The following is a 55345-nucleotide window of genomic DNA, read 5'->3' as shown; positions in this document are numbered from 1 at the left end:
ACATCGGCACGCCTTGACACATAAGCCAGCGAAGCAGCTACAAGTTCCTGGTCCTGTCCATTGACCACGCCCAAACGCTCGCATCCCAAGGCTACGTGGCGGGCGGTCAACCAAACCCCATCATCCCCAATAGCAAAGCCGGTCCCACTCGACCAAGGACCAGCGCGTTGCGCTTCCACCATAGACTGGTCGTCAAGCGGGCTGGGTGCCGGCAAGAGTGGCCCCTTCTCTTCTTCCTCTATCGAGTCAGAGCGAGGTACGACGAAGGCTTCAGCTGGCTTTGAAGGCAGCCGAGGGTCAGAACGATCATTGACGCGACCTAGCAGCCAAGCCGCGCCCATGATCAGGACCAAAAGGATCAAAATCCCATCGCCAAACCGTCTCAACATCGCAAATCAGCCGTTCAATGCCGACGCCGTTAAGAGTGCAGCCCCAATCTTGACGCCCACAAGAACCGCTGCCGAGGCCATCTCGCCATTTTCAATGCGCGTTGACAGCCCTCGAACCACGAAATCTACCAAACGGAACATGACCAATTGCAGAACCAAGGCGGTCAAGCCCCAGATAATCACATCCATCAAAGCATGGGACGTCGCCAAAGTCGCTGCAATCGGAATGGCAATGCCAATTGCCGCGCCCCCTAACGATAGGCCAGCAGCCGCATTGCCGGCGCGGACCAGCTCAATCTCGCGATGGGGCGTTATGGCCATATAGAGCCAAACCCCAAAGGCCCAGATCGCGATCGCAACGCCGCCTTGCAACAAAAAGGCGGGCAGACCGGTGACAAAGGCTTGCAACGAAGGATCCATGCTTCACTTTCCTCGCTTCCTCGGTGGAACATAACTTCCAGTGCTGACGTTTTGGCTTTAATGCGTCAAGCATCAAATGGCGGTGGACCTGCAGGTCGGCCCCATCTGCCTGATCTGGATTGGAGCCAAAATGACCGCCACCACGCAAAAAGTCGCCCTTGTTACCGGTTCCACCAGCGGGATTGGACTTGCCATTGCAGAAGCCTTTGCAGAAGCCGGCTATGGGGTGGTGATCAATGGATTGGGTGAAGCCGATCAGATCGAAACCGTTCGGGCGAAGCTTGCCAGCGACCATAAAGTCGATGTCCTTTACCATCCGGCCAATATGATGGCACCGGCTGAAATAGAAGACATGATCGCCAGAACCCGGGCGCACTATGGGCGCTTGGATGTTGTCGTCAATAATGCGGGTATTCAGTTTGTCGCTCCGATTGAGGATTTCCCGGCCGAAAAATGGGATCAGATTATTGGCATCAATCTGAGCTCAGCTTTTCATACCATCCGCCACGCGATACCGGGCATGGCTGCACAAAAATGGGGCCGGATCATCAATATCGCCTCAGCGCATGGTCTGGTGGCGAGCCCGTTTAAGTCGGCTTATGTCGCAGCCAAGCATGGCGTCGTGGGCTTAACCAAAGCCGTTGCGCTCGAGCATGCCAAAGACGGCGTCACCTGCAACGCGATCTGCCCCGGCTATGTCTTGACCGGCCTCGTGAAGGCACAAATCCCAGATCAAGCAAAATCGCGCGGGATTAGTGAAGAAGAAGTCATCCAAAACGTGTTGTTAGCTGCGCAGCCGACCAAGCAGTTTGTGACGGTCGAGCAAGTGGCCTCCTTCGCGCTTTACCTTGCCAGTGATTCAGCCGCGCAAATCAATGGCGCGATTTTGACGATGGATGGGGGCTGGACTGCCCAATAAACTATATAACTAATCGGCCTTAGGCTTCTTGCAGCGCGCGATCAGCCCTTCAAGCTGGCCGGGCTGGGGGGCCGAGACCGTGATTGTTGCGCCATTACTAGCAAAGTCCAAAGGCTGGCCGGCACCAAGGCGGGCCAAAAAAGGGTCAGACGATACAGCGTCTGCCGCGCCATCGACTTCATAGCCATTGGCGCTTGGTTTCCAGTCCATCGTCAGACTTGCACTTTTCCCGTCACTGCTGACCCGCACGGGCCCACTATTGCCCTTCGTAGGCCCGGGTAGGCCTGAGACCGCGATCGTATAGCCGCCGCCTGGCCTGCATGCGACGGAAGCCAGTGCGCCCTTCTGGCCCAAGGGTGATGCGATCCGGCCCGCATTAGGCTCTCGCCATGCCGGCGTTTCGGCATTTGTTGGTGGCGCTGGAGCAGGGGCTGTCTCCCACACCATCTTCCCTGCTTTCACCTCATAAAAGCCAACAGACTGAACTGGGCCTTCGGCTGAGGCCAGCGCCCGAGACGAGGCCGACGGGCAAAACCCGGCGAGTGCCAATCCACGGGCCCGAACCTCCGGCCGAAGATTGCTGGTTTGAAGCCGCTCCGCCAACATGACGCTTGTTCCCCGGCGCAGGTCCAAGACGATTGCACGCGCTGAACATGGCTGTGGCGCAGCCTCAGCCGCCACTAAAATTGCCACCTCTGGCATTAATCCATCCGAAGGCCACACCCCTTGAATCGACAGCTTTTGTGGGGCCCCAGCAACCAATACTTCGGCCTTGGCATCCAAACCCGCCTTCTCCGGCAACAAGTCCTCACCCTTTGAGCGGGCCGCGCGGGGGTAAATCAACACGCCGTCAAGATAGGCTGCGGCGGTGCCTTCAGCTGCCTTGATTTCAAGCAAGCCGCGAGAAGTCAAAAGCTGCGTATCTGGCAAGCTCGGCAATGCAGCACCTGCGCGCACCAAGTCGGCAAAGCGCTTCCCGGCCGATAACGCCACCCCGTCTCGGCGCATTTGCGTCAGAACCAAAGTGCCCGCCTGCGGACCAGTCTGAAGCCCAAGGACCAAAGTCTCTGGCATGCCATTGACGGCACCCTTAACACCGGATCCGGGCTTGAAAACATAGCCAATTTCTGCGCCGGTTTGCAGGCTTTGAAACGACCTTGACGCGCGATAGCCTGCTTGCGATGCGCGGATTTCAAGATCATTGAGATATTGCTCAACCGATAAATTGGTCGATACCGGACCTTGCACCGAATCTAATTCAGCCAAGATCGTTTGCGGTAATATAGACAAAAGCGCTTGGTCGGTTTGCCCTTGCGTTGGCGATGTCACGGCCGAGCCGATGCCAACCGGGGCAGCCGATCTCAAAAACGGCAGAATAATCCCACCTGTGGCAACACCAATTCCAAAAGAAAGCAAAGCAACCAACGCCAGCATGCCAACACCAAAACGTGGGCCATAAATCGGCTTAGAAACAATTGTTACGGGTTCACGATCCATCTCTTGTGCCATGGGTGGATGTAGGGCGGATTTGCCCCTTTCGCCAAGTCAAATGGGGCAGCCATCGTGGTTTCACTGCAGGGGAGGGGGCCGTTTCCCCTTCAAACCGCAGCCAACGCAGGCTAAACACTTTCCATGACCACAGCTTTGCCCGCCGAACCGCCCATGACCCCCGCCTTGGTTGCCGAACACGGCCTATCAGAGGCGGAATATGCCGTAATTCTGGACCGCTTGGGCCGAGAACCCAATTTGACAGAGCTCGGCATTTTTTCTGTCATGTGGTCCGAGCATTGCAGTTATAAGAGCTCACGGCGGCATTTGGCCAAATTTCCCACAAAAGGTCCGCGCGTCATCCAGGGTCCAGGCGAAAATGCTGGTGTGATCGACATTGATGATGGCCACGCCGCCGTCTTTAAAATGGAAAGCCATAACCATCCGAGCTTTATCGAACCCTATCAAGGTGCGGCGACGGGTGTAGGCGGCATTATGCGCGATGTGTTTACCATGGGTGCCCGCCCAATCGCACTGGCCAATGCGCTACGCTTTGGCAGTCCAGACCATCCTTTAACCCGCCGTTTGGTATCTGGCGTGGTGGCCGGGATTGGCGGCTATGGCAATTGCGTTGGCGTACCAACGGTCTGCGGCGAGACGAATTTTCATGCAGGCTATAATGGCAATATTCTTGTCAATGCCATGTGCGTGGGCCTCGCCGACGCTGACAAGATTTTCTATGCACGCGGTGCCAAAATCGGCAGCCCGATTGTCTATTTCGGCTCCAAAACTGGCCGCGATGGGATTCACGGCGCAACCATGGCCAGCTCCGAGTTTGACGAGGCAAGCGAGGAGAAGCGCCCAACCGTGCAAGTTGGCGACCCATTTGTCGAGAAACTCCTGATCGAGGCCTGTCTTGAATTGATGGCAACCGACAGCATTGAGGCAATCCAAGACATGGGCGCAGCCGGCCTCACGTCTTCCTCGGTCGAAATGGCCGGCAAGGAATATCTGGGCATCGAGCTGGATATGAACACCGTTCCCGTTCGCGAGACCGGCATGACGCCTTATGAAATGATGTTGTCAGAGAGCCAGGAGCGCATGCTGGCCATTCTCAAGCCGGGCCGTGAGGCCGAGGCTGAGGCCATCATGAAAAAGTGGGACATTGATTTTGCCGTCATTGGCAAAACCACAGACACAGGCCGAATGGTCTTGCACTGGAATGGTGCCATTGTGTGCGACATCCCGGTTGCACCCTTGAGTGAAGATGCACCGAATTATGATCGGCCTTGGGTACAGCCTGCGCTTCACCCTGCTGTCACCAGCGCGATGCTGACCCCGGTTGCGGACTGGCGCGACGCAACTCTGAAACTATTGTCCTGCCCTGACGGCGCGTCGAAGCGTTGGCTCTGGGAACAATATGACCGCCATGTGATGGCTGACAGCCTAGAAGAAAGCGCCACGCCGTCAGATGCAGCCATTGTGCGGATCCACAATACCAAAAAAGCGCTGGCGATCAGCTGTGACTGTACACCACGTTATGTGTCGGCAGACCCGTTTGAAGGCGGGAAGCAAGTTGTCGCCGAAGCGTGGCGGAACCTGACGGCCACAGGCGCAAGCCCAATTGCAATCACCGACAATCTGAATTTCGGTAACCCACAACGTCCTGAAATCATGGGCCAATTTGTGCGCGCAACCGATGGCATGGCCGAGGCCTGTGCCGTCCTCGATTTTCCGGTCGTGTCGGGCAATGTCAGCCTCTATAACGAGACCTCGGGCCAAGCGATCCCGCCAACCCCGGCGATTGGCGGCGTCGGCCTGCTATCAGACTACACCAAGCGCGTTGGCTTTGGTGCGGTAGACATGGGCGACATGGTCATACTGGTCGGCCAAACCACAGACAATTTGGGCGCGACCTTGGCCCTACGCGAAGTTTGGGGCCGTGAAGATGGCGCGCCGCCGCAGGTCGATCTTGAACAAGAGCGCTTGACCGGTGACGTTGTGCGAGGCTTGATCCATGCAGGCCACGTCCGCTCTTGCCATGATTTATCCGACGGCGGTCTCTTGATTGCTGCGGCTGACATTGCAATGGCATCCGGCACCGGCCTCGCCATCACCCTGCCTCAAGGCCTAAGCACCATAGCAGCCCTATTGAGCGAGGATCAGGCCCGTTATCTCCTCATCGTCAATCCAACCCATGCCGATAGCGTGTTTGAGGCTTTGGAAGCGAAAGCCATTCCCTGCGCAGCCATTGGCTCTGCGGGGGGATGCGAATTGGCCATTCAAGACGTCTTAGCGATTGATATCACCGATCTGAAACAGGCCCACGAAACCTGGATGCCCGCCTTTATGGCCTAACGGTCAAACCCCTTTACCCCGGAGACAGACATGCCAATGGCCGCTTCTGACATCAAGTCAATGATTTTAGACGCTTTTCCGGACGCCGACATTGAGATCATTGATCTCGCTGGCGACGGAGACCACTATAAGGCCATCGTGAAGAGTGCCGGCTTTGCTGGCATGAACCGGGTCAAGCAGCACCAAGCTGTCTATGCCTCACTGAAAGGCAAGATGGGGGGCGAGCTGCACGCGCTCGCTCTCGAAACCAGTTTGAAGTCCTGATCGGCTTATTTCTTGACAATCAGCAGGCTGTAATCACCCTCCGCTGATTCCTCGATCGTTGTGACACGAATGATCTGCGGCCCGACTGTTGTGACCGTATAGATCAACTTGGCATTTGTGCCGCCGCCACTATCATCGTCGGAAGCATAGTCGTCATCGACGCGATCAATCTGGCGTGCGCCGACTATGATGTCGAAGCTCTCCGAGCTGGCCGTAATCTCAAAGGTTTCACCGACTTGGCCGTTAAAGACATAGCGATCGAAATATTGGCTATCGTTTCTTAAGGGGTCATTTGTGCCGAGACTACCGCGTATCGTCTCGCCTAATTTTGCCCGGGCAGGGAACGGCGGCACAACAGATGCCGGCATGTCACTGACACCGATCGTGTAAGCGCCTTCTTGCGTCGGCTCGCCTGCTGTCGCGCGAATAACATAGGTACCATCGCTTGGTGCGGTAAACTTAATTCTGGCGTTCAAGCCTCGCCCGCCATCATCATCCTTTGCCAGCGCTTTAAAGGCGGAGGACGTCAAAAGACCAATCTCCAACAGGGGATCTAAACTGGTGTCACCCTCCTTCTCCATCTTCACATTGACTCTCTGGCCGGCGCGCAAGGCGATGGAATAGGTGTTGAAAAGACTATCGGTAGCGCCCAAGCGTGCGCCCCCATCGCGCAGCTCACCGACCACATTCTGACCAAGACGCAAGGCTTCGGAGGCCAAGGGTGCGCGGTCAGCGGCGGCTTGCTCGACCATCAAACGGTATGAACCATTGGCACCGCCTACCTTTTGAACTTCTAGAACATAGGCTCCAGAGGTCTCTGGTCGGTAGCGCAACAGGGCATTTTTGCCACCGCCGCCGTCATCATCTTGGGCTAAACTTTCCAGGCTGCCATCAGCCCCAATTTTTCCAACGGCGATCTTGGGATCTAACTCACTGCCGTTGGCAGCATTTAGCGCGATCCGATAAGCCCTGCCTCCTTCTAGACGAAGTCCGTAACGCACGGCATAGATTTCTTCGCCATCCGTCTCGTAACGCGGCGTCGAGTTTGATAACGCACCGGTGATTTCTTGGCCCAGGGCAATCGAGACGGGCGCGGGCATTGGCGGCAGCTCCTGACGCAACCCAGTCGTCAAGGTATAGGCGCCGACTGCACCAGACCCGACAGCGGTGACGCGAACTTGGTAGAGACCTGCACGTGGGACAACGTAGCGGATGCGTGCACTGGTGCCCGGCCCGCCATCATCATCTTCAGCAACCTTCGCACCTGCAGGTGTCAAAAGCTCAAGCTTGGGGTCAAAGTCATCGGACGAAAGATCAAGTTGAATTTCCTGATCGGCGTTCAAACGCAGGGCATAAGCGTCAACTGTCGCCCCTTCGCTCGTGACCGCATCGTTTAAATCCAGTGAGTCAGAGACACTTTGACCAAAGGGGAGTGGTCGCGCTGAAATCCGCGGTGGTAGCGACGCTGTTGCAAGGATTGTAAAAGCCCCTCGGTCACCCTTATCCATGGTGTTAGCCCGAACTTGCAGCACACCAGAAGCAGAAACAATCTTGCGAACGACAGCTGGCTTATCTTTTTCGCCAACCGATGCGACACATGCCTCGCATTCCTCATCAATTTCGTCGCCCACGGCCAAGATAGGCTGGAACGCGGAACTGGTTAGCGTCACCGTGACCATCTGTCCCTTAGGTGCCTGAACTTGAAAGAGCTCATAACTGCTATCATCGCTTTCAAGGACTGGGTCTTCTGGACCCATGGACCCTTGGAGGGGCTGTCCAAGCGTTAAGGACCGGAGCCCGGGCTGCGCGGCTGCGGAACCGGCTGCCAAGAGCACGAAAAACGGAACAGGACCTAACCAAAGTTGACGCATCATAACGCAGCCACCGAAATGGCCCCTGAGACGGGGGCCACTTCTGGTCAAAGTGCACCACGTCGAAAGCAAGAAACAGACCAGAAGCCTTAGCTATAATAAGCAATCCGCTTTCCTAGCAATGGCTATCGCCAAACAGGCGCAATTTCTCCTTGGACTTGACCAGACGCCCCGCCATCCCTAGCTGAAGGTAAGGCAAAAACTTTTCCCAGACCCATCTGGTCAAACAATGATTGACGCAGCGGTTCATGTGTTCCATCGAAGGCTGAAACCTTCGTCGACACCTATTGGACCCCAGCGAGGAGCACGAGCTATGAGCGATGCACAAGCCTTTATTGATAATCTGGTCAAAACCAATGATGTGGTCCTGTTCATGAAGGGCACATCGCGTATGCCAATGTGCGGATTCTCCGGAACCGTGGTCAAAATCCTCGACCATGTTGGTGTGGACTATCAAGATGTGAACGTCTTGGCCAATGAAGACGTCCGCCAAGGTATCAAAGACTATTCCAACTGGCCCACCATCCCACAGCTCTATGTCAAAGGTGAGTTCGTTGGTGGTTGCGACATCATTCGCGAAATGTTTGAAACCGGCGAATTGAAGCAGGTTCTCAGCGATGCGGGTGTCCCACTTCAAGCTTGATCAACCGATCTTGTAGATAAAAAAAAGCCCGCTCGGCCAATGCTGAGCGGGCTTTTCTGTGTGTGATTTCTGGTAGGAATTACGAAGCGTAATATTCCACAACCATGTTTGGTTCCATTTTGACTGGATAAGGTACGTCAGCCAATTCTGGCACGCGCAAGAAGGTGGCCTTCATCGCGCCAACATCCATTTCAACATAGTCAGGGAAGTCGCGCTCGGCCGAGTCCAAAGCTTCCAGGACGAGCGCCATGGTGCGGGACTTTTCACGAACTTGCACAACATCACCAACGCGCAAACGGTACGAAGGAATGTTGACCTTCTTGCCGTTCACCATGACGTGGCCGTGGTTCACAAATTGGCGGGACGCAAATACGGTCGGCACGAATTTCGCGCGATAGACCATTGCATCAAGACGGCACTCCAACAGACCGATCAGGTTTTCAGCCGTGTTGCCCTTGCGGCGCGCGGCTTCTTCATAGAGCCCAGCGAACTGCTTTTCGGTGATGTTGCCATAATAGCCCTTCAGCTTCTGCTTGGCGCGCAACTGTGCACCAAATGCCGAAACCTTGGCTGGACGGGCGGTTGGGCCGTGCTGACCTGGCTTATAGGTCCGCTTGTTGACTGGGCTTTTTGGACGGCCCCACAGGTTTTCACTGAGGCGACGGTCGATTTTATACTTCGCAGCAATGCGCTTTGACATGTTTAGTCCATTTACGTTTTTGACGGTCCGGGCGGCACACCATGTGTCGCGATTGCAATGGCCGGAAATCCATCACCCATGTTTTCCCCCAGTGAAGGCAGTGCCAACCCAGCAGGAAGGCGCGCTTAAACGGGATTGGTGCCTCAGAGTCAAGGATTATGGGCAGTTTGAGCCCTGCTTCACCTGCATCCTCCGCAGGCTTGACAGATAGTTTATCATTAAACTATATTGGTTGAACGTTAAACCAAAAGAGGCCGTCATGCCAAATCGTCGCACTATCCTCCAACTTCTCGCTTTGGGCTCACTAGCCGCCGTGCCAGCAGTCAGCGCCGCAAACCGCTCCAATACAGATCCCGCGGCTGCTTGGCGCAATCCCGGCGCCGGCGAAAAGGACCCCCGCCTTTACAGTCTCGCCCATGCCATTCTCGCCCCCAATCCACACAACCGCCAACCTTGGCTGGTGAGCCTAGAGGGTGAGGACAGCATCATCCTTTATTTCGATACAACCCGCCGCTTGCCAGCTACGGACCCATATGACCGTCAGCTGGCTATTGGGTGTGGCGCATTCCTTGAGATTCTGTCGATTGCGGCGCGAGAAATCGGCTACGAGGCCCAAATAAGCCTTTTCCCGGCGGGCGAGCCTCAACCACTCCTGAATGACAAGCCATTGGCCCATATCCGCTTGGTGAAGGGCGGGACAAAGGACCCGCTCTATAGCTTCATTACGCAGAGACGCTCCAACAAGGAGACCTATGACACCAAGAAGCGGGTCAGCGCGGAAAGCCTACAAGCGCTTTTGACGGCAGAGCCCACAGAGACCTTGACATTATCGGGCACACTATCAGGCACCGCGCAGTGTGAAGCCTTGCGACAACTCAGCATCCAAGCTTATCGGCAAGAAATTCAAACGCCCCTCGCGCTCAAGGAAAGCATTGACCTGATGCGGATCGGTAAAGCTGAAATCGCAAAATACCGCGATGGCATTGACCTCGATTTTCCAGGCATTGGTGCCATGCAAGCTATGGGTCTGCTTACGCGGGAAAAAATGATGACGCCTGGCACCAAAGCCTATCAACAAGGGCTGGAGCAATACGACCCCTTGGCGAAATCCGCCTCTGGCTATGTCTGGATCATCAGTAATTCAAAGGATCGGTTCGCAGAACTCGCAGTTGGTCGCGCCTATGCCCGCCTTAATCTTCGGGCAACCGCCCTCGGGATCGCCATGCACCCAATGAGCCAAGCCCTTCAGGAATATGCAGAGATGAGCGCGATCAAGGCCGACACTGAAAAGGCAGTGGGTTTAGCACCTGATGCGCGCCTACAGATGCTTGCCCGAATAGGGTATGCTAGCTTAGTGCCACCGTCGCCAAGACGAGGCCTTCAAGAGCATTTTCCTACATGACTGCAGAGCGTCCCAAACCAGACTTTACAACGATCGCTTTTACTTTCTTCAACGAAATCGCGATCATTGACCAATTGGGACGCAACCGGTTTGAGCGTGTCTTGCCAGTTGGCCTTTCGATCGCAGGCTTTAGTTTGCTCAATCACTTCGTTCGCTTGGACAAAAATCAAGACACGCCCAGCCATTTAGCAAAAGCGTTCCAAGTCACCAAAGGGGCGATGACCAATACAATCCATCGCCTCGACGCTTTAGGCTTGGTCACCATCATCGCCGACCCTAGCGATGGGCGCGGCAAACTTGTCTCGATCACCCAAGCGGGCAGGGCAGCACGCGAAGATGCAATTGCCCGCTTAGCACCGTCTTTGCAGCAATTGGCAGGATTGATCGACGCTAAAGAACTTGCTGACCTTGTCCCGACCCTGATGAAGTTGCGCGCCATTCTTGATGCCAATCGAGACCCTGACCCACAGTCGTGACTCCTGTGGCCAATAGCGCTATCAGACGACGCCTGCCAAAGCACCTCACCTGCTAGCCTCCTCCTAAGACCTGCCGTCAGAAAACTAACCTATGTTACAAATCACAGACCTAACCTATCGCCTCGCGCGGCGCGTGCTGTTTGATGGGGCCCATGCTGTCATATCTGACGGCTGGAAAGTGGGCTTGGTTGGCAAGAATGGCTCTGGCAAATCCACACTTCTGCGGCTCATTCAAGACGAAGCGCTGAAAGGTGATGGTAGTGTTCGTCTCAAGCGCGGCGCGCGCATGGGCTTTGTTGCCCAAGAAATCGCTGCCACCGCTGACCCGATGCTCGACGTGGTGCTGGCGGCGGATACCGAACGGGCCAGCTTGATGGCCGAGGCGGAGACCGCGACCGACCCCGATCGGATTGGCGAGATCCACACGCGTTTGGCCGACATTGACGCTTATTCGGCAGAGGCGCGCGCCAGTGAAATCCTTGTCGGTCTTGGCTTTAAGCAAGAGGAGCTGATGAACCCGGCCGGGTCCTTCTCCGGCGGTTGGCGGATGCGGGCGGCGCTGGCGGGCGTGCTATTTTCGATGCCAGACCTCTTAGTGCTCGACGAGCCGACCAATTATCTCGACCTTGAGGGCGCTGCTTGGCTCGAAGCCTTCTTGCGCAAATATCCCAATACCGTCTTGGTGGTCAGCCACGACCGGGAAATGCTCAATCGTTCCGTCACCCACATCATGGCGTTGGAAGATGCGAAGCTCGAAGTCCAAGCCGGCGGCTACGACACCTATCTGCGTCGCCGGGCAGAGCGTGCAGCGCTTCTTGCCGGCCAAAAGGTCAAGCAAGATGCAGCACGCGCACATCTGCAAGCCTTTGTCGACCGCTTCCGCGCCACAGCCTCCAAAGCGCGTCAGGCTCAAAGCCGGATCAAGATGCTGGAAAAGATGCAAGAGATCTCCGTGCCGATCGCAGACCGGGCGATGCCCTTCCACTTTGATGAACCAAGCGAGTTGGCTTCACCTTTGATCCAGCTGGATGAGGCCGACCTCGGCTATATTGAAGGTAAGCCCGTCTTGAGACAGGTGGATTTTCGACTCGATCACGACGACCGGATCGTCATCATTGGCCCCAACGGCCAAGGCAAGACAACTTTAGTCAAGTCCATTGGTGCACGGCTCGAATTGTTGAACGGCAAACGGCGTGCCTCCAAGGCGGTCAAAATCGGCTATTTCAGCCAAGATCAATTGGACGAATTGCGCGCAGGCGAAACCGTTTTGCAGCACGTCCGTGACCTAGAGCCCGAATGGCCACCCTCGCGCCACCGCTCCTTGGCTGCGCGTATGGGATTTGGGCAAGAAAAGATCGATACCCACGTCGAAAAGCTCTCGGGCGGCGAGAAAGTGCGCCTGCTTCTGGGCTTAATGGCTTATGCCAAGCCCCACGTGTTAATCTTGGACGAGCCGACAAGCCACTTGGATATCGATAGTCGCGAGGCCCTGATCCATGCCTTGAACGATTATTCGGGTGCGGTTTTGTTGATCACCCACGATGTCTATTTGGCTGAAGCATGTGCCGACCGGCTGTGGTTGGTCCATAATGGCCATGCCCGCGCCTATGACGGTGACTTGACAGACTATCGTGGCTTGGTCCTCAGCGCGGATCGTCCAGATGCCGGCGGAGCGGGCAAGAGCGCGCCTAAGGCCCTAGCGAAGGGCGAAGTCGGCGGCGGCAAAAAGGGGCCATCGCTTTCCACCTTGCGCTTCCGCTTGGCTGACGCAGAAAAGGCTGTCACCAAAGAGCAGCACGCACTCGACACCATCGATGCCCGTCTCGCCTCGCCCAGCCTCTATACCGAAGGGGCCAAAGCGCTTGCAGACCTTACGAAGAAACGTGAATGGCATGCACAAGCCCTCGCCAAGGCCGAGGCGGCTTGGATTGAGCTGAGTGAGGCAATTGAAGCCGCTTCCTGAGGAGACAAATAGAAAAAAGGCGGCCCCGAGGGACCGCCTTTTGATTTGTTTCAGGGCAGCTTAGGTTAGTCGCTAAAGCCACGGCCGTCAGTACGCTCAGCGATCCGGGCCGACTTACCGCGACGATCCCGCAGATAGTACAACTTAGCGCGACGCACTTTACCTTTGCGCACAACCGTAACCGATTCCACATTCGGAGAGTACAGTGGGAAAACCCGCTCTACGCCTTCACCGAAGGAGATTTTGCGAACGGTGAAGTTAGCGTTGATGCCACCGCCGGAGCGGGCAATACAAACGCCTTCATAGGCCTGAACGCGCTCGCGCTCGCCTTCTTTGATCTTCACGTTCACGCGCAGGGTGTCACCTGGCGAAAATTCTGGGATGGATTTGCCTTCGGAGACGCGTGCGACTTCCTCGGCATCGAGTGTTTCGATGATATTCATGTCAGCTCACCTTGCACGATTCCTAACTTAAGACTTTGAAACCAGATCAAAAGCTCAAGCAGGCCGCGGCATTGTTGTTGTCAAAGAGAACTTTGAGGTTGAAAGAAGACGCGCGTTTATACGAATGATCAGCCTTTGTCACCCTTATAAACTGCCCAAAGGTCCGGTCGGCGGGCCTGTGTGACGGCCTCGGATTGTTGCTTCTTCCAAGCGGCTATCTTTGCATGGTCACCAGACATGAGAATGGGCGGGATCTCTTGGCCTTCAAAGCCACGTGGTCGTGTGTAGAGGGGGTGCTCAAGAAGACCTGATTCAAAACTTTCCTCGCCAAGGCTTTCAGAATTTCCTAAAAGGCCGGGCAGCAACCGCACGCTGGCTTCCACCAACATTTGCGCCGGCAAGTCCCCTCCGGTCAGCACGATATCCCCGACCGCAATTTCTTCCATCTCGCGCGTAAGGATGGCGCGCTCATCCAGGCCTTCAAAGCGGCCACAAAACAAGATGACGCCGGGTCCTGCCGCCAATTCGCGGACCCGGGCCTGGGTCAAAGGTTTGCCGCGCGGGGTCAAATAAATCAGCGGGCGGCCTTCGCGGGCTACGCTATCAATCGCGCGTGCTGCAATATCTGCCTTCATCACCATGCCCGCGCCACCACCGGCCGGCGTATCGTCGACTTGCCGATGCTTGCCGTCGCCAAAGCCACGCAAATCAACCAGTTCCAGCGACCACACAGATTTCTCAAGCCCGGTCCCAATCAAGGATGCGCCAAGCGCGCCGGGCCAAGCCTCTGGGGTTAGGGTGATGACGGAGACAGAAAAAGGCATGAGCGTTTCTATCCCAGCTTAACGCATCTGCGAAGTCGGCCCGCGCATTGTTGGCGGGGGCAGTCCAGCAAGACCTGCGAACCCAGACGTGACGACCCCGAAAAGCCGCGCTAAAGGGTGAAAATGAACATTTATTTCCTAGGAATCGGTGGAGCTGGCGTCAGCGCTTTAGCCAGCGTCTTGCAGTCGCAAGGCCATCAAGTCACCGGGTCTGACGAAGGGGTTTTCCCGCCTGTTTCGACCTATCTCGACCACGCGGGCATTGTTTATGCCAAACGCTTTGATGTGGCCAATCTGCCAGAGAAAATCGACGTCGCTGTCGTGGGCACGACCGCCAAGATGGACCCAGCAACAAATCCGGAATTGGCAGAACTACAGGCGCGCGGCGTGCCGTGCTATAATTTTGCAACTTATCTTGGCCAATTCACGCAAGACCGCGAAAATCTGATCGTAGCGGGCAGCTTTGGCAAAAGCTCGTTGACGGCACTGGTCGCCTTCTTGCTGCGTCACGCGGGCCAAGATCCGGGCTGGTTCATCGGCGCGATCCCGCTCGACTTGCCAAAAACCGGCCACGCCGGAACAGACCCGCTCTTTATCATGGAAGGCGACGAGTATATCGTCAGCCTGCAGGATCGGCGCAGCAAGTTCGAACTCTATAACCCCAACCACATTCTGATTTCTTCCATCGTGCACGATCACATCAATATGTTCCCGACGATGGAAAGCTATGAAGCCCCGTTTGCAAAATTGTTTGCCGCCCTGCCACCCGAAGGCCTTCTCGTCGCCTGTCACACGTATGAACCTGTCCGCCGCCTTATCGGTGACAGACCCGCCGTCTGGTATGGCTTGAAGCCAAACCCCGACTATTTTGCAGAAAACATCGCGATTGGCGAAGTCACGAGCTTTGACCTTGTTTGCCCCGGTGGCAGAAGGATATCGCTAGAAACGGAACTATTGGGACTCCATAATATAGAGAACCTTATTGGGGGTGCCGCCTTTGTGCTGGAGCGCGGGATGATGTCCGCCACCCAAGTCCAAGCCGCTGTGCGCGCGTTTCGAGGGGTTGCGCGACGGCTTGATAAAAAGACACGCACGTCCGCAGTCCCAGCCTATGAGGGCTTTGGCTCGTCTTATGAAAAGGCCCGGTCGGCAATCGACGCGATCCGCCTGCATTTCCCAAACCGGCCCTTGGTTGTGGTGTTCGAGCCCCATACCTTCTCTTGGCGTAATCAAGATGCGCTGAGTTGGTATGATCACGTCTTTGAAGGCTGTGATCAGGTCCATATTCTGCCGCCGCCCAAAATCGGTGCCACAAGCCAGAGCCAATTGACTCTGTCAGAAATTCTCGACCGGGTGGATGCTGCAGGGGTTTCAGCACAAGGCATCGAAGACACGCAGGCGTTTCTCAACCAGATGCCAGCCAATCTTGGGGGAGACGAGGTTATCCTCCTACTCTCTTCCGGCCCGCTCGATGGCTTGGCAGACACGCTACCCAATCGCCTCGACACGCTATTCGGGGACCGGTCTGACAATCGATGAACCTAGACCATTTGCCCGTTGACCCTCACGCTTATGCCTCTTTCCTGCTAATCATGGCAGGGATGGCCGCAACGCCCGGCCCTGCAAACTTGTTTGCCTTAGCAACCGGCTTAGCAAAAGGCCCGCGTGCTGGCCTTTGGGGCGTGTTCGGAATGAACGTTGCTTCATTAGTTTGGTTTGTTTTTGCCGCATTGGGCTTAGGTGTGCTGATGCGGTTGTATCCGTCGGCATTTTCGATGCTGGCTATTCTGGGAGGGCTTTATCTGGCCTGGCTTGGACTTAAAGCTCTCCGGGCAGCCCTCTCCAAGGAAACACAAGGCTTCCAGCTTGCCGGCCAAGCGGCGGGCAGCCACCCGTTCAAAGACGGGTTCCTGGTGCAAATCAGCAATCCAAAAGCCTTACTCTTCTTTACAGCCGTTTTGCCGCCCTTCATTGATCCCCCACGTGACACCGTGCCGCAACTTGCCATGTTTGCTGCAGGAACCGTCCTATTTGACACATTGACCATGTCCATGTTTGCGCTGGCAGGGGGGCTGATGTCGCGCCAGTTTGCGCAAGCCCGCTTTGCACGCCTCTTCTCTGCTATCGTCGGGGTCCTGCTCCTCAGCACGGCCACCCTTATGCTCCTCAGAACAATGGATTGATCACCAGAACAAACCACGCCATTGAATATTTTTTCATTGAGAGGTGGCTATGGCCAAGAGACGTTCCCCGGAACCGATATCTGCCATCGAAGATCGGCTTTTACGCGCGTCGGTAGCGCTAGGTGATAACCTCGACAGTGTCTCATTGCCCGAGCTGGCGGCCGCTGCCAACATCGCGGTTGGTACGCTCTACCGCATCGCGCCATCCAAATCTGCCCTCGCAGAAATCTTGGATGCGCGGGCGCGCGCCCTTTTTGAGCGCCACGTGTTTGCGCCATTTCCAGCGCGCCTCAGTCTTCAACAGCGCTTTCATTTGATGTGGACACGGCTTGCCGACTTTGCCGTCCAAGAGCCAGACATTGCCGCCTATCTGGCCCGCAAGCCCATGGGCCCTGAAAGCGCCTTCATCAAAGCCAGCGCGATCTTTGCGCGTGATGGTGCTGTAACTGGGCAACTCAAAACCTTGAGCGGCGAAGAATTGGCGGCAATCGTCTGGGGACCGCTGTCTGCCCTCTTGCGCAACCATGCCTGTTCGGTGGAAAGTCTAAAACAACTCGAACAAGCGGCTTGGGATGGTCTACGCCGCACATAATCAGGGAGACGAACATGACAGGACGTATGGCCGGGAAAATGGCCTTGATCACCGGGGCCGCCCAAGGATTAGGCGCAGCGATTGCCACCATGTATGCCAAAGAAGGTGCCAAAGTCGTGGTAACCGACATCAATGGAGCAGGGGCGGATGCAACGGCTGCCGCCATCAACGCGCTTTATCCTGGCCACGCCACCTCTTTCCAACAAGACGTCTGCTCTGAGCCACGCTGGATCGAGATCGTGAACGCAGCGCATGACGCGATGGGCGGATTGAATGTTTTGGTCAATAATGCCGGCATTGGCAGCTTGGGCTCAGTTGAAAGCGAGACTTTTGAAAACTGGAAGAAAGTTATGGCGGTCGATGTCGATTCGGTCTTCCTCGGTTGTAAGTATGCGCTCGGCGTCATGAAGCCGTACGGGCCAGGTGCTATTGTCAATATTTCATCGATTGCAGGCCTGATCGCTTCGGCCAATTATGCCGCCTATAACGCGGCTAAGGCCGCCGTTTGGTTGCTGACCAAGTCGGTCGCCTTACATTGTGCCCGCAAAGTACCCGGCTTCCGCTGCAATTCCATCCACCCGACCTTTATCAAGACGCCAATCCTTGACGGGATGGCAGGCCTGGTTGGTTCACAGGAAGAGGCTTATGCAAAATTGGCGCGGCAAGTCCCACTGGGGCGCTTGGGTGAGCCTGACGATATTGCCTATGCAGCCGTTTATCTGGCCAGCGATGAAAGCAAGTTTGTGACCGGCGCAGAGCTGAAAGTCGATGGTGGCATTTCCGCCATGTAGGACGTTGGTTCAGCGGACAATCACAGACAGCAAAACAACATGCGCAATGCCGGGGCCGACCACGCGGTCGGTCACGGCCTGCATGCGCTGGCCCAAAATCTGGGTATCGGGCACCCGGCCCGGAATGAAGAAGCTATTGACAAATTCTTGCGCGACACCGCGCCACGCGGCACGCAGGGCAGGGGTGGCGGCTTGTACAGGCTCGCGTTTAGGCATCGCACTCACCACAATACCCATATCAATCTGCATGATTCCCACCGAACGAAACTGCCGCATAATAGTGGCTGTGATTTGATTTGAACCAAGGAAGCCGGCTTCATTGCCGCCACCTTTTGGAACAGGCTTCGCCGCACGCGCTTCAGTAGCGCCCAGAACAGCCGTAGAAGCCAGTCCGAAGCTTGCGGCCACAGCTGCCTTTACAAGCGCCCGTCTGGATTTTTCACAAGCCGCTTGCGCTTCCAGAGTGGTGCAAGGGGGCCCGCTTAGGTCTTGATGCGAATCAGTCATGGACAGGATTTTCAAGCAAACGCGTTAAAGAAACGTGGCAATTCAAGCCGGGCTGCATTAGCATTCATGCAGGAGGATTTGATTTGGCAGGTATGGTGGACATGGCGGCGTTTAAAGAGCCGATCATTATTCTAACGGCCGCAGCTATTGTGGTCCCCTTGTTCCATCGGTTCAAAATCAGCCCGGTTCTCGGATTTATCCTGTGCGGCATCTTACTGGGCCCTTCCGGCTTAGGCGGCCTCGCTATTCAAGATCCCTGGCTCAACGCTTTTACGATCCAAGACCGCGCTTCCATCGCCATGATGGCCGAAATGGGCATCGTATTTTTGCTATTTGCGATCGGCCTTGAACTTTCGTTTGAGCGTCTGAACATGATGCGCAAAGTGGTGTTTGGTTTAGGTTCTCTGCAACTTGGCCTCTCTGCACTTGCAATATTTTCTGTCTGCTACTTCTTTCTGGGCACCACAGCGACAGGCGCTGCTGTAATCGGCCTTGCCCTTTCTTTGTCCTCAACGGCTGTTGTCCTACAAACCTTGGCCGAACAAAAACGCCTGACCAGTCCCACCGGCCGCGGAGCCTTCGGCATTTTGCTGTTCCAAGACTTAGCCGTCGTGCCTGTACTATTTGCGGTTTCTATGTTGGCACCCGACAGAATGGGTCTGGGCCTCGGAGGGCTGGTGCAAAGTTTGGCTGTCGCCGTCTTGGCAGTTGCACTGACCATAATCATTGGACGCATCGTGTTACGGCCTTTGTTTCGCCAGGCAGCTCGAACCCGCAGCCCAGAAATATTCATGGCCGCCTGCCTTTTAGTTGTAATCGCCACCGCTCTCGGCAGTGCGGCGGCAGGTTTATCGATGGCCCTTGGTGCATTCTTGGCGGGGCTACTTTTGGCCGAAACCGAATACCGCCGCGAAGTTGAAACGACGATTGAGCCCTTCAAGGGTCTCTTGCTAGGTGTGTTTCTAGTCTCCGTCGGCATGAGTGTGGATATCGGCAAGGTGTCAGAACGGCCGCTTGAGATTGCCGGTGCGATTATCGGCCTGATCGCCGTCAAAGCAGCTGTGGTCACCGCCCTTGGCCCCAGTTTTGGAATCAAGCGCCCGGCAGCGCTGAAAGCGGGCTTGATCTTGGGGCCGGGCGGAGAATTTGCCTTTGTGGTTCTGGGCCTTGCGACCAGTCTGTCCGTCCTGCCAGCCGAACAAGCGGATTTTGCGCTGCTCGTCGCGGCAATCACCATGTGCTTGATCCCACTTCTGGGACGCTATGGCATACAGAGTGCCAATAGCAAGTTGCCCATCGAAGCAGAGGAACTCGACCTGGCCCAGCAGGCCAGCCAGACCGATAACCCGCATGTAATCGTTGCCGGTTATGGGCGTGTTGGCGCGGTGGTAGTCGAGCTACTGGCGGAGCAAAAGATCCCTTATCTCGCCGTGGATTCCGATATTGAACGGGTGAGGCGCGCGCGGAAGACCGGGAAAAAGGTCTATCTCGGCGATGCTTCACGCGGTGAGTTTCTGCGCGCGTGCGGGATTGAGCGGGCTCGCGCCCTCGTTGTCACGATGGACGGGGGCTCCGCAGTCGACCAAGTTGTCACCGCAGCCCACCTTGAGCAACCAAACCTGCCGATTGTAGCGCGAAGCCGTGACGCTGCTCATGCGGTCCATTTGTATAGCTTGGGCGTGCGCGAAGCCGTCCCTGAAACCCTAGAGGCCAGTCTGCAGGTTGGGGAAGCCATCTTGGTCGAAGCCGGTGTGCCGATGGGCAATATTCTGGTCGCCATTCATGAAAAGCGCGCCAACATGCGCGCCTCACTTCTCGAGGCATCCACCTCTGCCACGCCGTCAGAACGAATGCGGGTCTTGCGAGACCAACATCTCAAGGAAAACTCCTAAGAACCGCATGCATCGCTATATGGACCTTGCTGCCTTCCTGATTTGACCTTGCGCGCTCACAAGCTTAACAGCAACAAAATCCCGGGAGCACCACCTTGACCTTTGCGCAAGATCACGCGCTCGCTTTCGCGCGCCAACCCACCGCCGCCCTAGTTCTGGCTGATGGTACTGTTTTTTGGGGCCACGGCTGTGGCGCAATTGGCGAAGCCGTCGCCGAAGTTTGTTTCAATACGGCGATGTCGGGTTATCAGGAAATTCTGACTGACCCGTCCTATGCGGGTCAGATCATTGCCTTCACCGCGCCGCATATTGGCAACACCGGCACAAATAGCGAGGATGAAGAAGATGCTTCGCCCCCTGCTGCTTTTGGTGCACGCGGTGCAATTATGCGCGCAGAGATCACGCGGCCATCAAACTGGCGGTCAGAAGTTTCGCTAGATGCTTGGTTGAAATTGAAAAACATCATTGGCTTGACCGGGATTGATACCCGCGCGCTGACCCGGCGCATCCGCGAGCACGGCATGCCACACGGCGTGATTGTCCATGCACCAGACGGCCAATTTGACGTGGCAGCCTTGGCTGCAAAGGCTAGCGCTTGGTCGGGCCTTGAGGGATTAGATCTTGCAAAAGACGTAACTTGCGAAGCCCCTTACACGTTTGATGGCACACAATGGGTGTGGCCGGCCGGAACCGGCACCTCCGATACCCAAGAAGACTTGAACGTCGTCGTGCTGGACTTTGGCGTAAAAGAAAACATCTTGCGCTGCCTTGGCTCCACTGGTGCAAAAATCCAAGTGATGCCCGCCCACACACGCGCAGAAGACGTGCTTGCGCACAATCCAAACGGTGTCCTTTTGTCGAACGGCCCGGGTGATCCAGCCGCAACCGGTACATATGCGGTTGAGACCATTCAAAAAATTATTGCGGCTAAAGTGCCTGTGTTTGGCATCTGCCTGGGCCACCAAATGCTAGGCCTCGCCTTAGGTGCAAAAACCGTAAAAATGGCGCAAGGCCATCACGGCGCAAACCATCCAGTACAAGACCTTTCGACGGGCAAGGTTGAAATCGTATCCATGAACCACGGTTTTGCCGTAGATCGTGAAAGTCTGCCCGACGGTGTCATAGAAACCCACGTATCGCTGTTCGATGGGTCCAATTGCGGGATCGCGCTGGCCGACCAACCCGTCTTCTCGGTGCAATATCACCCTGAGGCCAGCCCCGGGCCAAAGGACAGCTTCTATTTGTTTGAGCGGTTTAGGGACGCCATGCGTGCACATAAACAGGCGCAATGACGCGCTTGTGCACTTGACGTCGGCTGAATGGGCGGCATTGTCAGACTATGAGCCAGATCAATCGCCGCACCCTGCTTTCAAGCTTCGCTATCGTTCCAGCCCTTTCGGGCCTCTCGGCCTGCGGGAAAGGGGCTGCCCCTGCCGATATCCTGCGGGTGGGATTAGGTGGCGGACCCGATTCCTTGGACCCTCTGAAGGCCGAGTTTGCTGCCGCGGCCCTCTTGTTCCGGCAATTCTATATGCCTGTTGTCGGCTATGGGCCGAAAGGTGGACCGACACAGGGCTTTGCGACTTCCTGGACACCCAGCAACAACAATAAGACTTGGACCTTCGAAATCGCGCAAGGCCTGACTTGGTCAGACGGTAAGGCCATTGATTCCAAAGATATTCTCGACAGTTTGCGCCTAGGTGCCGACAAAAAGACCGCCTATGCTGACGCGTCAGAGCTTTATATGATTAAGGGCTATCGTGATTGCGTCGTGGACGGGAAAGACCCGACAACGATTGGGGTGTCAGCGCCTAGCCCCACCAGCCTCGTGGTCGAATTGGACGTTTCTGACGCGGCCTTTTGGAGCCGGATGCAGGAATTCTATCCTGTGCCAATGCACACAATGGCCGCCCACGGCGACAAATGGACAGAGCTCGACAAGATTGTTGTCTCCGGCCCTTATAAGCCCGTCGAACGCTCGCAAACACGCTTGGTTTTCGACAAAAACCCTCAAGGTGGCTGGGTTGAAGGTATGCCCGGTCGGATAAGCGTTGAGGCCATCGAGGATTCTTCGACCCGCCTGCGCATGTTCCAATCGGGTGACTTGGATCTGGCGCAAGACCCACCCTTGTTACGCGCTGCTGATTTCGCCAAGGAATTTGGTACGCAATACCAACGCTTCGAGGCCCCACGCCTTGTTTACATGAGCTTCAATACGAAAAAGCCCCAATTCCAAGACGCCGATGTTCGACGGGCTTTAGCTATGGGATTCGACCGCAGTGTCATTGCTAACGCCGTCATGCGCGGATCGGTTGAGCCCGCGGGACGATATGTGCGCGATCAAGCCCAGCCAAAATATGACCCAGAAGGTGCTCGTGCCATTCTCAGCGCCAAGGGCTTCAGCCCCACCAATCCGCTGCGGTTTGAGCTTTTGGTCACCAAAGACGACCGTGAGCGTGCGGCCATCCAGATGGTCGATATGTGGAAACAAATCGGCGTTGAAGCGACGATGTTTGCCGCTGACTCCAGTGCCATTGTCTCCCGCCTCAATGGGTTTGACTTTGAGGCTGCCATTGTCCGCATTGATAAGGGCATGAAGTCCGACGCGATTGACCTCATGGCTTCCTGGGGGGAAGGGGGGACAGCCTATTCCCACCAGTGGAAGGACCCAGCCTTCAATCAAGCGCTATCGGATGCGCGTGCCGAAAGTGAACCGTCGGCTCGATTGGCGAAAACCTTGGCGGCCGAAGATATCCTGATGAAAGCCTGCCCGGTCACCGGAGTTTGGTTCTTCCCATCATCGTGGCTGGTCAGCGAGCGTGTCACAGGTGGGATCGAAGGCATCGCCCCCATAATTTGGCCGAGCTTGAAGCTGACCAAGGGCTAAAAAGTACTGACCAGCGCGGTTAGGCTGAACGCGCTTCAGGCAAGTAATTGGCTTTATAGGCCTCGACATCCAACTCGCCTTCCCACTTGGCGACAGCTACGGCAGCCGCACTGTCGCCCAGCACGTTCACAACGGTGCGCATCATGTCCATGATCCGGTCCGCGCCCAGAATGATCGCAATCACCTCGATCGGTACACCCGCAATTCCCAGAACCAGCGGGATAAAGACGATTGAACCACCAGGGATGCCCGCTGCCCCAATCGCGCCAAGCGACGCGGCGATCACAATGCCAACCAGCTGGCCATTGTCCAAAGGAATGCCGAACAATTGTGCGCCAAAGATCGTGACGATGCAGATATACATAGCCGTCCCATCCATATTGACTGTCGCACCCATGGACGACACAAACGCACTCATCCGGCGGGAAATACCGAGCTTCTCGATCATACAGCGCATGGTGACAGGCAAGGTCGCATTTGAGGATGACGTTGAATAGGCCACGGCCATGGCTTCTGCCATGCCCTTAAAGAACGGCAGAATCGGCAAACCCAATACAAATTTGATAAAGCCGCCATAGACGACGAACCCATAAATGAAGCAGCCAAGATAGACGGTTCCAATCAGGGCGGCGAGTTTCACCAGCGCATCTGCGCCCATCAGAGCCACCGCCCACGCCATCAAGGCAAACGCCCCAATAGGCGCTAGCTCCATGATATAAGTGACCAATTTTGTCAGGGCGTGTGCGGCACCATCTAAGACGTCGGCCACAGGCTTTGCGGCTTCCCGGGCACCCAACACACCAATGCCCAACAAAATGGCAAACACGATCACACTCAGCATATCGCCGTCAGCCAAGGCCTCTACAGGATTGGCCGGAATAAACATGGCCAGAATGTCCGCACCCGTCGGCGGTGGCTTTACAGGGGGGGCAGACAATCCCGCCGGGGCATCAATGCCAGCCCCCGGCTGCAGCAGCATGGCCAAACCAACACCCAAGCAGGCAGCCAATAGACCTGACGGGATGTAAAGGGCGGCGATCCGCGCACCGGACTTTCCCAATCGGCTCAAGTCGCCAATCGCCACCACTGCCGCGGCCACCGAAACAAATATCAGCGGGACCGAAAGCATCCGGATTAAACGGATAAAGGCGTCACCAATCAGCTTCAGCGCGGCCGACCAGGCCTCACCATCAATTAGTCCATCCAGAAAGCCATCAGCTCGGATCCCAAAACCCAAAATGACTCCCAAAACCATGCCGACAAGAATACGCAACCATAAGGGTTGTTGAAACAGAGCGGTCATAGGGGTCCAAACGGCTGAAGGCCAAGAAAAGGCCGGGCTATTGGCGATGTTGCACAGCCAGATCCGCAATAGGGTCAATTCATCGTGAGGACTTTAGGCCAATGCGAATACGAATGCGCCTTAACCTGCTCATGTTAGGCACAATTTCTGCGCTCATATCCATAAGACGGCTATTAAGGCTTCACAACAAGTTGAATGAAGCATAAGTCTAGTCCCAAAGTCGCACGGGGGTGGACCACAGTTTGTTGGCAACGAGAGGAGGTATTCAAACCTCTTGTCCGATTGTGCGTCCGGATTAGAAACAGGGCTAAGGCATGAACAAGCATTTCACAGTTTTTATTCTGGCCGCCATGGTTCTAGGGATCGCGGTCGGTGCCGCTATTTTCGAGTTTGTTCCCAAAGAAGGCCAATTGGTCTGGGCGGACAATTTTAAGATTGTGACCGACATTTTCTTGCGTTTGATCAAGATGATCATCGCACCCTTGGTGTTCGCGACCTTGGTTGCCGGTATCGCCCACATTGGGGACACTACAACTTTGGGCCGCGTCGGTATCAAGACGATGGCGTGGTTCCTTGCTGCCTCGCTGGTTTCTCTGACCTTAGGGGCCGTGATTGCCAGCGTCTTGCATCCTGGCGTCGGGCTCAATCTGCCAATCCCGCCAGCTGATGCCGTCAGCGATATCAAGCCCTCAGCGCTGACCTTGAAAGATTTCATCATCCATTTGGTGCCGAAATCCATCGTCGAAGCCATGGCGAATAATGAAATCTTGCAGATCGTGGTGTTCTCGATCTTCTTTGGCGTCGCCGTCACGGCAATGGGCGAAGAAGGCAAGCCCTTGGCTGACCTTGCTGACAAGGTCTCACACGCCATGTTGAAGCTAACCGGCTATGTGATGTCGCTTGCGCCGTTCGCGGTGTTTGCCGCTGTTGCGGCCGTTATCGCGACCAAGGGTTTAGCCGTTTTGGGCACGTATGCCTCGTTTATCGGTGGCTTCTACTTGGCATTGGTGATATTGTGGGGTCTTCTCCTATTGGCAGGCTTTGTCGTCATCGGTCCTGCGATTGGCAATTTGATCGCCCGCATCCGCGAACCCACCTTGCTGGCTTTCTCTACCGCTTCGTCTGAAGCAGCCTATCCCAAAACGATGGAGCAATTGGAGAAGTTTGGCGTGTCGCGCCGGATCGCCAGTTTTGTGCTGCCTCTGGGCTATTCGTTCAATCTTGATGGCTCGATGATGTATTGCACCTTCGCGACACTGTTCATCGCCCAAGCCTATGGCATTGTCCTGACCGTGCCGCAGATCGCGACCATGTTGCTTTTGCTGATGGTGACCTCCAAGGGCATGGCCGGCGTGCCGCGGGCCTCGCTCGTTGTGATTGCGGCGACGCTTTCCTTCTTCAAAATTCCCGAAGCCGGGATTTTGCTGATCCTGGCCGTCGATCACTTCTTGGATATGGGCCGCTCCGCCACCAACGTCATCGGCAACTCCATCGCCACTGCCGTCGTGGCTAAGTGGGAAGGCGATCTGACCGATGATGAGCTGTTGGCCGACCAAAAGGCCGGGATCAAAAACCAAAGCTAAGATTTAATGGCCCAGTTTAAAGGCCCAGTGCTTGACGCTGGGCCTCAAACAAATCCTCACAGCCAGACTTTGCGAGTGAAAGAAGCACGTGCAGTTCGGCTTCGGTGAAGGGCCGTTCTTCACCGGTTGCCTGAACTTCAACAAGGCCAAGGCCTTCGGCCAGAACAAAGTTCGCATCAGCCTCTGCGTTTGAATCCTCGGGATAATCCAGATCAAGCACAGGCACGCCTTGATAAATGCCACATGATACAGCCGCCACTTGCGCGCGGATCGGCTCCTCAGTGATCAGGCCTTCTGTCTTCAGATAGAGGCAAGCTTGCTTCAACGCGACCCAAGCGCCCGTCAGCGCGGCTGTGCGCGTGCCGCCATCGGCCTGAATAACATCGCAATCAATGGTGATTTGACGTTCCCCCAAAGCGAGTAAATCGACCACAGAACGAAGCCCGCGCCCGATCAGACGCTGAATCTCCTGCGTACGGCCCGACTGTTTACCCGAAGCAGCTTCTCGGCGACCACGCGTATGTGTCGCACGCGGCAGCATGCCATATTCAGCCGTCACCCAGCCACGTTTTTGCCCACGCAGCCAGCCCGGTAGGCTCTCTTCCAAGGAAGCCGTGACGAGCACATGCGTGTTGCCGAACTTTGCAAGGCACGAGCCCTCGGCATAGCGAGACACACCGGCCTCAAGGCTCAACGGGCGCAATTGATCGGCTGTACGGCCAGAAGGACGGATCATGTGGTGGGGCCTTTCGGTGGCTTTTTCGACGATTTTGGGTGAGTAGGGGGTGGGGGTGCCTCTTCGGGAACGTCGCCGACCATGGGGATCAGGCCAAGCGGGACCTCGCCAATCAGTTTCTTTCCCGGCAAATCAACAATCGGGACCAAGGCCTTTGTAAAGGGCAAGAACCAGCTGGCCTTGGCACCTGGCGTCGCCTCGATCTCAAGAAGATCTTGTGGGCCGGGGATGACCGCGCGAACACGGCCCAGATCTGCCCCGTCCAAAGCCTCCAGCCGCAGCCCAATCAGATCGACGTGGTAGAATTCGTCTTCTTCAGCTTCTGGAAGTCGATCCCGGGGCACGAATAGCTTGGTATTGCGCAAAGCCATCGCGGCTTCCCGCGTTGGCACTTCCTTCGCCGTCACCACAATGCCATCCTTAATCGGCCGCCACGACTGAATGGACAAAATGATTTGCCCCTCTTCATTACAAAAAGGGGCATAATCTACAATCGCTTCTGGGTCTGCAGTAAAGCTGCGCAGACGTATTTCTCCGCGCACCCCAAAGGCACCGGCGATAGCGCCCACCAATACGTAAGACTTAGCCAATATCGGTGCGCTTGGTGACAATCTTGCCAACGAGGCCATAGGCCACGGCTTCTTCTGCGCTCATCCAGTAATCGCGATCGGTATCCGCTTTAATCTTTTCGATGGGCTGACCGGTTGCATCCGCAAAGATGGCGTTGAGACGTTCGCGCATACGGATGATTTCACGGGCTTGGATCTCAATATCCGACACCATGCCACCGACTCCACCGCGTGGTTCATGCAGCAAAAAGCGGGTATTGGGCAAGCAGAAGCGGCGCTCACGTTCAGCCGCCGCATAAATCAATGCGCCAGCCGAAGCGACCCAACCTGAGCCCAAAACATTTACCGGCGCTGACACGAACTTGATCATATCATGGATCATGTCGCCGCTTTCCACATGACCACCTGGTGAAGAGATGATCAGAAGGATTGGCTGATCGGAATCGCCCGAGAGCGCTAGCAGGCGTTCGCAAACCCGCTGAGCCAGTTTGTCGTCAACGCCACCGGTGAGTAGAATGGTGCGGCTGTCGAAGAGCGCCTTTTCTACAATGGCTGGGGCTGGATTTCCCGCTTTGCTTTCGTCTTCTTCGTCCATGCGAAACATGCTTATAGGCTCCTCGTTCACTCGCTCTTTCCGACACGCTTTTGTTGATTTGGTCAACCTAGCGGCAGCCACAGCGCTGTTATCGTCTGCTCTAAGTGGTAAAGCCTGATGGAATATGAAAGAGCGTGCAATGTACTTGACGCACCTAGGCAAAGGTGAAACCCAAAGACGTAGGAGTATCTAGCCATGAACCTGACCCGCCCTGAAGGCCCCGACGCCACCGTAACTTTGTCCCGACGCGGCCTGACAGGCGCGATGGGTTTCGCAGGCTTCGCCGCAGCCATTCGTCCGGTGCATGCAGCCGCCATTTCCACGCCTTCAGATGACTTAGTGTCGGAAATGATCACCTTACCCTCGCAGGGGTTCGACCTGCCCGCTTTTGTTTCCCGCCCACAGGCGAAGGGACGTAAACCGGTGGTCATCGTGGTCAGCGAGATTTTCGGCCTGCATGAGTATATTCGCGATGTGTGCCGCCGCTTTGCCCGTCTAGGCTATGTTGCTATCGCGCCATCCTTCTTTGCCCGTGCAGGTGATCCAGCTCCCCTGACTGACTTTACCAAGATCATGCCGATCGTGAATGCCGCCAATAATGCCCAGGTCATGGGCGATATCGAGGCCACCATCGCGTGGTTGGACCAGCAGAAATTCGTCAAAAGTGATGCCATTGGAATCACCGGCTTTTGCTGGGGCGGGGCCGTGGTCTGGATGGCCAGCGCTCTGACCCCCAGGATCAAAGCGGGTGTTGCTTGGTACGGTCGCTTGACCCCGCGCGATGGGTCAACCGATCCGCGCAAATGGCCAATGGATGTGGCAGGAGAGCTGAAGAGCCCAGTTCTTGGCCTCTATGCCGAAAATGATGGCGGCATTCCGCTCAGCAGTGTGGAAGCGATGAAGGCCGCCCTAGACAAGGCCGGCAATCGTCAAAGCCGCTTTATCATCTACCCAGGCACCCAACATGGTTTCCACGCCGATTACCGGCCGCAATATCAAGAAACTGCCGCCAAGCAAGGCTGGGATGAATTGCTCGCTTGGTTTGCCGCCAACGGCGTGAAGCCCTAGGCCCAGATTTGGGTCTCCCAAGGACCCATTTGAGTTTGGCTGACGTCCCCAGAACTGTTTAGGCAAGTCCGCTCAGACAGAATCTGCGTGACGGCCTCTGGCAGCGCACGCGTTTCGCCGATCAGATTCACACAAACCAAACCGCGCGCGCCACGCCGATAGACAAACAAGCTCTCATGGTCGGGCAATAAATCCTCATAGGCTCCAAATACCCAGGTCTGTGGATCCCTCGACCGGAGTTCTAACAAGTCCCGGTAAAAGGCCCAGACTGAATGGCTATTGGTCTGCTGGCTGGCCAAGTCCACCCCACCGCGATTAGGCGTCGGCTTTAGCCAAGGTGTTCCCACGCTAAACCCGCCTTCTGGTGTCCAAGGATAGGGTGTACGGGCATGATCGCGCGTCATGGCGACCGCCTTGGCTAAGGCCTCTGCTTCGGTATGGCCCTTTGACCGGGCGAGTCGATATGTCGTTTTTGCCCACACATCGTCTAATTCCTCGACCGCGGTGATTGTCGTATCGCCCAAGCCTAATTCGTCACCTTGATAGATGAAGGGCGTGGCGCGTTGCAGCAGATACGTGGCAGCCAGAGCCTTTGCGACCAGATTAGGGTCCGCATTTGCATCCCCAAAGCGGGCGATCAAGCGCCGGAGGTCATGATTACCGACCACACAGGAATTCCACCCATCTTGTCCAATGCCCTTATCCCACCGATCAAAGACAGACTTGAACCAGACCCGATCCCAATCCTTGCCCTGCCGTGAACCAGTATGGTCCACAAAATCAAAATGATAGATCATATGCAACATAGGGTCAGCTGGATTGACGATGGCCGCAGCGCGCTCTGGATTGAGGCCCGGACCCTCGCCAATCGCCACGCAATCATAAAGGTCAAACACCTCTCGCCGCATGTCACGCAGCCATTCATGCAAGCGTGGCCCGCCTGCCAACATATCGTAAAGCGGCATGGGCCTAGGATCTGGCGCATCGGGTAGGCCTGGTGGCTTTGATATGACCGTCACCACGTCAAGGCGGAAACCACTGACGCCCTTGTCCAACCAGAACCGCATCGCGCCATAGATTTCCTCGCGAACAGCAGGGTTTTCCCAGTTCAGGTCCGCCTGGGTCTTATCAAACAGATGCAGATAACAGCCGTCATCGCCATCAGGCTTTGACCAAGCGGGGCCACCGAATATGGATTGCCAATTATTGGGTTCATCCCGCCAAATGTAATAGTCGCGGTATGGTCCGGATGGATCGGACAGGGCCGCTTGAAACCATGGGTGATCAATCGAGGTGTGATTAAGCGCAATGTCGAGCACGATCTTGAGGTCTAAGCGCTTGGCTTCAGCCAGCAACGCTTCAAAATCCGCTAGGGTGCCAAACAAGGGGTCAATCTCGCGATAGCCTGACATATCGTAGCCATTATCAACCATAGGCGAGCGGAAAACAGGTGACATCCAGACAATGCCGGCACCTAAGGCTTTGATCGCGCTTAGACCCTGCGTAATCCCGGCCAAATCGCCCATTCCGTCGCCATTGGCATCGCAGTAGGAGCGCGGATAAATTTGGTAGACAGAGCGGGTCTTCCACCAAGTCTCGTCGGGCTTATGGCCGCTCATTTAAGTATCCTTCAGCGCTTTCAACAGAACATAATAGGCCCCGCTTCCTCCGTGGCGAGGGTGGGCAGAGGCATATTCCGATACATGTTCACGGATTCCCGGCCCACTCAACCATTCGGGCAGGCGACGACGGATAACGCCGGGTTGAGGGGTCAAATAATCTTCACCGACTTCGATGGCACGACCCTTGCCAGTAACAACCAATACACACCGCGCGCCGCTTCCGCGCATCCGCACCAAAAAGCCAGCGAGGGCTGTTTGTGCCTCTACTTGTCGATAGCCGTGTAGATCAATCGAGCCATCGATATCCAGCTTCCCACGTCGCACTTTTTTGTGCCCTGAGGCGTCCGAAACCAACGACGCCGGTCTCACTTCAGCCTTTGGAGCTGGTGGCGCAGGAACGTATCGTGCCGCCTTGGCCCGCTTGAGTGCTAGGTGGGGCAGTTCTGGGGCGGGCTTTTTCGCTATTTCCGGGACTGGAGCAGGGGTCGGCGCAGTATCCTCGAGCGCTAAATTGGGCTTTTGGTGACCATAGGTACGAACTGTCCGGGCAACCCGGTGCCACAGCTTAGCTTCATCCGGCATCAAATCCCGACGCCGGCTCATCCTTAACGGACCGAAGCGGCGGCGGTGGGGGTTAGGCCTTTTGGCAAAAGAACCCAAAACCGCACGTCATGATTGATCCGCCCCGCCCGCAAACCTGCCTCTGGCCCTGTGCCCCAATAAAGATCACCCCGGATCGGGCCGCGGATCGCACCGCCAGTGTCTTGAGCCACTGCCAAGCGTCGCAGACTAACATCGGCTGAAAGCGCGACACGCGGCGCATCCGCTGCCAGAAAGATGGGCACGCCATAGGCATGATAACTTGTATCCACAGCGAGAGAGCCATTGGCCTCAAGGGCCGCCTGTTGACCACCCTTGGGGCCAACGCTTAGATCCTTGATCGGTTCTAGTTGGAAAAAGACGGTGCGCGGATTGGCATTCAAAACTTCCCGCGCTTCTTTGGGTGCGGCGGTCTTGAACCAGGTTTTGATCGCATCCATCGAGGCACCGTTGACGGGCAGGGCCCCCCGGCGGATCAATTCTTGCGCGTTTGAGCCAAAACGATGCCCATTGTGCGCCGCAAATGCAGCGCGAACCTGGCTGCCATCATCAAATTGCAAGCGGCCAGAGCCTTGAACCTGCAGCGATAAAACTTCAGCCGGCTCACCCCACGCCAAGACTGGCGCTGTGGATTGCGAGATCTGGGCACGCGACCAATATGGCACGACTTTCCCCCGATCCATCCGAGCAACGATGGAGCGATTGCGCAGGGTGGGGTCGAACTGGCCAAGATCAATCTCAAATAGATCGGCAGGTCTGCTTTGGATCGGTTCGGAATAAACAGGCGTCTTCACGCGGGAGGCTGCCATGATCGGCTCATAATAGCCTGTTAGACGACCAACCTCTGTCGTCTCAGTGGCGACACGCCAGACCTGAAACTGGCCTTCCCAAAAGCTGCGATCCTCAAGGCTTGGGTCCTCTGCCAAGGCGCAAACCCCCGTCCAATCGCCAACGCGGCCCGAATAGGTTGCTACTGCCGACAACAGCTGATCTTTAGGTCTGGCCTGAGTAATCGCACAGGAACGAATGAGCGCGCGGCGGGCAGCGCCTACATCCGTCTCTGCCCAATTAGGCAAACTCTCGAACGCAGCGGACCTAAACTGCAGCGGCACGATATCAACCGGTGGCGGAGGCGCTGCCGACACGCTGGGCGGCGCAACAGCTGGTCGCAGCGGGGTAATTGGCGCTGCAACAGCGGGTGCCGGGGTCGGCACAGGCGTTACGACAGGTGTCGGTGCCGGTTGCGGCACTGGCGCGGGTGCCGGTGTGGGTGTGGGTGTCGGTGCCACCGTGGCACAAGCCGAGAGTAAGACCGACATCAAGCATGATGTGGTCAACAAAGAATACATGCGGCGCATGATTAGGCGGTCCGGACCGCGCTCAGAAGCCAGTTTGGATCGCGGGCATCAACGGCACGTTCAAACGTCCAAACTTCATCAGCGGCGCGTAGGCCATCCCCACCATCGGCCAAGTCAGATGAGAAGGCCACGTCAATACGTGCGATTTTACCATCTAATTCGGCATCTACGATCTTTGCATCGCTCAACCGAATAACCTCGATCTTGGCGGCACCGGCTGTCCGCCGCTCATCCATCGAGGTCTTGTAAGCTTCAAACACGTCGGCATCGACCAAATCTTTCAAGGTCTGTTCATCGCCAGCGCCATAGGCCGTTACGATCATTTCATAAGCAGACTTCGCGCCCTCCAGAAAGGTTTCGGTTCTAAACCCGCGTTGGGCCGCCCCAATTGCTTTTAGGCCAGCTGCGCCAGGGCCATCATATTCCCGCACAGGGAAGGTCAAAACCTTACCGCCATCGTCGGCAGTCTCGTCGCCATCCGCCTTTTCAGCAGGCGTCTCGGGCATGCCAAATCTGGGCTGTCGCATCGGAGGTGGCTCTGCACCACGATTTTGGCCAAGCACTTGATACAAACGGCCAAGTACGAGAGCTGCCACAACGGCGAAGAAGACTATTTCCATGGTTTTCGATCCGGTCCCGCTTGGTTTTAAATGGCGGTCATACACTCATATAGGGTGCAATGACGCGTAAGTCAGCCACTTGGTTGCCGTAAAGGGCTGTTGCGTGCTAGCCACCACAGCTTCTGGAGATCAAGACATGACAGATGATACGGCCTCTGCGCCACTGGAAAACGGTTCTTTAGCGAATGATGGGGCGGAAACTGCCCCTTCGGTCCGTGTTTTAGCCCAATATGTAAAGGATTTTTCGTTTGAAAATCCAAATGCGCCTAACTCGCTGCGGGAAGGCACCCAGCCAAAAATCGATCTTCAATTAGACGTGAGCGCTCGGGCGATGGATGAATCCGGGGTCTTTGAAGTTGATTTGAAGATCAATGCACGCAGCGACCGCGAAGGCCAAACCCAATTCATCATTGAATTGGTCTATTCGGGTCTATTCCAATTCGCCAACGTTCCAGGCGATGCTTTGGAGCCTCTCTTGTTGGCGGAATGCCCGAAGATCCTCTTCCCATTCGCCCGTCAATTGATTGCTAACAACAGCCAAGCCGGCGGCTATCCACCTTTGATGTTGGATCCAATGGATTTTGGTGCGCTCTATGCCACCCAGCGTGTTGAGCGTACAGGCGGTCAGCCTTCCTAAAGAACCGCGCAACTTTGATCCAGTCAGATCAAAACGCGCTGAAATAAAAAACGCGCAACTTTGATCCAGTCAGATCAAAACGCGCTCTAGGCTGATTGTTGTCCACGATCGGTAAGGAACTTGTTCCAAACAGCTTCCTTACCGAGTGTGGCGACAAAAGCGCGATGCGCCTCCATCTCTTCCAGCGTGGACAAAGGCCCTAAGACTTGGGGACGCTTGCGCTTGGGCAAGCTGCTTTTGGCTTCCAAAACGCCTTCCGACGTTTGGATCTCGGTCTGAGCCGCCTCGGCAGGGTCGAGAAAATCGAGACGCCTTTCCCGGCCTCCCTTGAGCTCGAGATAAACAGCCGCCAGCAATTGGGAGTCCAAAAGGGCCCCATGCTTGTCGCGTGCCGTCAAATCAATATTCAACCGCCGACACAAGGCGTCCAAAGATGCGGGTGCACCGGGATATTTCTTGCGCGCAATCAATAAAGTATCGACGCAGCGTTCCTTTGGAATAAGCGACAACCCAAGCCGCCCAAGCTCTGCATTCAAGAACCTGCGGTCAAACTCAGCATTATGGGCGACAAGCGGGGCATCGCCGATAAACGCCAACAATTCTTCAACCACTTCCGAGGCACCGAACACCGGCTTGTCAGAGAGAAAGTCGCCCGTTAGGCCATGAACTCTCACCACTTCAGCCGGCACGTCGCGTTCGGGATTAATATAGCGGTGAAAGGTCGCGCCAGTCGGCACCAGGTCGATTAATTCGACACAGCCGATTTCAACAATCCGGTCGCCCCTATCAGGGTCGGTCCCGGTCGTTTCGGTATCAAAAACGATTTCACGCATCTTATTTTTCCGCCGTTTCGGCTGCTGGTTTGATCAACGCCGCATGAACCTTCCCAACTTGTTCGCGCGCGGCGTCAAGACCCAAGCCCGTGTCGATGACAAAATCGGCCTTCGCGCATTTAACTTCATCGGGTGTCTGGCGTGCCAAGATGGAGGCGAACTTCTCTTCAGTCATACCAGGACGGGCCAAAACACGGGTCCGCTGCATTTCTGCCGAGCAGGAAACAACAATCACCGCATCGACATAAGCTTCCCCGCCGGTTTCAAACAACAAGGGTACGTCGACCAACACCAAGCCGGCCCCCTGCTCACGCGCTGCGACCAAAAAATCAGCGCGATCCTTACCGACCAAGGGGTGCACAATGGCTTCGATTTGCTTGAGAAGCCCAGGGTCTTGAAGAATCTTAGCGGTCAAGATGTTGCGGTCGACCCCATGGGTACCAATGGCTTCGGGAATGAGGGCCTCAAGAGGGGGTATTGCTGCCCCATCTGGTGCATAGAGCCGATGGACGGCCGCATCAGCATCCCAAATCGGCACGCCCAAGTCTTTGAACATGGCAGAAGTTGTCGACTTCCCCATGCCAATCGAACCAGTCAGCGCAACAATCTTCATCCAGCAAATGCCCTTTCTAGGGTTCTCAAGCCATCCTTAAGGTCGGGCAGTATGCCAAACCAATGCTGGAACGCCAAAGCGCCCTGGCCAGCCAACATGCCCAACCCATCAAAATGCCGGCGCTTTGCCGCCTTGGCGCTTTCCAGATAAGCGGTCATACGCGGCGAATAAATGGTATCATAAATGATTGCGTCTGGATGCGTTGGTGAAAAATCCGGCGCGAAAGGCGATTGGTTATTGAGGCCTTGGCTGGTGGCATTGATGACAAGGCCTGCACCCGCCAAATGCTGTGGCAAGTCCTGCCACGTTCCCACCTGAATTTGTTTGGGATTCAAGTCGTTTGCAATCTTTTGTGCGCGCTCTTGATCGCGATTGATGACACGAATGGCTTTCTGGCTATGCGCTGATAGGGCCGCGAGGATGGAACGTGCGGCGCCTCCAGCACCCAAAACCACGATATGTCCATCAAGCTCGCGCCAGTCAGCAGCCCGCGCGTCCAGATCAGCAACCAGTCCATCGCCGTCCGTGTTGTTGGCGTCATAGCCACGGCCAGCCCGGTCCAAGCTTAAGCAATTAGAAGCGCCAACCAGTTTCACCCGGTCGGATTGACGCAATGCCGCCTGTGCCGCGCGTTCCTTGAACGGTGTCGTGATGTTTAGCCCGCACACATCGCTCGCCGCCAAACCTTGAAGAGCCGCCTCAAAGTTCTCCAGCTCAACGGGGAGTGCTACATAAAGTGCGTTAAATCCGTGCGCTTGTATCCAGGCGTTTTGCAAAACTGGCGACATGGAATGCCGCACCGGGTTGCCTAAGACCGCATAAAGCTCGGTCGATCCGCTGATCTTCATGTTGGGACCTCGCCATGCAGGCGCAAGAAAGCCAAGACCTCCAACAAGGGTAAGCCCAGGATGGAAAAAAAATCACCTTCGACCCGCTCAAACAACTGCGCGCCTGGACCCTCAAACTGATAGCAGCCAACGCTTGAGAGCGCCTCTTGCCCATAAGCATCCAAGTATGACCGCAAGAAGTCATCCGAAAAGGCCCGCATCGTCAGTTTTGGGCTCGTCACTAAGCGCCAGACGGATTGACCATCTTTTGCGATGACCGCTGCACATTCAAGGCTGTGGGTTTTGCCGCGCAATTGGCTGAGGCGATCAAAAGCCTCGTCCAGGGTTTCGGCCTTGTCAAAGGAATGGCCTTCAAACGATAAGATTTGATCACAGCCAAGCACAAATCCGGGCCGTCTTTGTGAAACCTTCAACGCTTTAAGTTCAGCGAGTTTATCGGCTTGAGTGCGCGGGCTTGCTCCTTCGGACCGCATCGCTTCTTTGACGGCATCCTCATCCACGCCAGATCCGATTGCCTCAAAGCTGATGCCTGCTTGGGTTAGGAGGTGGCGGCGAATGGCACTGGTAGAAGCGAGCGTTAGCATGACTATTTGGCATTCCGGTCTGCAAGTAGATTCAAAATCGCGGCCGAGGTTTCTTCAATCGATCGTCTTGTTACGTCGATGACGGGCCAATTCTGACGTTCAAACAATCGGTTAGCATCTGTGATCTCTTCGCGGACTGCATCTTCATCGACATATTCACTGGTCGCATCGGCATTAAGGGACAAAAGCCGGTTTCGGCGTATGGCAATCAACCGATCTGGTGAAACCCTTAATCCGACAACGAGTGGCTTACTCAATTCCAATAGCGCTTGTGGGATTGGCGCTTTTGGCACCAGCGGGAAATTCCCGGTTCGAATACCGCGATTGGCGAGATAAATTGAAGTCGGCGTTTTTGATGTCCGACTGACACCTACAAGTACCACTTCAGCTTGGTTGAACTCATGGACCATTTGGCCGTCATCATGGGCCATTGTGTAGTTGAGGGCATCGATCCGACGGAAGTAATTTTCGTCCAATGCCTGCTTCGACCCCGTCTTCTCACCGGCGCGCATTTTCAAATGATGCTCCCACATCGTGAGAACTTGGTCCAGGAGCGGTAGTGCTGGAATGCCCAAGCGCTTGCAATGGTCGACCAAGACATCTCTGAGGTCATGCGCGGCGATTGTGAACAGAACCACACCGGGGAAGGACTCAATTTCAGCCAAGACGCGGTCGAGCTGGCGGCGAGAGCGCACCAGATAATAGGAATGCTCTAAAGGCGTTACGCCTTCAAATAAGGGCGCGACGGCCCGTAGAACCGCGTTTAATGTCTCGCCGGTGGAGTCAGACACCAAATGAACGTTCAGAAAAGTGGAAATGCGCATAGAAGCGGTGTGAAGGACCAGCCCCGCCGGATCAAGGTTTTCGTGCATGACGGACACCAACTTCTTTTGGTCTGACCAAAATTGGATCGCCAGTTGGACCGGCTCGGCCAAGTAGGGCTGTTCATAACTTGTTAAAGAACTTTAATGAATCTCTAAGAAACGCGGTTAATTTTGTATGAATAGATATGGAAAATCGTCGATTGTGAAGAACCATCGGAAAAAGCCTGCGGAACTTTTCTCGAACATCCACAGCGCTGGTAAGGTGTTGAAATAAACGTCCCCATTGGGGGTATTTTAGGAACACAAACCCAAGCAATTGCATGATTTTCAGAGCTTTACGTCTTTTGAAGGCTGTGGAAAAAGCAAGAGCAAAAGCTGATAAACAGCTTGAGAAATCCCGTTAGGTCATGCAGGTGACTTTCACGGATCAGTCTATCCACCGTACTACTGTTTACTGATTCAAGAATCTAAATCTTATAAGGGAAGGGGAGCCCACCATGGGTCAGGGAGCAAAGGGTCACAACAGCGCATTGGTTCGCACCCTCCTAGGTGAGCAACAAGCACATCCTCCGATCTGGCTGATGCGCCAAGCGGGCCGTCATTTGCCGGAGTATCGTGAGCTTCGCGCGAAGAACAAGAGCTTCCTTGATTTTTGCTACGCGCCAGCAGCTGCGGCCGAAGCAACCTTGCAACCAGTCCGCCGATACCCGGTTGATGCAGCGATTATTTTCTCCGACATTTTGGTGGTGCCCCATGCACTGGGCCGGGATGTGCGGTTTGCAGAAGGAGAGGGCCCACTCTTGACCCCTTTAGAGGGCGCAGCCGATATCGCGAAACTGGATATGTCGCGTCTCGAAACGCGTCTAGCGCCGGTCTATGAGGCTCTAGAAAGGGTTCGGGCCGCCATGGATGGGGACCGTGCTCTAATCGGCTTCGCTGGCGCGCCCTGGACCTTGGCGACCTATATGATTCAGGGCCGAGGCGGTGAGCGTGATCTTGCTCGCGCCTTCGCGTATCAAAATCCTGAATTAGTCGACGATCTCTTGGCCATTCTCGCTGATGCGATTGGGCAACATCTGATTGCCCAAGTTAAGGCGGGCGCAAATGCACTTCAGATTTTTGAATCTTGGGCGGAAGATATTCCCGGCCACTTGTTTGCGCGCCTTGTAACCAAGCCAATCAAGCAGGCCGTTGAGGTCGTTCGCACGGTTTATCCCAATGTTCCGATCATCGGCTTTCCACGTGGGGCAGGTCACCGGGTTGGCCAATTCCTTTCTGAAACCGCTGTCCAAGGGGTCGGCCTGGATATTGCTGCTGATCTAGGCGCAGCACGCACTGCCCTGGGCCCAAAGGTCTGTTTACAAGGCAATCTTGATCCTATGGCCTTGATGGCAGGGGGTGCCGCGCTTGAACAAGCTGTCGATACTATTCTTGCCGCGGCGGCCACGGGACCACATATCTTCAACCTTGGACATGGTGTGGTGCCTGCAACGCCGATCGCCAATGTCGAATATGTGATGCGGCGTGTGAAGGGTTTGACCTAAATAAGCGTCTGCAGATCAAGAAAAAGGTTATTGAAATCTCGATGGGACAGAAAATAGCGATCGTGCTGTTCAATCTAGGGGGTCCGGACGGGCCAGACTCCGTGCGCCCTTTTTTGAAGAATTTGTTTTCTGATCCAGCAATCATCCGCGTCCCAACACCGGTGCGTTGGATATTGGCCAGATTGATTTCAACGCTGCGGGCAAAATCAGCGCGGGCCAATTATGCGAAAATGGGCGGTGGGTCACCACTGGTTCCAGAAACTTTGGCTCAAGCAGAGGCTTTGGAGCGGGCCGTCAAAGCCCGCCCAGGCTATGAGAATGCTGAGGTTAAAACCTTCCTTGCCATGCGCTATTGGAAGCCATTTGTAAAAGACGCAATAGCCCAAGTTCGTGCCTTCAACCCTGATGAAACTGTGCTTTTGCCGCTCTATCCGCAGTTTTCAACCACAACAACTGATTCCTCGCTACAAGCATGGAAAAAGGCTGGCGGTGGCCCGGCAAAACTAATTTGCTGTTATCCCGATGCGCCTGGCTTTATCGAAGCCCATGCAGAAGCAGTGATGGAAACCTGGCAAGCCGGTGGTTCGCCAGAACGCGTACGGGTTTTGTGGTCTGCACATGGACTACCTGAAAAAATTATTCTCGACGGCGATCCATACCAAAAACAGGTTGAAGAGACAGTTGCCGCATTACGGCCTCTGCTTCCCGATCACTTTGAGCATGCGATCTGTTATCAATCTCGCGTAGGGCCTGTAAAATGGATTGGTCCAGCCACGGAAACCGAGATTGAACGCGCTGGCGCGGACAAAATCCCCGTAATTGTGGTCCCTATTGCCTTTGTTTCTGAACATATTGAGACCTTGGTTGAATTGGATGAGGAATATTACGAAGTAGCGCACGAAGTTGGTGTGCCGCTTTATTTGCGTGCACCCGCTCTTGGAACGCGCGCAAAGTTCATCGACGAGCTTGCCCGGCTGACAACCGATTTATTGGAAGGGTCTGACCCGATCCTTGCTGCGCGAACGACTGGCTGTGTCGTCGCTTGTCCTTCTTGCCCGCGGGCAGAATTTGGTGGATGCGCTGCATGAGTGGGTGGATCGCCAGCCATTATGAAGTCTTCAGAGCGCTTCATTTAATTGCGGTGATCGCATGGATGGCCGGCCTGATGTATCTGCCGCGCTTGTTTGTTTATCATTCCCTAGCTCCCCTTGGGGGCGAGCTGGACCAGCAATTGATCATCATGGAGCGGCGCCTTCATCGCGGCATCATGATCCCTGCTATGATCGTGGTGTGGATTTTAGGCCTAGGCTTGCTGATTGGACGAGGCGGTTTGGATTTACTGGCCCAGCCTTGGATGCAGATTAAGTTGGCCATGGTCATCCTCATTACGGCAGTAGATCATCTCTATCTACGCTGGCGTAAAGCGTTTGAGCGGGGTCAGCGTCCGTTGAACCACGTGGCCTTCCGCTTCCTGAACGAATTGCCATTTGTTTTGATGATTATCGCTGTCTTTATGGTTGTCCTAGAGCCTTTTTCTTGACTACACACCTTGACCGCGACTGCGTTAATCGTCATGTGATCGCTAGTTGCCACAGCCGTCATTCGGTCTGGCACCTCCTTACAGCCGCTGCAGTCCTTGCAAAGACGGCTTTCACCAAAGATATTTTGAGGCCCTGACATGTCAGAGGAATTGTCGATCGACGCGCCACCACGCCGGTCCACGCTACAAGAATTAAAGACCCGTACCCCCACAGAGTTGGTGGTCCTGGCAGAATCCCTAGAAATTGACGGCGCTTCCAATCTGCGCACCCAAGATCTTTTGTTTGCTATTTTGAAGGCACAAGCTGAACGCGGCTCCGAAATCGGCGGCGGCGGCGTGTTAGAAGTGTTGCCAGATGGTTTTGGCTTCCTGCGGTCACCTGAATCGAACTATCTGTCCGGGCCAGACGACATTTATGTCTCACCTCAGCAAATCCGTCGTCACGGCCTGCGCACAGGAGACACCGTCGAAGGGCCAGTCAAGGCACCCAAAGATGGCGAGCGCTATTTCGCCTTGTCGAAAGTTGACACAATCAACTTTACCGATCCTGAGCAAGCCCGTCACAAGGTCAATTTTGATAACTTGACCCCACTCTATCCCGATGAGCGCTTGCATCTGGAAATCCAAGATCCAACACGGAAAGACCGTACTGGCCGCGTCATCGATATCGTTGCACCGATTGGTAAGGGTCAGCGGGCTTTGATCGTGGCGCCGCCACGCACTGGTAAAACGGTCATTTTGCAGAACGTCGCGAAGTCGATCGAAATCAATCACCCAGAAGTCTATCTGATCGTGTTATTAATCGACGAACGTCCTGAAGAAGTCACGGACATGAAGCGCTCGGTAAAGGGCGAAGTGGTGTCGTCAACCTTCGACGAGCCAGCCACGCGCCACGTGCAAGTTGCTGAAATGGTGATCGAAAAGGCAAAACGCCTGGCCGAACATGGCCGTGACGTCGTCATCCTGCTCGATTCGATCACACGTCTGGGCCGTGCTTACAATACCGTTGTGCCTTCCTCTGGCAAAGTTCTAACCGGTGGTGTGGATGCTAACGCGCTGCAACGCCCCAAGCGCTTCTTCGGTGCCGCCCGTAATCTGGAAGAAGGTGGCTCGTTGACTATTATCGCGACCGCTCTGATTGAAACCGGATCGCGCATGGATGAAGTCATCTTCGAAGAGTTTAAAGGCACGGGTAACTCTGAAATCATTCTGGACCGCAAGGTTTCTGATAAGCGGGTCTTCCCAGCCATCGACATCATTAAGTCGGGCACCCGGAAAGAAGAGCTATTGGTACCCAAAGAGCACCTGCCTAAAATGTATATGCTGCGGCGGATCCTCAACCCCATGGGCACCATGGATGCGATGGAGTTCTTGCTTGATAAGCTCAAACAGACCAAAAATAATGATGACTTTTTCCAGAGTATGAACACATAACATTAACCGCTGTGTGATCGACTTGGGACGCGGCTGGATCGTGCCAGCCGCGTTCTCAAAGGGGGTCTGGCGATGCGCTATACTCTGATCCTAAGTGTTCTGGCGGCAGGCCTCCTGGCAACTGCCTGCGCGCCAGCTGATCCGCTAGGCAAAATCTCAGCGGATGAACGTGAATTTTTATTTGCCGGCATAGATACCAATGCGGCCTTCTTGGGCCAGCCCGGTGATCCCGGACCGCTTGCGTGTAATCCACAGCGAATGAACCAAGGCTATGTCCTGATGGACGAAGAAACGGGCTATTGGTTGGACAGCATTCGGCCGTCGGGAATCGAGCGTCATAAGGTTTTGACGGTAGAGCCCATTGAAAAAGGCTATGAGGTCAAAGGCAAAAATGGCGTTGGTGTTACATTCAGCTTGATAATTGAGCAAACCGGAGACGAGACCGCCAGTATCTCCTGGGATGGCGCAATGCCAGAAGAATATCTGCGCTGCCCGGGCATGCCCGCGTAAGGCTCTGACTTTATAGAGCTGATTTCCGGCAAAAACTGGTGACGCCAAAGCCGCCAGGAACAAAGGCCTGCTTCTCGCCGCGAGACAAAGCCCATAAGGTTGCCGCGGCGATCTCGTCATCAGCGGTCTTGCGTGAAGCCCGCGGCGGAACATCATAAGCAATCAGCGCACTTTCACCCAAGCGCGATCCAAGCTGATGGGCCTTATGCCACTGCCGTTTGGCGGCCTCTGCGGCCGACCAGAGAGGTCGGGCCGGGTCTGGCTGCCAAGCAGCTCCCGAGACGAAGATGACATGCATCCCGCCTGTTGATCCTAGATCGGGCCCGCAATTCCTATTAGCAATTTCTAACGACGAGACTTGGGTCGCCCATAAACGTGCCATACTCTCTGCATCACTGCCCTCAGTGCATTGCTCGGCGCAATGGAACACATAGTCGAGTGGACCAAATAGATCGCGTGCGGAGGATGCCGCATTGGTCCACATGGCTGGATCTGTAACATCTAAGCCCAAAGCTAATCCCGCCGTCTTGGCTGCGGTATTGCGGGCGGCGGTAAGATCACAATCACCCACGATCAGCTTACATCCGCGTTGGGCGAGGGCTTGGCACATAACGCGGCCAAACTGCCCCCCACCGCCGGTGACCAAGGCAACTTTGTTTGCAAAGCTTCTCTTCGTCATCCCGCGCGCGTTTTGAGCCAAAAGCCAATCATCAACAGGATAACCGCAATAAACTGGACCAGAACCCGCAGGCGCATTAACTGGTTAGAACGCGACCGTGCCTTGTCACCCGTGATGGCCAAATTTGCGATACCTGCAACCAGGACAGTCAAGACCGCGGCCATGGCCACGAAAATTGCGATATTAAGGGGTTCTAAGGTCATGGGCCTGATATATGCCGGACGCAGGGTCACGGCAATCGCGACACGCTGTCGCGCAACTAACCGCTTTTGGTAAGCGCCAAAAGCACCGCTGCACTGGACGGTCTTCCGGCAAAGCCAGCACCGGGAACAACACCAATTGTCAAAATCCCCGACTGCCAACGCACACTGGGTCGATCAAGGCTGCGCTGGACGCGAATAAGTTTAACGCGGCGCTCTGGACGACCAAAATAGCCGCGAGGCGCGCGCGACATGCCTTGGGCTGCACGTTCGAGGGCTTCATGGACCAAGGCAGGCGGCAAAACACCGGAGGCTTCCACCCGAATGCTGCGGTTAGAGAATTTATCAAACCATCGCAGTGCCTTTTCAAGCGTCGCCTGTAAGGTTGCTTCGCTTCGCGCAGGGGCTGATAGGGTTTTGGCTTTGCCTTCGCTTGCAGCAAGGCCCCCATTGGTCCCAAGCGGGCCGTAAATGGTCACCCCGCCTAAGGTCGTAATCCTTACAATGACTTCGCCAATATCATTGCGTAGAAATTCATCACCGCGAGGGCCCCATTGCGAGGTCAGAGCCCAGACCTCTGGATCGCCGTCAAATCGTAACAAAACGACCCGTGGCTGGGAGCGGTCTAGCACAAAGCGGATGTTGTTCGGCCCGGCACTGAAGGAGACCGCCTGAGAGGCGGCGGCATTGGGGCTTGTGAACATATCATTGAGGGTAAGGTCGCCGGCGCGCTTTTGTGTTTGTGCGGCCGCTGATCCGCCGAGCAACAATCCAAAGGCTATAAAAGCGCACGAAAGCCAACTCAACCACGGTTGAGTGCTGACATCTGTTCCCAAATGCTTTTCACTGACGGGGCCGCGTTTAGTCACCATGAAATCCACATGCACCCAAAATCTGGCAACATAGAGACAAAAGTGTAACGAAGCGCAGTGAAGAAAGCCTTACAGATCCTAGTTTTATTCGGCCGCTTCTTGCCCGCGCATTTCATAATGCGCGCCCTGGTCCATTAAGTCAGGTAATCCTAGTAATTCGTTGATTTGTTTGAAGTCCAACATCCGATCACGGAACAGAGCCGTTGTGCCATTTGCTTTCAAGGATTGGAGAAACTGCTGCGCGATAAAGGCGTGGACTCGCACCATAGAGCCCGGTGCAATCACCAAGCGATATCCCATGTCGGATAATTGATCAGCGGTAAGGAGCGGTGTTCTTCCGCCTTCAACCATATTGGCCAAAAGGGGAGTATCTGGGAAGGCTTGGCAAATGGCCTGCATTTGATCAATCGCCTGTGGCGCTTCAACAAACAAAATATCCGCCCCGGCCTGACGATAGTGTTCTGCCCGCTCTAGAGCATGCTCGAACCCTTCCACGGCGATGGCATCGGTGCGGGCGATGATCAGGGTTTGTTCAGAGGAGCGGGCATCCACCGCCGCCTTGATTTTCCCGACCATTTCATTGGTTGCAACCAATTCTTTTCCAGCCAAATGACCACAGCGTTTGGGAGCTGTTTGATCTTCCAATTGCAAAGCATTGGCACCCATACGTTCGAACAAACGCACGGTATGCTGAACGTTCAAGGCGTTGCCAAAGCCCGTATCCGCATCCACGATAAGGGGAATTTTCACACGATCGCGCACGCGTCCAATAATATCTGCGACTTGCGTAGCCGATACCAGCCCAATGTCCGGCCGGCCTAATTGGGTGTAAGAGATCGATGCGCCAGACATATAAATGGCTTCAAAGCCGGCTTGTTCCACCAAAAGTGCACTCAAAGCATCATAAGCCCCTGGAGCCAATAGGGCTTTGCTTTGGATAAGCCGCTCGTGCAGAGAAAACTGTGTCATGCTCGATCCCTATGTGCCGCGTTATTGTGTAGGTGTGCGATCAGGCCCCCAGCCCGAACCATCGCCATCAAATGGTCTGGTATAGGCTTGCACACTAAAGTCTCACCACGCGTCGTATTCGTGATCTTGCCCAAGACTGGATCGACCATCAACAGGTCACCCTCGACAATCTGATCGGCATGCTCACAGAATAAAGCCGGAAGACCCAGGTTTAGGGCATTTCGGTAGAAAATTCGGGCAAAGCTGGGTGCAATCACGGCTCCAACGCCCAATAGTCGCAAACTTACTGCGGCTTGCTCCCGCGAGGACCCTAAGCCAAAATTCTTGCCCGCCACAACAAAGTCACCGGGTTGAATCGAGCTCGCGAAATCCGGCGCGATGGCCTCAAGGCAGTGCTGTGCCAAATCCTCCGCCGACAGCTTCATGAGATGACCCGGTGCAAGAAGGTCCGTATCGATATTGTCGCCAAAAACGAAGGCGCGGCCAGTTTGTGCGGTAGCTGTCATGCCGCCCCCGCTAGATCGGCTGCATGCACACGCGGATCACTGACGCGGCCAGCGATTGCGCTTGCCGCAACTGTGTAGGGTGACCCTAGGTAAACCAGGGCTTCAGAATGGCCCATCCGGCCTTTGAAGTTGCGATTGGTCGTGGAAATACAAGTTTCACCCGCTGCCAATAGCCCCGCCCCCATACCTGCGCACGCGCCACAACCCGATGGCAAGAGTGTCGCCCCAGCTGCCAGCAAGATAGACAAGGTCCCGTCGGCGGCGGCGTCGGCTGTGACTTGCGAACTTGCTGGCGCGACAAGCAAGCGCACACCTTCGGCAACGCGTTGACCCTTTAAGATCTGGGCTGCCATGTGTAAATCTTCTAGCTTCGCGCCAACACAAGCACCGATATAGGCCTGATCAATCGGCGCGCCGGCTGCGTGGCCAATCGGGAAGCTGTTGGCGGGTGAATGGGGTGCAGCAATTTGCGGCTCAAGATCACTGAGGTTAATCGTAACAATCCGCTCGTACGTCGCATCCGGATCGGGTTGCCAGGCCAAATCAGCTTCGGACGCTTCTCCCCCATGGGTGCGAATATGATCCAGCGTCACCCTGTCGGCCGCGATTAGACCAACTTCGCCACCGAGTTCTGCGGCCATATTGGACAAAACCATGCGTTCTTCCATCGACATCGCCGCCACGCCCGGACCACCATATTCGATCGCCTTGAACGCATTATCCATCCCAAGCTCGCGACAGAGAAGCAACATGACGTCTTTAGCCGAAACATGGCGCTTAAAACTGCCCGTCAATTCAATCCGAATTGTCTCAGGAACAATTGTCCAAGTTTGCCCTGTGACGACTATACCCAGCATGTCGGTCGCACCAAAGCCTGCGGCGTAGCATCCAAAGGCACCTGCATGAGGGGTGTGACTGTCGCCGCCCGCGACAAAAATGCCAGGTCGCAAAAGGCCTTTTTGTGGAAGAAGCGCGTGGCAAATCCCTTCCATATCAAAGAAATGACCAACATTCTGCTCTTTGGCAAATGTGCGCGTAAGCTTGAGGATCGCCGCACTCTCGCCATCGACGGCGGGGACGTAATGGTCTGACACAATCACCACGCGTGAAGAGTCCCACAAGGTTGCGCCAAGCGCGTCTAAGTGCGGCTTCCACCGCCGGGGCCCGCTTGAATCGTGGGCCATAGCGAGGTCGACTTGTACGACGACAATATCGCCCGGGGTTACATCGCCGCGACCCGAAGCCCGCGCCAGTAGCTTTTGGGCTAAGGTTTGACCTGAAAACACCTTTTGAGGTTTGGTGGCTTCTGCCATGCTGGGCCGTGCATCCAACTTCGAGAAATGATCTATCTTTATATCAAATAGCGTTTCGACATTGGCAAGGCAATGACTCACCCCTAAAGTGGATTATCCAAGGATCAGGGAGTCCCATGTGTCCAATCCACCGACCATACCCCGACAAAGCCAACCGACGTTTCTGTTTGTGTGTAAAGACGGGCCGACCGCTCCTGAAAAGCGGCTGGAGCATTTGGCGGGTCATCTCGCCCATGTCGAAGCCCATTGGCAATCTTACGTAACGGCCGGGCCCCTAAAAGAACCGGGCAGTGCGAAGATACACGGGTCCTGCTTGATTGTGTGTGCTGATGATGTTGATGCTGCATGGGCCATTATGCGCGGCGATCCTTACTTTACTTGCGATATGTTTGCTTCGGTGGAAGTACACGATATGACGATGTCTATCGGGCTTTATCCAGGAGGTAAGATCTGGGAAAGTCTTGACTCTGTTCGAGAGCGTGCCAACGGTGGTCGAGATTAACTTTACTTCGATAGCCTGCCGGTGTGAGCCTTTTTAATCTTCGATTGGCAGACTAACTTTTCTGTATGGACACGACCTTGCCCACATCCCATGAACCAAGTTCAGAACTAAAGGCCACCATGGTGGATGCAAGGCTGCCGACGCCTTTGTACCACCAATTGTTCTTGGTCTTACGTGAACGCATACGCTCGGGTGCGTTTCCGTTAGGCACTGTTCTGCCGGGCGAACAAGATCTGACGCATGTATTCAATGTTTCCCGTATTACAGTAAAGCGTGCGCTCAACGAATTGGCTTCTGCTGGCATGGTATCGCGTCATCGTGGCCGCGGGACAGTAGTCACTTACAATGCGACCGTGCCGGTCGTGAAAGGCAGCTTTGACAATCTGATGGAAGCGCTCAGAGTGATGGGCCTTTCGACAGAAGTTGAGTTGATCAATGTCGCCCAAGTTGCTGCGACCGCTGAGATCGCTGAATTGCTGGGCCTGCCCAGTGGTGTTCCTGTGCAGCGGGCAGAGCGGATCCGTAAACTGGAGGGAGAGCCCTTCTCTTACATCGTTACCCATTTGCCGATTGATATTGCCTCGACCTTTGACCCTGATTCACTTGGTCACACGCCGATGTTAGACTTGCTTGAACGGGCGGGCTTTGTCGCCGTTTCAGCGGAACAATGGATCACGGCTTGCAGTGCAGAGCCTGCAACCGCGCAGGCGCTGAAGATCGCAACTGGATCACCGCTGCTCAAAATCGTGCGCGTGATGAAGGATTCTGAATCCGCGCCAATCGAAGTTGTTCAGGGCTTTTATCGCCCCGAACGCTTTCAATATCACATGAATCTGACAAGGCAGCGAAGGGGCGGCCGCGACGAGTGGCGTTAGACTTGCGCCTTAAGGCTCAAGCCGATAGCCGCCGCCTTCGGTGATCAACAGGCCATTGCGGCTTGAAACCGGCTCAATCTTTTGGCGCAGACGATAGATATGGGTTTCCAATGTGTGCGTTGTGACTGCAGCATTATAGCCCCAGACTTCGCGCAACAATTCGTCGCGCGGCACGGCCTTAGCGCCAGATCGGTAGAGATAGCGCAAAATCGCCGCTTCCTTGTCCGTCAAACGAATTCGTTTGCCACCTGCATCGGTCAAGGTCCGGTTCGCCGGCTTAAAATCATAGGGACCAATTTTCAGCGTCGCGACATCGGTCTGATCATGGCTACGCAAATGGGCACGAACGCGGGCCAGGAGTACAGCAAATCGGAACGGCTTGGTGACATAGTCATTAGCCCCTGCATCCAAGCCCAAAACCGTATCGGAATCTGTGGACTGACCGGTCAGCATGATGATCGGGCCAGCAAACCCGCCTGTGCGGATCGATTTACAAGCTTCGCGACCGTCCAGATCTGGCAGATCGATATCCAGCAGGATCAGGTCAGGCCCTTTGGTGCGTGCTGCGGCGACGCCGCTGGCTGCATCTTGGGCCATAATGGTGTCGAATTCCCCCGTCAGCTCGAATTGCTCGGCTAAGGTGGTGCGGAGATCATGGTCGTCATCGACCAGAAGGAGGGTGCGCTTGCGTGACATGGGCACTACATGGTTGTACCTTATCGGGTGATACAAGAGGGCGGTGCATCACAGAGTCTTGATATAGGAGATTTTATGCAGGTTTTTGCAGCTTCACCATCGGGCTGGCTGACCTACGGACAGACGAAAGTCCGCTGTTCTATTGGTAAGGGCGGCACCAAGCCTGCTCAGGATAAGCGCGAAGGGGATGGGGCCAGTCCCCTGGGTGTATGGCCGATCCGCAGGATTCTATGGCGCGACGATCGTGGCCCAAAGCCCGAATCCGGGTTTGAGGCAACGCCTATTCAGTGCCAAGACGGGTGGTGTGATGCATCCATTGACCCTTGCTACAATCAGCCCGTCACCCATCCCTACCCAGCCAGCGCTGAACATTTGTGGCGCGAGGATGGGCTCTACAATGTCATTGTCGTGCTTGGGCATAATGACGACCCGGTTGTACCCGCCATGGGGTCCGCTATCTTCATGCATTGTGCCTCAGAAGATTACCGCCCGACTGAAGGCTGTGTGGCCTTGGCTGAAGAGGACCTGCGGGCGCTATTGAAGCTGGCCAAGCCCGGCGATGCCGTGGCTTTCATCGCCTGATATCATCTGGTTTGCCGGGCAAAGTGTTGCTTGAATGCTCTTGCGTATTTGCTGCGTTTGGCGTTTTAGGCTGACTTCATGCATGAAGAAGCCGCGATATCCCACAAAGACGATCTGATCGACCGCCCGACACCTGAACAGACGGGCGAAGCCGCGATTGGCAAAACCCTGTTTATTCAGACTTATGGCTGTCAGATGAATGTCTATGACAGCGAACGCATGGCCGATGTCTTGCGGCCCCTGGGTTATAGCTCGGTTGATAAGCCCGACCAGGCAAACCTTGTTGTGCTCAATACGTGCCATATTCGCGAGAAGGCGACTGAAAAAGTCTATTCCAAAATCGGACGCCTGAAAGCGCACAAGGACGCGATGGCGTTGACTGGCGACAAAATGACAATCGCTATTGCTGGCTGTGTTGCCCAAGCCGAAGGCGAAGAAATTATGCGCCGCGCGCCAGCTGTGGATTTGGTTGTTGGCCCACAAGCCTATCACAAACTGCCAGAGCTTATCGCACGCGCTGCCCGCGCCAGCGGCGAGCGCCTTGAGACGAGCTTTGAGGCAGTAGAAAAATTTGATGCGCTGCCAACCTTGCGGACACCCGACGGGCCATCGGCCTTTTTGTCCGTGCAAGAAGGGTGCGATAAATTCTGCACCTTCTGTGTGGTACCTTATACGCGCGGGGCGGAATATTCGCGGCCAGTGGACCCTATTATTCTAGAAGCCCGCGGCCTAGCCCAACAGGGCGTCCGCGAAATCACGCTTCTGGGCCAGAACGTCAACGCCTACCATGGCCAAGGTCCAGCACTGGCAGGCTCTAAAACTTGGTCTTTGGCGCAATTGGTTCGCCATCTGGCCAAAATCGGCGGGATCGAACGGATCCGCTATACGACCTCGCACCCAAGCGACATGGATGATGACCTGATCGAGGCCCATGGCGAGGTGAATGAATTGATGCCCTATCTGCATTTGCCTGTGCAGTCTGGTTCCAATAAAATCCTGAAAGCCATGAACCGGAAGCACAGCGTCGAGAGCTATCTCGATAGTATCGCCAAGGTGCGCAAAGCCCGGCCGGATATTGCATTGGCCTCTGATTTCATTGTGGGTTTCCCTGGTGAGAGTGAACAAGACTTTGAAGATACGATGGAGTTAGTCCGCGCTGTTGGCTATGCTGGGGCCTATAGCTTCAAATATTCTAAGCGCCCCGGCACACCTGCCTCGGAAATGTATGGTCAAGTCGCTTCTGATGTGGCCGATGACCGTTTGCAGCGCTTGCAAGCTTTGATCCTGGAGCAACAGCGCGCTTTCAACGCCGCCAAAGTCGGGGAGATATTTGATGTGCTCTTCACGGGCAAAGGTCGTAATGACGGACAAATCCTTGGTCGCAGTCCGTGGTTGCAATCTGTGCATGTTGCAGGACCTGATCATTTGATTGGCCAGCTTCATAGCGTGCGAATTATTGGCACCATGCCCAACTCCCTCACTGGGGAATTGGTGATGGCGTCGTGACGCGTCGTCGTAAATCTGAAGAAGGCCGCGTCGCGCTGACCAACCCGAGTTTGGTGCCCTTGGTGGCTGGTCCCGCTCATCGCAATCTCACCTTGGTCGAAGATGCTTTTGGCGTCGATGTCTCGGCACAAGGTGGCGATATCCTTGTTCATGGCGATGATCCCGTGTCAGTCAATCAGGCACGCGAGGCCTTGCAGTCCTTGATCGAAAAGGCTGAAGCTGGGATGGCCTTGGGCCTGCCTGAAGTGCGCTCTGCCATCACCTTCGTGCGCGCTGGATCGCGGGGGCGAAGCGGGGCGCTGGCTTTGCCAGGGCGTCGCGCCGACATTAAGCCCAGAACCCCGACACAGTCCGTCTATCTCGACGCCCTGATGGGCGGTGAGTTTGACTTGGTATTTGGCGTTGGTCCTGCAGGGACGGGCAAGACGTTTCTGGCAGTGGCTGTCGCGGTATCCATGCTGCTGGAGGGCCGGGTTTCCCGCGTGGTCGTCACACGCCCTGCGGTGGAGGCAGGTGAGCGATTGGGCTTTCTGCCCGGCGACCTTGAAGAAAAGGTCGATCCCTATCTGCAACCCATATGGGATGCCTTCAAAACCTTACTGGGTGCCGCTCAGTTAGAGCGCCGAAAAGCAGCAGGCGAAATTGAAGTCGCACCTTTGGCGTTCATGCGTGGGCGCACCTTGTCGGATGCATTTGTGATCGTGGATGAAGCGCAAAACACCACGCGCATGCAGATGAAAATGCTGCTGACCCGCTTAGGCGAAGGATCGCGCATGGCTGTGAACGGCGACCCCAGTCAGATTGATTTGCCGCGCTCCAGCGATTCTGGTCTGCCCCATGCCTTGCGCATCCTCCGACGCGTAGCCGGCATGAAGATCGTCCATTTCACAGCCGAAGACGTGGTTCGACATCCACTTGTTGGGCGGATCGTCTCAGCCTATGAGCGCGAAACGGCGGAATCGATTCCTGCACCCATGCCAAAACCGGTAACGCCAGAGCCAGCAATGATCGACGAATCTGCTTCTTTTGATGTCGATGTTCAAATCGAAGCCGAAGGTTGGCACCAAGTCTTTGGTCCTGATTGGGAAGCGGAGATCGGCAAGATCGTGCAAGCTGCTTCACATCATTTTGAACCGGCTGGCGACAGCTTCGCTTTACTCCTGACCAGCGACGCAATCGTTCAAGGGCTAAATGCGCAGTGGCGCAACAAGGATCAGCCGACAAATGTCCTGTCTTTTCCTGCACCTGAGACGGTGCACGCTTTGGAGAAGACCTTGGGCGATGTCGCTTTAGCCTATGAGACTTGCGCCCGGGAGGCTCAAGAGCAGGGCAAGAATCTTAAAGATCACGCTACCCATTTACTTGTGCATGGGCTATTACATCTTTTAGGATATGATCATGAAGCCGACGATGATGCGGCGGAGATGGAAGGCTTAGAGAGAGAGATATTGGCAGGCCTCGGCATTGCTGATCCTTATCAAACCCATGACTGACGACCCATCCAGTAGTAACTCAGCCAAGAAACCTAGCTTTTGGAAGCGGTGGACGCAGAAAATGCGTCGCCAGAATGATTATGCGGGCCTAGACCCCGCAGAGCTTCTGCGTGAGCGCGAGCAGTCGGGCGAAACCATAGAGCGCACTCAAAAGGACATGATCGTCAAAGCCGCCAGCTTTGACCGTTTGTCCGTGCGTGATGTGATGGTGCCGCGCGCGGACATTACGGCCGTCGACATCGAAATGCCGCTGGGCGAGGTCGCCCGCATGTTTGAAGAGCATCAGCATTCGCGTATGCCGGTTTACGCCGAAAACCTCGATACCCCCTTGGGCTTTGTTCATGTGAAGGACATCTTGTCCCTCCTTATCCCCGACGAGGAAGGCCTTACCAAAGCCAAGCTGGATGACCTCGTTCTGGGCCGGCTAAAGCGCGATTTGCTCTATGTGCCGATCTCTATGAAGCTGCCGAATCTGTTACTTCAAATGCGGGCGAAGCGGTGCCACATGGCGTTGGTGATCGACGAATATGGCGGCACCGATGGTCTTGTGACCATTGAAGACCTCGTGGAAGAAATCATCGGCGATATTGATGATGAGCACGACGATCTCGACCAAGATTTGATCGTCGATACCGGCAATGGCGTCTGGGAAGCCGACGCGCGTGTCGAATTGGATGATTTTTCCAAGCGAGCCGGGGTCGATCTGACGCTGGAAGATATGGAAGATGATATCGATACGCTCGGCGGTTTGGTCTTCGCTCTCGCAGGTCGGGTGCCACCGCGCGGTGAAATTCTCCATCATCCTACAGGCTATGATTTTGAAGTGATTGACGCCGACCCGCGCCGGATCAAGCGCGTGCGGATCCGTTCTGCTAAAGCTGTGGAAAAGGCCAATACCGATAGTTTGCAGGCACCCTCTGCGTGACGGAGGCCATGGCAACTCCATCCCAAGCGGCTGCACCCGAAATCCGTCATCCCATAGCCATCCTGGGGCCTAACAAGCCTGCTTGGTTGTCTGGCTTGTGCGCTATGTTTTTGGGAGCGCTTGCTGTTCTGGGTCATGCCCCGTTCCACTTTTGGCCGGCGTTTGCGGTTTCGATTTGTGGCCTAATTCTATTGTTGGATGGTGCGTCCCAAAACAAAAAGCGGCTGCGCTCCGCCTTTTGGCGCGGCTGGGCTTGGGGATTTGGCTATTTCCTGGCTGGCATGTTCTGGGTCGGCAATGCGTTTTTGGTGGATGCTGAGAAGTTTGCCCTGCTCATGCCGTTTGCGGTCACAGCCTTGCCCGCCGCGATGGGGGTTTATTGGGGGTTAGCATCGGTGGCCGCCATGTTCATCTGGGGCGCGGGCGCTGCACGCCTTCTGACCTTTGCAGTCTGCTTTGGTGCTGGTGAGTTCGTGCGCAGCCATTTATTCACGGGGCTGCCTTGGAACCTGCCCGCCTATATCTGGAAGCCGGGTGAGGCGATCAGCCAGGTTGCAGGTCTCATCGGGCCTTACGGCCTATCGCTTTTGACCCTGTGGGCTTTGGCGACGCCTGTGGTTCTGTTAGCTAAAGGCGAGGCACGCAGACCACCTTTGACCCTGATCGCGGCCGCCATACTGGCATTTGGTAGCCTTTCTTATGGCTTTATTCAGCTGCGCGCAGCCGGGCCAATTAGCCCTATGGCAGGGACGGGGCCGATCATCGCTGCAGGTCAAGCCGGATTTAGCCAAAAGGAGGTCTGGGATCCTGCCAACGGATCGCGGATCGTGGAAACCTATTTGGGCCTTTTGGATACACCAGATGCTCAAAAGGCCGATATTGTGGTTTGGCCAGAAGGCGCCTTTCCGTTCCTCCTCTTGGAAGAGCCATTTGTCTTGAATGAAATTCAGGCCCGCCTTGGGCCGCGTACCTTAGCGGTGGGGTCAATCCGCCGTGACCTTTTGGCAGGCCAAGCATCCTATACCAACAGTCTATTGGTTTTTGACGTTGAGCAGGGCGGTCTGACGACCCGTTCGGTCTATGACAAGCATCATCTTGTGCCCTTTGGCGAATATCTGCCGTTAAGGCCGATCTTCAATGCCCTTGGGATCGCCAGTCTGGTTTCCTATGACGGGGAGATGTCGCCAGGGCCTCAGCCCACGACACTGAGCCTACCTAAAGCCCCGCTCGCCGATCCACGCATTTGTTATGAGATTGTTTTCCCAAGCTTTAATAAGCAAGCGACAGGTAAAGCCGCGTGGATTTTGAATGTGTCGATTGACGCTTGGTATGGCGATTTGTTGGGGCCAGACCAGCATTATGCACAAGCCCGCTATCGCGCGATTGAAACGGGCCTGCCACTGGTGCGCTCTGCAAGTGGTGGTTGGTCGGCCATTGTCGACCGCCTTGGTCGCCCGGTAGCCGAGCATCGGGCGGGTGCCGGTTATGCCACAGGCCGCTTGCCCGCCACGGCAGGGCCGACATTCTACGCACGCTATGGCGAGGTCGCTTTTGGCGTTTTGCTACTTAGTTTTTGCCTAATGGGGGTTTGGCGACACAAGCGCCATTGACACAACCAACTCTTAATTGTGGGGGTGCTAGAGATCTGGTGTCTGCTTTGCGCCAGTGAACGAACCCGCTCCGCGGGAGGTTTGTGCGTGATGGGCTGGGGGCATGGATTTGGGTTGATTGCGATTTTGATTGAAGAAGTGGGTTTAGGTTCTGACGATGGATGCTCCTTTAACAAGATAGGAG

Annotated in this window: 57 protein-coding genes (1 of these 57 cut by a window edge); 29 read left to right on the top strand and 28 right to left on the bottom strand. The window is 55.5% G+C overall.

Annotated features, from left to right (window positions below; all coding sequences use genetic code 11):
- Positions 1 to 389, bottom strand: partial view of a serine protease gene (locus ACIQ20_RS05330; protein ID WP_395778100.1) — the 5' end (the start) only. The gene continues 487 nt to the left of window position 1, outside the view; the window shows 389 of its 876 coding nt (coding positions 1-389); the start codon lies at positions 387 to 389; its stop codon lies beyond the left edge, outside the window.
- 6 nt (positions 390 to 395) lie between these two features.
- Positions 396 to 809, bottom strand: a complete 414-nt coding sequence (locus ACIQ20_RS05325; RefSeq protein WP_395778098.1) for a DUF350 domain-containing protein — start codon at positions 807 to 809, stop codon at positions 396 to 398.
- Between the two features lie 130 nt (positions 810 to 939).
- Between ACIQ20_RS05325 and ACIQ20_RS05320 the strand changes: the two genes are divergently transcribed.
- Entirely contained in the window at positions 940 to 1728 is a 789-nt protein-coding gene (locus ACIQ20_RS05320) for a 3-hydroxybutyrate dehydrogenase (protein ID WP_395778096.1), read from the top strand.
- Positions 1729 to 1737: 9 nt separating this feature from the next.
- Here the strand turns inward: ACIQ20_RS05320 and ACIQ20_RS05315 are convergent, their stop codons facing one another.
- Entirely contained in the window at positions 1738 to 3225 is a 1488-nt protein-coding gene (locus ACIQ20_RS05315) for a hypothetical protein (protein WP_395778094.1), read from the bottom strand.
- A gap of 135 nt (positions 3226 to 3360) precedes the next feature.
- Between ACIQ20_RS05315 and purL the strand changes: the two genes are divergently transcribed.
- Positions 3361 to 5574, top strand: a complete 2214-nt coding sequence (purL, locus tag ACIQ20_RS05310) for a phosphoribosylformylglycinamidine synthase subunit PurL (protein ID WP_395778092.1) — start codon at positions 3361 to 3363, stop codon at positions 5572 to 5574.
- A gap of 30 nt (positions 5575 to 5604) precedes the next feature.
- On the top strand, positions 5605 to 5838 hold the full coding sequence (locus ACIQ20_RS05305) for a BolA/IbaG family iron-sulfur metabolism protein (protein WP_395778090.1): 234 nt from the start codon (positions 5605 to 5607) through the stop codon (positions 5836 to 5838).
- 5 nt (positions 5839 to 5843) lie between these two features.
- Here ACIQ20_RS05305 and ACIQ20_RS05300 read toward each other — a convergent pair whose 3' ends face one another.
- The gene (locus tag ACIQ20_RS05300) at positions 5844 to 7595 is read right to left on the bottom strand and encodes a PPC domain-containing protein (RefSeq protein ID WP_395778088.1); all 1752 of its coding nucleotides are present in this window, start codon (positions 7593 to 7595) and stop codon (positions 5844 to 5846) included.
- A 427-nt stretch (positions 7596 to 8022) separates the two neighbouring features.
- On the opposite strand from ACIQ20_RS05300, the gene grxD reads away from it, so the two are divergent.
- Entirely contained in the window at positions 8023 to 8352 is a 330-nt protein-coding gene (gene grxD, locus ACIQ20_RS05295) for a Grx4 family monothiol glutaredoxin (protein ID WP_395778086.1), read from the top strand.
- Between the two features lie 79 nt (positions 8353 to 8431).
- Here the strand turns inward: grxD and rpsD are convergent, their stop codons facing one another.
- Positions 8432 to 9052 (bottom strand): 30S ribosomal protein S4, encoded by a 621-nt coding sequence (gene rpsD / locus ACIQ20_RS05290; protein ID WP_395778084.1) that lies wholly within the window; start codon positions 9050 to 9052, stop codon positions 8432 to 8434.
- A 259-nt stretch (positions 9053 to 9311) separates the two neighbouring features.
- Between rpsD and ACIQ20_RS05285 the strand changes: the two genes are divergently transcribed.
- The 3 genes from ACIQ20_RS05285 to ACIQ20_RS05275 all read left to right on the top strand — a co-directional run bounded on the left by ACIQ20_RS05285 (position 9312) and on the right by ACIQ20_RS05275 (position 12893).
- Positions 9312 to 10454: an Acg family FMN-binding oxidoreductase gene (locus ACIQ20_RS05285; RefSeq protein WP_395778081.1), complete on the top strand. Its 1143-nt coding sequence runs from the start codon at positions 9312 to 9314 to the stop codon at positions 10452 to 10454.
- The gene (locus ACIQ20_RS05280; protein WP_395778079.1) at positions 10451 to 10930 is read left to right on the top strand and encodes a MarR family winged helix-turn-helix transcriptional regulator; all 480 of its coding nucleotides are present in this window, start codon (positions 10451 to 10453) and stop codon (positions 10928 to 10930) included. The genes ACIQ20_RS05285 and ACIQ20_RS05280 overlap by 4 nt, the downstream gene beginning before the upstream one ends.
- Before the next feature lie 91 nt (positions 10931 to 11021).
- Complete coding sequence (locus tag ACIQ20_RS05275; RefSeq protein ID WP_395778077.1) at positions 11022 to 12893, top strand: ABC-F family ATP-binding cassette domain-containing protein; 1872 nt, start codon at positions 11022 to 11024, stop codon at positions 12891 to 12893.
- A gap of 65 nt (positions 12894 to 12958) precedes the next feature.
- Here ACIQ20_RS05275 and rplS read toward each other — a convergent pair whose 3' ends face one another.
- Together rplS and trmD are read right to left on the bottom strand one after the other, a co-directional pair.
- Positions 12959 to 13336, bottom strand: coding sequence for a 50S ribosomal protein L19 (gene rplS, locus ACIQ20_RS05270; RefSeq protein ID WP_313588453.1), 378 nt, complete (start codon positions 13334 to 13336; stop codon positions 12959 to 12961).
- Between the two features lie 128 nt (positions 13337 to 13464).
- Entirely contained in the window at positions 13465 to 14160 is a 696-nt protein-coding gene (trmD, locus tag ACIQ20_RS05265) for a tRNA (guanosine(37)-N1)-methyltransferase TrmD (protein ID WP_395778074.1), read from the bottom strand.
- 123 nt (positions 14161 to 14283) lie between these two features.
- Between trmD and ACIQ20_RS05260 the strand changes: the two genes are divergently transcribed.
- The 4 genes from ACIQ20_RS05260 to ACIQ20_RS05245 are packed head-to-tail and all read left to right on the top strand — an operon-like array spanning position 14284 to position 17726.
- Positions 14284 to 15699 carry a Mur ligase family protein gene (locus tag ACIQ20_RS05260; RefSeq protein WP_395778072.1) on the top strand — a complete coding sequence of 472 codons (1416 nt, stop codon included), beginning with the start codon at positions 14284 to 14286 and terminating at the stop codon, positions 15697 to 15699.
- Positions 15696 to 16343, top strand: a complete 648-nt coding sequence (locus ACIQ20_RS05255; protein WP_395778070.1) for a LysE family translocator — start codon at positions 15696 to 15698, stop codon at positions 16341 to 16343. Before ACIQ20_RS05260 ends, ACIQ20_RS05255 begins: the two co-directional genes overlap by 4 nt.
- Positions 16344 to 16392: 49 nt before the next feature.
- The gene (locus ACIQ20_RS05250; protein WP_395778068.1) at positions 16393 to 16935 is read left to right on the top strand and encodes a TetR family transcriptional regulator; all 543 of its coding nucleotides are present in this window, start codon (positions 16393 to 16395) and stop codon (positions 16933 to 16935) included.
- Between the two features lie 14 nt (positions 16936 to 16949).
- The gene (locus tag ACIQ20_RS05245) at positions 16950 to 17726 is read left to right on the top strand and encodes an SDR family oxidoreductase (protein ID WP_395778066.1); all 777 of its coding nucleotides are present in this window, start codon (positions 16950 to 16952) and stop codon (positions 17724 to 17726) included.
- Between the two features lie 9 nt (positions 17727 to 17735).
- Here ACIQ20_RS05245 and ACIQ20_RS05240 read toward each other — a convergent pair whose 3' ends face one another.
- Positions 17736 to 18233 carry a hypothetical protein gene (locus tag ACIQ20_RS05240; protein WP_395778064.1) on the bottom strand — a complete coding sequence of 166 codons (498 nt, stop codon included), beginning with the start codon at positions 18231 to 18233 and terminating at the stop codon, positions 17736 to 17738.
- 92 nt (positions 18234 to 18325) lie between these two features.
- On the opposite strand from ACIQ20_RS05240, the gene ACIQ20_RS05235 reads away from it, so the two are divergent.
- The 3 genes from ACIQ20_RS05235 (at position 18326) to ACIQ20_RS05225 (ending at position 23012) form a co-directional block, all read left to right on the top strand.
- The gene (locus tag ACIQ20_RS05235; RefSeq protein WP_395778109.1) at positions 18326 to 20125 is read left to right on the top strand and encodes a cation:proton antiporter; all 1800 of its coding nucleotides are present in this window, start codon (positions 18326 to 18328) and stop codon (positions 20123 to 20125) included.
- A gap of 95 nt (positions 20126 to 20220) precedes the next feature.
- Positions 20221 to 21417, top strand: a complete 1197-nt coding sequence (gene carA, locus ACIQ20_RS05230) for a glutamine-hydrolyzing carbamoyl-phosphate synthase small subunit (RefSeq protein ID WP_395778062.1) — start codon at positions 20221 to 20223, stop codon at positions 21415 to 21417.
- Between the two features lie 47 nt (positions 21418 to 21464).
- Positions 21465 to 23012, top strand: coding sequence for an ABC transporter substrate-binding protein (locus ACIQ20_RS05225; protein ID WP_395778060.1), 1548 nt, complete (start codon positions 21465 to 21467; stop codon positions 23010 to 23012).
- A 19-nt stretch (positions 23013 to 23031) separates the two neighbouring features.
- Here the strand turns inward: ACIQ20_RS05225 and ACIQ20_RS05220 are convergent, their stop codons facing one another.
- Positions 23032 to 24315 carry a dicarboxylate/amino acid:cation symporter gene (locus ACIQ20_RS05220; RefSeq protein WP_395778058.1) on the bottom strand — a complete coding sequence of 428 codons (1284 nt, stop codon included), beginning with the start codon at positions 24313 to 24315 and terminating at the stop codon, positions 23032 to 23034.
- 314 nt (positions 24316 to 24629) lie between these two features.
- Here ACIQ20_RS05220 and ACIQ20_RS05215 point away from each other — a divergent pair, with 314 nt between their 5' ends.
- Positions 24630 to 25898: a dicarboxylate/amino acid:cation symporter gene (locus tag ACIQ20_RS05215; RefSeq protein WP_395778056.1), complete on the top strand. Its 1269-nt coding sequence runs from the start codon at positions 24630 to 24632 to the stop codon at positions 25896 to 25898.
- Between the two features lie 16 nt (positions 25899 to 25914).
- On the opposite strand, the gene rph is transcribed toward ACIQ20_RS05215, so the two are convergent.
- Genes rph through ACIQ20_RS05200 form a run of 3 tightly spaced genes read right to left on the bottom strand, consistent with a single transcriptional unit; the run spans position 25915 to position 27807 of the window.
- Positions 25915 to 26631, bottom strand: coding sequence for a ribonuclease PH (gene rph / locus ACIQ20_RS05210; RefSeq protein ID WP_395778106.1), 717 nt, complete (start codon positions 26629 to 26631; stop codon positions 25915 to 25917).
- Positions 26631 to 27224: a ribosome maturation factor RimM gene (gene rimM / locus ACIQ20_RS05205; RefSeq protein ID WP_395778054.1), complete on the bottom strand. Its 594-nt coding sequence runs from the start codon at positions 27222 to 27224 to the stop codon at positions 26631 to 26633. The genes rph and rimM overlap by 1 nt, the downstream gene beginning before the upstream one ends.
- Positions 27217 to 27807: an ATP-dependent Clp protease proteolytic subunit gene (locus tag ACIQ20_RS05200; protein ID WP_346381081.1), complete on the bottom strand. Its 591-nt coding sequence runs from the start codon at positions 27805 to 27807 to the stop codon at positions 27217 to 27219. The genes rimM and ACIQ20_RS05200 overlap by 8 nt, the downstream gene beginning before the upstream one ends.
- Positions 27808 to 27993: 186 nt before the next feature.
- Between ACIQ20_RS05200 and ACIQ20_RS05195 the strand changes: the two genes are divergently transcribed.
- Positions 27994 to 28866: a dienelactone hydrolase family protein gene (locus tag ACIQ20_RS05195; RefSeq protein ID WP_395778051.1), complete on the top strand. Its 873-nt coding sequence runs from the start codon at positions 27994 to 27996 to the stop codon at positions 28864 to 28866.
- Here ACIQ20_RS05195 and ACIQ20_RS05190 read toward each other — a convergent pair.
- Genes ACIQ20_RS05190 through ACIQ20_RS05175 form a run of 4 tightly spaced genes read right to left on the bottom strand, consistent with a single transcriptional unit; the run spans position 28863 to position 33066 of the window.
- Positions 28863 to 30485, bottom strand: a complete 1623-nt coding sequence (locus ACIQ20_RS05190) for an alpha-glucosidase (RefSeq protein WP_395778049.1) — start codon at positions 30483 to 30485, stop codon at positions 28863 to 28865. The two genes, ACIQ20_RS05195 and ACIQ20_RS05190, sit on opposite strands and share 4 nt — an antisense overlap.
- Entirely contained in the window at positions 30486 to 31091 is a 606-nt protein-coding gene (locus ACIQ20_RS05185) for a Smr/MutS family protein (RefSeq protein ID WP_395778047.1), read from the bottom strand. It lies immediately after the preceding gene.
- A gap of 2 nt (positions 31092 to 31093) precedes the next feature.
- A complete protein-coding gene (locus ACIQ20_RS05180) occupies positions 31094 to 32446 on the bottom strand; it encodes a murein transglycosylase A (RefSeq protein ID WP_395778045.1) in 1353 nt (450 codons plus the stop codon).
- A gap of 2 nt (positions 32447 to 32448) precedes the next feature.
- Positions 32449 to 33066 carry a Tim44/TimA family putative adaptor protein gene (locus ACIQ20_RS05175; protein WP_395778043.1) on the bottom strand — a complete coding sequence of 206 codons (618 nt, stop codon included), beginning with the start codon at positions 33064 to 33066 and terminating at the stop codon, positions 32449 to 32451.
- Between the two features lie 136 nt (positions 33067 to 33202).
- Here ACIQ20_RS05175 and secB point away from each other — a divergent pair, with 136 nt between their 5' ends.
- A complete protein-coding gene (gene secB, locus ACIQ20_RS05170; RefSeq protein ID WP_395778041.1) occupies positions 33203 to 33703 on the top strand; it encodes a protein-export chaperone SecB in 501 nt (166 codons plus the stop codon).
- Positions 33704 to 33789: 86 nt separating this feature from the next.
- Here the strand turns inward: secB and dnaQ are convergent, their stop codons facing one another.
- Genes dnaQ through ACIQ20_RS05145 form a run of 5 tightly spaced genes read right to left on the bottom strand, consistent with a single transcriptional unit; the run spans position 33790 to position 37453 of the window.
- The gene (gene dnaQ, locus ACIQ20_RS05165; protein WP_395778039.1) at positions 33790 to 34536 is read right to left on the bottom strand and encodes a DNA polymerase III subunit epsilon; all 747 of its coding nucleotides are present in this window, start codon (positions 34534 to 34536) and stop codon (positions 33790 to 33792) included.
- A 1-nt stretch (position 34537) separates the two neighbouring features.
- Positions 34538 to 35149 carry a dephospho-CoA kinase gene (coaE, locus tag ACIQ20_RS05160; protein WP_395778037.1) on the bottom strand — a complete coding sequence of 204 codons (612 nt, stop codon included), beginning with the start codon at positions 35147 to 35149 and terminating at the stop codon, positions 34538 to 34540.
- On the bottom strand, positions 35146 to 35997 hold the full coding sequence (gene aroE, locus ACIQ20_RS05155) for a shikimate dehydrogenase (RefSeq protein WP_395778035.1): 852 nt from the start codon (positions 35995 to 35997) through the stop codon (positions 35146 to 35148). The genes coaE and aroE overlap by 4 nt, the downstream gene beginning before the upstream one ends.
- Complete coding sequence (locus tag ACIQ20_RS05150) at positions 35994 to 36581, bottom strand: Maf family protein (protein ID WP_395778033.1); 588 nt, start codon at positions 36579 to 36581, stop codon at positions 35994 to 35996. Before ACIQ20_RS05150 ends, aroE begins: the two co-directional genes overlap by 4 nt.
- A 2-nt stretch (positions 36582 to 36583) precedes the next feature.
- On the bottom strand, positions 36584 to 37453 hold the full coding sequence (locus tag ACIQ20_RS05145; protein WP_395778031.1) for a pyruvate, water dikinase regulatory protein: 870 nt from the start codon (positions 37451 to 37453) through the stop codon (positions 36584 to 36586).
- A gap of 449 nt (positions 37454 to 37902) precedes the next feature.
- Between ACIQ20_RS05145 and hemE the strand changes: the two genes are divergently transcribed.
- The 5 genes from hemE (at position 37903) to ACIQ20_RS05120 (ending at position 42433) form a co-directional block, all read left to right on the top strand.
- Positions 37903 to 38949 (top strand): uroporphyrinogen decarboxylase, encoded by a 1047-nt coding sequence (hemE, locus tag ACIQ20_RS05140; RefSeq protein ID WP_395778028.1) that lies wholly within the window; start codon positions 37903 to 37905, stop codon positions 38947 to 38949.
- 41 nt (positions 38950 to 38990) lie between these two features.
- Positions 38991 to 40037: a ferrochelatase gene (gene hemH, locus ACIQ20_RS05135; protein WP_395778026.1), complete on the top strand. Its 1047-nt coding sequence runs from the start codon at positions 38991 to 38993 to the stop codon at positions 40035 to 40037.
- The gene (locus ACIQ20_RS05130; RefSeq protein ID WP_395778024.1) at positions 40034 to 40489 is read left to right on the top strand and encodes a CopD family protein; all 456 of its coding nucleotides are present in this window, start codon (positions 40034 to 40036) and stop codon (positions 40487 to 40489) included. The genes hemH and ACIQ20_RS05130 overlap by 4 nt, the downstream gene beginning before the upstream one ends.
- Before the next feature lie 138 nt (positions 40490 to 40627).
- Complete coding sequence (gene rho / locus ACIQ20_RS05125; protein ID WP_085340974.1) at positions 40628 to 41923, top strand: transcription termination factor Rho; 1296 nt, start codon at positions 40628 to 40630, stop codon at positions 41921 to 41923.
- A gap of 72 nt (positions 41924 to 41995) precedes the next feature.
- Positions 41996 to 42433 carry a hypothetical protein gene (locus tag ACIQ20_RS05120; protein ID WP_395778021.1) on the top strand — a complete coding sequence of 146 codons (438 nt, stop codon included), beginning with the start codon at positions 41996 to 41998 and terminating at the stop codon, positions 42431 to 42433.
- 10 nt (positions 42434 to 42443) lie between these two features.
- Here the strand turns inward: ACIQ20_RS05120 and ACIQ20_RS05115 are convergent, their stop codons facing one another.
- The 6 genes from ACIQ20_RS05115 to ACIQ20_RS05090 form a co-directional block, all read right to left on the bottom strand.
- Complete coding sequence (locus ACIQ20_RS05115; RefSeq protein WP_395778019.1) at positions 42444 to 43112, bottom strand: SDR family oxidoreductase; 669 nt, start codon at positions 43110 to 43112, stop codon at positions 42444 to 42446.
- Entirely contained in the window at positions 43109 to 43315 is a 207-nt protein-coding gene (locus ACIQ20_RS05110; protein ID WP_313586790.1) for a twin transmembrane helix small protein, read from the bottom strand. The genes ACIQ20_RS05115 and ACIQ20_RS05110 overlap by 4 nt, the downstream gene beginning before the upstream one ends.
- A gap of 56 nt (positions 43316 to 43371) precedes the next feature.
- A complete protein-coding gene (locus ACIQ20_RS05105; RefSeq protein ID WP_395778017.1) occupies positions 43372 to 44184 on the bottom strand; it encodes a DUF4908 domain-containing protein in 813 nt (270 codons plus the stop codon).
- 84 nt (positions 44185 to 44268) lie between these two features.
- A complete protein-coding gene (locus ACIQ20_RS05100; RefSeq protein ID WP_395778015.1) occupies positions 44269 to 45153 on the bottom strand; it encodes an oxaloacetate decarboxylase in 885 nt (294 codons plus the stop codon).
- Positions 45150 to 45659 carry a 3-isopropylmalate dehydratase gene (locus tag ACIQ20_RS05095; RefSeq protein WP_395778013.1) on the bottom strand — a complete coding sequence of 170 codons (510 nt, stop codon included), beginning with the start codon at positions 45657 to 45659 and terminating at the stop codon, positions 45150 to 45152. Before ACIQ20_RS05095 ends, ACIQ20_RS05100 begins: the two co-directional genes overlap by 4 nt.
- Complete coding sequence (locus ACIQ20_RS05090) at positions 45656 to 46972, bottom strand: 3-isopropylmalate dehydratase large subunit (RefSeq protein WP_395778011.1); 1317 nt, start codon at positions 46970 to 46972, stop codon at positions 45656 to 45658. Before ACIQ20_RS05090 ends, ACIQ20_RS05095 begins: the two co-directional genes overlap by 4 nt.
- 118 nt (positions 46973 to 47090) lie before the next feature.
- Between ACIQ20_RS05090 and ACIQ20_RS05085 the strand changes: the two genes are divergently transcribed.
- A complete protein-coding gene (locus tag ACIQ20_RS05085; RefSeq protein ID WP_395778009.1) occupies positions 47091 to 47474 on the top strand; it encodes a YciI family protein in 384 nt (127 codons plus the stop codon).
- A 77-nt stretch (positions 47475 to 47551) separates the two neighbouring features.
- Positions 47552 to 48349, top strand: a complete 798-nt coding sequence (locus ACIQ20_RS05080) for a GntR family transcriptional regulator (protein ID WP_395778007.1) — start codon at positions 47552 to 47554, stop codon at positions 48347 to 48349.
- A gap of 9 nt (positions 48350 to 48358) precedes the next feature.
- On the opposite strand, the gene ACIQ20_RS05075 is transcribed toward ACIQ20_RS05080, so the two are convergent.
- Positions 48359 to 49045 (bottom strand): response regulator transcription factor, encoded by a 687-nt coding sequence (locus ACIQ20_RS05075; protein WP_395778004.1) that lies wholly within the window; start codon positions 49043 to 49045, stop codon positions 48359 to 48361.
- Positions 49046 to 49120: 75 nt separating this feature from the next.
- On the opposite strand from ACIQ20_RS05075, the gene ACIQ20_RS05070 reads away from it, so the two are divergent.
- The 5 genes from ACIQ20_RS05070 to lnt all read left to right on the top strand — a co-directional run bounded on the left by ACIQ20_RS05070 (position 49121) and on the right by lnt (position 55161).
- Entirely contained in the window at positions 49121 to 49627 is a 507-nt protein-coding gene (locus ACIQ20_RS05070; protein WP_395778002.1) for a L,D-transpeptidase, read from the top strand.
- 78 nt (positions 49628 to 49705) lie between these two features.
- Positions 49706 to 51133, top strand: a complete 1428-nt coding sequence (gene miaB / locus ACIQ20_RS05065) for a tRNA (N6-isopentenyl adenosine(37)-C2)-methylthiotransferase MiaB (protein WP_395778000.1) — start codon at positions 49706 to 49708, stop codon at positions 51131 to 51133.
- Positions 51130 to 52626, top strand: a complete 1497-nt coding sequence (ybeY, locus tag ACIQ20_RS05060) for an rRNA maturation RNase YbeY (RefSeq protein ID WP_395777998.1) — start codon at positions 51130 to 51132, stop codon at positions 52624 to 52626. The genes miaB and ybeY overlap by 4 nt, the downstream gene beginning before the upstream one ends.
- A 61-nt stretch (positions 52627 to 52687) precedes the next feature.
- Positions 52688 to 53551, top strand: a complete 864-nt coding sequence (locus ACIQ20_RS05055) for a hemolysin family protein (RefSeq protein ID WP_395777996.1) — start codon at positions 52688 to 52690, stop codon at positions 53549 to 53551.
- An 8-nt stretch (positions 53552 to 53559) separates the two neighbouring features.
- Complete coding sequence (gene lnt / locus ACIQ20_RS05050; RefSeq protein WP_395777994.1) at positions 53560 to 55161, top strand: apolipoprotein N-acyltransferase; 1602 nt, start codon at positions 53560 to 53562, stop codon at positions 55159 to 55161.
- Positions 55162 to 55345 lie beyond the last annotated feature (184 nt).

It is taken from the genome of Aquidulcibacter sp. (assembly GCF_044346625.1).
GTDB lineage: Bacteria > Pseudomonadota > Alphaproteobacteria > Caulobacterales > Aquidulcibacteraceae > Aquidulcibacter.
Note: the sequence above shows the minus strand (reverse complement) of the source record. Positions and strands in the feature narration are given on the sequence as shown.

Excerpts from the sequence above, each read along its gene's own strand:
- ACIQ20_RS05325 (WP_395778098.1), bottom strand. The coding sequence starts at position 809 with ATGGATCCTTCGTTGCAAGCCTTTGTCACCGGTCTGCCCGCCTTTTTG.
- ACIQ20_RS05320 (WP_395778096.1), top strand. The coding sequence starts at position 940 with ATGACCGCCACCACGCAAAAAGTCGCCCTTGTTACCGGTTCCACCAGC.
- ACIQ20_RS05315 (WP_395778094.1), bottom strand. The coding sequence starts at position 3,225 with ATGGATCGTGAACCCGTAACAATTGTTTCTAAGCCGATTTATGGCCCA.
- purL (WP_395778092.1), top strand. The coding sequence starts at position 3,361 with ATGACCACAGCTTTGCCCGCCGAACCGCCCATGACCCCCGCCTTGGTT.
- ACIQ20_RS05305 (WP_395778090.1), top strand. The coding sequence starts at position 5,605 with ATGCCAATGGCCGCTTCTGACATCAAGTCAATGATTTTAGACGCTTTT.
- ACIQ20_RS05300 (WP_395778088.1), bottom strand. The coding sequence starts at position 7,595 with ATGGGTCCAGAAGACCCAGTCCTTGAAAGCGATGATAGCAGTTATGAG.
- grxD (WP_395778086.1), top strand. The coding sequence starts at position 8,023 with ATGAGCGATGCACAAGCCTTTATTGATAATCTGGTCAAAACCAATGAT.
- rpsD (WP_395778084.1), bottom strand. The coding sequence starts at position 9,052 with ATGTCAAAGCGCATTGCTGCGAAGTATAAAATCGACCGTCGCCTCAGT.
- ACIQ20_RS05285 (WP_395778081.1), top strand. The coding sequence starts at position 9,312 with ATGCCAAATCGTCGCACTATCCTCCAACTTCTCGCTTTGGGCTCACTA.
- ACIQ20_RS05280 (WP_395778079.1), top strand. The coding sequence starts at position 10,451 with ATGACTGCAGAGCGTCCCAAACCAGACTTTACAACGATCGCTTTTACT.
- ACIQ20_RS05275 (WP_395778077.1), top strand. The coding sequence starts at position 11,022 with ATGTTACAAATCACAGACCTAACCTATCGCCTCGCGCGGCGCGTGCTG.
- rplS (WP_313588453.1), bottom strand. The coding sequence starts at position 13,336 with ATGAATATCATCGAAACACTCGATGCCGAGGAAGTCGCACGCGTCTCC.
- trmD (WP_395778074.1), bottom strand. The coding sequence starts at position 14,160 with ATGCCTTTTTCTGTCTCCGTCATCACCCTAACCCCAGAGGCTTGGCCC.
- ACIQ20_RS05260 (WP_395778072.1), top strand. The coding sequence starts at position 14,284 with ATGAACATTTATTTCCTAGGAATCGGTGGAGCTGGCGTCAGCGCTTTA.
- ACIQ20_RS05255 (WP_395778070.1), top strand. The coding sequence starts at position 15,696 with ATGAACCTAGACCATTTGCCCGTTGACCCTCACGCTTATGCCTCTTTC.
- ACIQ20_RS05250 (WP_395778068.1), top strand. The coding sequence starts at position 16,393 with ATGGCCAAGAGACGTTCCCCGGAACCGATATCTGCCATCGAAGATCGG.
- ACIQ20_RS05245 (WP_395778066.1), top strand. The coding sequence starts at position 16,950 with ATGACAGGACGTATGGCCGGGAAAATGGCCTTGATCACCGGGGCCGCC.
- ACIQ20_RS05240 (WP_395778064.1), bottom strand. The coding sequence starts at position 18,233 with ATGACTGATTCGCATCAAGACCTAAGCGGGCCCCCTTGCACCACTCTG.
- ACIQ20_RS05235 (WP_395778109.1), top strand. The coding sequence starts at position 18,326 with ATGGTGGACATGGCGGCGTTTAAAGAGCCGATCATTATTCTAACGGCC.
- ACIQ20_RS05225 (WP_395778060.1), top strand. The coding sequence starts at position 21,465 with ATGAGCCAGATCAATCGCCGCACCCTGCTTTCAAGCTTCGCTATCGTT.
- ACIQ20_RS05220 (WP_395778058.1), bottom strand. The coding sequence starts at position 24,315 with ATGACCGCTCTGTTTCAACAACCCTTATGGTTGCGTATTCTTGTCGGC.
- ACIQ20_RS05215 (WP_395778056.1), top strand. The coding sequence starts at position 24,630 with ATGAACAAGCATTTCACAGTTTTTATTCTGGCCGCCATGGTTCTAGGG.
- ACIQ20_RS05200 (WP_346381081.1), bottom strand. The coding sequence starts at position 27,807 with ATGTTTCGCATGGACGAAGAAGACGAAAGCAAAGCGGGAAATCCAGCC.
- ACIQ20_RS05195 (WP_395778051.1), top strand. The coding sequence starts at position 27,994 with ATGAACCTGACCCGCCCTGAAGGCCCCGACGCCACCGTAACTTTGTCC.
- ACIQ20_RS05190 (WP_395778049.1), bottom strand. The coding sequence starts at position 30,485 with ATGAGCGGCCATAAGCCCGACGAGACTTGGTGGAAGACCCGCTCTGTC.
- ACIQ20_RS05185 (WP_395778047.1), bottom strand. The coding sequence starts at position 31,091 with ATGAGCCGGCGTCGGGATTTGATGCCGGATGAAGCTAAGCTGTGGCAC.
- ACIQ20_RS05180 (WP_395778045.1), bottom strand. The coding sequence starts at position 32,446 with ATGCGCCGCATGTATTCTTTGTTGACCACATCATGCTTGATGTCGGTC.
- ACIQ20_RS05175 (WP_395778043.1), bottom strand. The coding sequence starts at position 33,066 with ATGGAAATAGTCTTCTTCGCCGTTGTGGCAGCTCTCGTACTTGGCCGT.
- secB (WP_395778041.1), top strand. The coding sequence starts at position 33,203 with ATGACAGATGATACGGCCTCTGCGCCACTGGAAAACGGTTCTTTAGCG.
- dnaQ (WP_395778039.1), bottom strand. The coding sequence starts at position 34,536 with ATGCGTGAAATCGTTTTTGATACCGAAACGACCGGGACCGACCCTGAT.
- coaE (WP_395778037.1), bottom strand. The coding sequence starts at position 35,149 with ATGAAGATTGTTGCGCTGACTGGTTCGATTGGCATGGGGAAGTCGACA.
- aroE (WP_395778035.1), bottom strand. The coding sequence starts at position 35,997 with ATGAAGATCAGCGGATCGACCGAGCTTTATGCGGTCTTAGGCAACCCG.
- ACIQ20_RS05150 (WP_395778033.1), bottom strand. The coding sequence starts at position 36,581 with ATGCTAACGCTCGCTTCTACCAGTGCCATTCGCCGCCACCTCCTAACC.
- ACIQ20_RS05145 (WP_395778031.1), bottom strand. The coding sequence starts at position 37,453 with ATGCACGAAAACCTTGATCCGGCGGGGCTGGTCCTTCACACCGCTTCT.
- hemE (WP_395778028.1), top strand. The coding sequence starts at position 37,903 with ATGGGTCAGGGAGCAAAGGGTCACAACAGCGCATTGGTTCGCACCCTC.
- hemH (WP_395778026.1), top strand. The coding sequence starts at position 38,991 with ATGGGACAGAAAATAGCGATCGTGCTGTTCAATCTAGGGGGTCCGGAC.
- ACIQ20_RS05130 (WP_395778024.1), top strand. The coding sequence starts at position 40,034 with ATGAGTGGGTGGATCGCCAGCCATTATGAAGTCTTCAGAGCGCTTCAT.
- rho (WP_085340974.1), top strand. The coding sequence starts at position 40,628 with ATGTCAGAGGAATTGTCGATCGACGCGCCACCACGCCGGTCCACGCTA.
- ACIQ20_RS05120 (WP_395778021.1), top strand. The coding sequence starts at position 41,996 with ATGCGCTATACTCTGATCCTAAGTGTTCTGGCGGCAGGCCTCCTGGCA.
- ACIQ20_RS05115 (WP_395778019.1), bottom strand. The coding sequence starts at position 43,112 with ATGACGAAGAGAAGCTTTGCAAACAAAGTTGCCTTGGTCACCGGCGGT.
- ACIQ20_RS05110 (WP_313586790.1), bottom strand. The coding sequence starts at position 43,315 with ATGACCTTAGAACCCCTTAATATCGCAATTTTCGTGGCCATGGCCGCG.
- ACIQ20_RS05105 (WP_395778017.1), bottom strand. The coding sequence starts at position 44,184 with ATGGTGACTAAACGCGGCCCCGTCAGTGAAAAGCATTTGGGAACAGAT.
- ACIQ20_RS05100 (WP_395778015.1), bottom strand. The coding sequence starts at position 45,153 with ATGACACAGTTTTCTCTGCACGAGCGGCTTATCCAAAGCAAAGCCCTA.
- ACIQ20_RS05095 (WP_395778013.1), bottom strand. The coding sequence starts at position 45,659 with ATGACAGCTACCGCACAAACTGGCCGCGCCTTCGTTTTTGGCGACAAT.
- ACIQ20_RS05090 (WP_395778011.1), bottom strand. The coding sequence starts at position 46,972 with ATGGCAGAAGCCACCAAACCTCAAAAGGTGTTTTCAGGTCAAACCTTA.
- ACIQ20_RS05075 (WP_395778004.1), bottom strand. The coding sequence starts at position 49,045 with ATGTCACGCAAGCGCACCCTCCTTCTGGTCGATGACGACCATGATCTC.
- ACIQ20_RS05070 (WP_395778002.1), top strand. The coding sequence starts at position 49,121 with ATGCAGGTTTTTGCAGCTTCACCATCGGGCTGGCTGACCTACGGACAG.
- miaB (WP_395778000.1), top strand. The coding sequence starts at position 49,706 with ATGCATGAAGAAGCCGCGATATCCCACAAAGACGATCTGATCGACCGC.
- ACIQ20_RS05055 (WP_395777996.1), top strand. The coding sequence starts at position 52,688 with ATGCGTCGCCAGAATGATTATGCGGGCCTAGACCCCGCAGAGCTTCTG.
- lnt (WP_395777994.1), top strand. The coding sequence starts at position 53,560 with ATGGCAACTCCATCCCAAGCGGCTGCACCCGAAATCCGTCATCCCATA.